The following is a 57671-nucleotide window of genomic DNA, read 5'->3' as shown; positions in this document are numbered from 1 at the left end:
TGCTGCAGCCATTGATCATAAAGAAAAAAATGAAACAACCGCCCTAATCACGGATTCTATGGCGGAAAAAATGTATCATGATTTTAACCCCAGCAAAATGGATATAGATTTTTGGACAAAAGATACTTGCATTGGCTGTGGGATCTGCGCCAAAACATGTCCGGCAAATAATATCACCATTAAACAAGGCCGCCCCTGCTGGCAGCATCATTGCGAATATTGCTTAGCCTGCATTCATTGGTGCCCGCAAGAGGCGATCGAATACAAACAAGACTCTATTCAAAAAGAACGCTATCATCATCCAGCAATAAAAGTCCAAGAGCTCTTTGTAAAATGACAGCTTTATACTACACCATATAAACGGCTACATAGATCTACAAACTTACTATATTTACCTTTTAGATCCGAAATTAAGTTTATATTTCTTTTAAATCTCTTAAAAGTTTTTCTAATTCATGAAGATCTTTGCCTAATCTATATAACAACAAATATCCTTCATATATCGCAAATGCACGCTCCGCACTGCTGGTCGCTTTTTCTTCAGAAACCCCTGACCTCTTCAGTACATCTGTAAAGATCGCAATTATACTCTGTAAAGATGCATAATTTTTAGCGGCAATATCTGGATCTAAAATAGCAGTCTCCATCCCTAATACAGCCATTGGGCATCCAAAACTCTTCCCTCCTTTTGCTTTTTTAAGGAGATCCCCCACTAGTTTTTCGACAAAAGCTTCCCATGTTTTATCTTTTGCAGTCTTTGCAATGTCAGTAAGCATGATTTGGTTATAATATTCAGCTACGGATATTGCTAGATCTTTTTTACTTGAGAAATAAAAATAGAACGACCCTTTAGACAATCCAGCGCTGTTTATGATTTCGTTAATTCCTGTTGCATTATACCCTTTTTCCAGAAATAAACGAGATGCACATTCTATCAATTGCGCTTTAGACTTTTCACCTTTTAAAATTTTTGTGTTTTGCTTCATATAGTCTTTACATCCACCTTTATCAAAAATTATTAAATCCTCATATTCAGGTAATATCACGCACATATAGAGTGGTAAATCAAACCGACTGGTCTATAAAATTATAGCATTCTACACGAAGGTGTCAAGAATAAACGTTTTAACTTTCAGACTAATTGTTTATTCTTGACATTTGTAATATAAAGAACTATTATTTTAGTAGACCGGTTTGTATATTTTATGTCGAAAGGAAGATATTTATGGCAAGACAATTTACACTTGATAAAGTTAGAAACGTAGGAATTATGGCTCATATTGATGCTGGCAAAACAACAACGACTGAGCGCATCCTATTTTATACAGGAAGAACTCATAGAATAGGCGAAGTTCATGAAGGTGCTGCTACAATGGACTGGATGGAACAAGAGCAAGAAAGAGGAATAACAATTACTTCGGCTGCGACAACAGCACAATGGAAAAATCATAAAATTAACATTATTGACACCCCTGGCCACGTTGACTTCACAGTTGAAGTGGAACGATCACTTCGCGTGCTTGATGGGGCTATAACAGTACTGTCTGCTAAAGATGGCGTTGAGCCGCAAACAGAAACGGTATGGAGACAGGCGGATAAGTATAAAGTTCCAAGGATGGTTTATATAAACAAAATGGATATTATGGGTGCTGATTTTTTAAATGTCATACAAATGATGAAAGATAGATTGCAAGCAAATGCAATTCCCATCCAATTGCCAATCGGTCGTGAAGATACTTTTACAGGTATTATCGACCTGATAAAAATGAAAGCGGAAATGTATAGGGATGATTTAGGTGAAAAAATAGAAGAAACTGATATTCCTGAAGAAATGTTAGCCTTAGCTGAGACGTATAGAACAAAGCTTCTTGAAGCAGTTGTTGAGCAAGATGAAGATTTAACGATCAAATATCTTGAAGGTGAAGAAATCACAACAGCTGAATTAATATCCAGTTTGCGAAAAGCGACAATCGAAACGAAAATTATTCCAGTGACATGTGGATCTTCCTATAAAAATAAAGGTGTCCAACTTCTACTTGATGCAGTTATCGCTTATATGCCTTCCCCTGAAGATATACCACCGATCAAAGGAATTTCTCTTGAAGGTGATATACCAATGGAAAGAAAGCCTGAGGATACCGAACCATTTTCAGCTTTGGCATTTAAAATTATGGTTGACCCATTCGTTGGAAAACTTTGTTTCTTTAGAGTATATTCGGGAAAACTGGACGCTGGATCTTACGTTTACAATTCAGTGAAAGACAAAAGAGAACGAATTGGTAGAATCGTGCAAATGCATGCAAATCATAGAGAAGATATTAAAGAAGTTTTTACAGGAGATATCGCTGCAGCAGTTGGTCTTAAAGATACAACTACAGGAGATACACTTTGTGATGAAGCGCATCCAATTATTCTAGAATCCATGCAATTCCCTGAAACAGTGATCAGTGTAGCAATTGAACCAAAGACGAAAGCTGGGCAGGAAAAGATGGGCATCGCATTATCGAAGCTTGCCGAAGAAGATCCAACCTTCAAGACTTATACCGACCCAGATACTGGTCAAACTATAATATCTGGTATGGGAGAACTTCACCTAGACATCATCGTGGATAGAATGATGCGAGAATACAAAGTTGAAGCAAATGTAGGAAAACCGCAAGTTGCATACAAAGAAACAATTAAGAAAAAAGTTAAAGTTGAAGGTAAGTTCATCAGACAGTCTGGCGGTAAAGGTCAGTTCGGTCATGTATGGCTTGAGATTGAACCAAAAGAAGCCGGTACTGGCTTTGAATTTGTCAATAAGATTGTCGGTGGAGCGATCCCAAGAGAATACATCCCTGCAGTTGAAGCTGGTATAACAGAAGCACTAAACAACGGTGTACTCGGCGGATATCCAGTAATAGATCTTAAAGTTACTTTGTTTGATGGCTCCTACCACGAGGTTGACTCATCAGAAATGGCCTTTAAAATTGCTGGTTCTATGGCCTTCAAAGATGGATGCAAAAAAGCTGCCCCTGTGCTGCTCGAGCCTATCATGAAAGTGGAGGTTACAGTTCCAGAAAACTATATGGGCGATATAATCGGTAATATAAACTCGAGAAGAGGTAAAATCGAGGGTATGGAAGCAAGAGGCGTCATGCAGATTGTAAGAGGGTTTGTTCCCCTCTCTGAAATGTTTGGATATGCAACAGATCTTCGTTCAAGGACGCAAGGCAGAGCCACTTATTCTATGGAAATGCATCACTTCGAAGAAGTACCAAAAAACGTAGCAGAAAAAGTCATCGAAGCAAAAGATAACTAACACGCTCGATCATAATTTAGTGATACACAATGTAAGGACTGGCAACAGTAGAATTTGTTGCCAGTCCTCTTTATGTTATCTCATTGCTATTGCTTTGATCTATACGATGAACTGGACAAATACCCAAATGAAAGATTCGAATTTGGAAAAAGAACTTGAACCAATGGAAATGTGTCTTCAACGAACGTTTGGCTACGTAGAAACCCTCACTGTGAATGATACCTACCAATTTGATGATTACTCAAAATACGTTGCAACACTATTTGATGAAAGTAAAAAAGCGAAAGTTCGAGAAGAACAATTTCCTAAAGACTGTGAAAAAGCTGTTCAATTGGGTATAAAGCTTACAAAGCAAATCACGATATAATCCAGTGTGGTATTTCTCCACAGCCCCTAGAGAACAAACAACTTCCGTATTTCATCTTCACTTAGCTTAGTCAAGAAATTTTCGCCGGGTTTTACTAAGCTGTCGATCATTTCTCGCTTTTTATTTTGGAGTTCATAGATTTTTTCTTCCACTGTATTTTTTGCAATAAATTTGTATACTTGGACTGAATTTTTCTGACCGATGCGATACGCCCGATCTGTCGCCTGATCTTCTACCGCAGGATTCCACCATGGATCATAATGAATTACGGTATCTGCCCCTGTCAGATTTAGTCCTGTACCTCCTGCTTTAAGCGATATGAGAAATACCTCTCTATCTCCAGCATTAAAAGAATGCACAAGTTTTATCCGATCTTCGGCTGGCGTTGATCCGTCCAAATAATAATGAGATATATTCATTTTTACTAACTCTTCTTTAATAATCGCCAGCATACCCGTAAACTGAGAAAAAATAAGTACCCGATGACCAGCGTTTACTGCTTCCTTGACAATCTCTTTAAAAACTTCCAACTTGCCGCTGCCACCATGATAATCCTCGATAAATAGAGATGGATGGCAACAAATTTGTCTTAATCTCGTTAGTAATGCTAGAATTTTTATCTGACTTTTTGAAAAACCATGCGCGGCAATTTCAGTGTCAAGTTCTGCTTTCGCCTGCACTGCCCAAGCAGCATAAAGTTTTACCTGCTGCTCTGTCATCTCACAGCTCAGTTTACTTTCTACTTTTTCCGGCAATTCCTTAAGCACGGCTTTTTTCATCCGCCGCATAATGAAAGGCTTGATATGACGACTAAGTTCATTAAGCGCTTGTTTATCACTATTTTTTACAATAGGCTGTTCAAACTTACTGGTAAAAGTCCTATGACTTTGCAAATAGCCTGGCATGATAAAATCAAAAATTGACCATAACTCTGTTAATGTATTTTCGATTGGTGTGCCTGTCAGCGCAAAATAATTCTTAGCTCTGATTTTTTTTACAGTTTTGGCATTCAAAGTATTCGGGTTCTTCACATGCTGTGCCTCATCCAGAAAGCAATACAAAAACTTCTTTTTTTCATAAAATTCAATATCACGTTTAATCAAGGCATACGAAGTTACGACTAAATCCACTTCGTCAACTTCTTGAAGCTGTGTTGCTCTCGTTTCCGGGTCTCCCGATACGACCAAAGTCCTCAGACTAGGCGCAAATTTCTGTACTTCCTCTTCCCAGTTATAAACAAGTGAAGTAGGTGCAATAACCAAAGAAGGCTGCGGCGTATCTGTTTTTTCAAATAGCAAAAAGGTAAGAACCTGCAAGGTTTTTCCTAAGCCCATATCATCCGCTAAAATCCCGCCAAAGCCATAGTTTGCCAAAGATTTTAGCCATTTAAATCCCGTCTTTTGATATGCTCTTAATTTTCCCTGTATGCCATCCGGAACTTGATATTCCACATCCTCTGGCTCTTTTATATCCTGTACCATTTTCTTAAAAGCACTGCTGCGTTCCATATAAAACTCACCAGTTTCGCGCGCCAAACTATCTAAATATAAGGCACGATATTTAGGAAGTTCAATGACTTTCTTTTTCAGATCATTGGGACGGACTCCAAGCTGGGTAAGCATTCTTGCGCTAACCTCAAAGGCCGGTGAATCAAGGGGAATAAAAGATCCGTCCTGTAAACGATGATAACGCTTTTTTATTTTATAGGAAGTCAATAATTCCATAAGTTCTTTAAGCGAGATATCGTCAAAGTCAAGCGAGAGTTCCAGCATATCCGTTTCTGTATTAAGACGAACCCCGGCAGAAATATTGCTGGCTTCTTTAATACGAATATTTTTAAACGCATCTGTATAAAAAACTTCGGCGATATCCTTTAATTCTAAAAGGCCTTCCTGCAGAAACAAGTAAACTTTTTCTTCATCCAATTGCACTAACTGTCCATTTTCCCAAATAAAGCCGTACTTACGAAACAAATTTAACAGCTGGGTTTCTTCAATCGTGGAACGTAAAAGAACCTTACCATCCATCATGATTTCATTCTGCGACTTATCATCATGAAACTGCACTACTTTTTCACCGTAGCGAAATTCAACCCGGGCGCTCATGCCATTCTTTAACTTATCTAAATATACAGCTTTCGCCAGTTTCTCGCGTGCGTACTTTGCCAAAACGCCAGATTTAAGATGCACTGTACTGATTTTTTCAAGCGCCGGCAACATCCCTGAGAAAAATGTGGAAGCACTGCTTTCTGGTATATCCACACCTACTGCATGCTGCGTCGAAAGACAATCGAGGATTGGTTTTATAGATTGGGAAAATTCGGCATCGACCTGATAAATTTTTTGCTGATAATATAGATACTCATAATCGTCGTCTAATCCATATATGACTTCGTCTGGCTCCAACTCAAGTGCCAGACGAACACCGCCCTTGATATTATGAATTGTCAGATTAAGCTGCGGCCGTCCGTATTCAATCATAATACCTTTCAGTTTTTCATCGTTTATTTCTATATCAAAGGCTTTATCCGCCATGCAAGTAAAGAATTGTTTTAACGTACGATTGGTCAGTGTATAATACCGTGCATCAGAAAAAGCTGACCCATAGCTTGCATAATAGTTCCAGCTACTACGCTGTTTTTCTTCTATATAGCCTTGATACAACAGATCTACAAGCGCCTGTGATGCTGTATCAAACACCATATACTGCGGATCGAAAGCAAAGTTTTTTCCATAGTACAAATTCTTATTCGTTTCTAAGGCTTCCATCAATTGTGTGATATGCTTTACTACATACATCCGTTCACTGCCAATCAAAAATTTCAGTGAACTTTTTTTATGCCCGGAAACAATGGAAAATATATAGGTCCCTGTCAATCGAACTGGAACAGGTGACATTTTATTATGCATACTTTCGGATTTTTGTATAAAAAAATTCAGCATTTCTTGTGCTGGTTTTGTCAATTGCAGCTTTGGCTTTTCCTTTTTATCTAGAAAACGAATAACCGTACTTTCTTTAGAAAAATAATTATCCCAATCATCTTTGATCGTCTTCATTACCGCCACAATATGCTTGCAGGCCCCGTTATACTCATAAAAAGCCGGACACTCACAATGATAGTTTTTTATCTTATACTGCGCATCAAAATTGATTGAAACGCTGTAGATTTCCCGCCCCGAAACCTGCGCCACAAATAAATTTTGATCCGAAATAAATTCGATATCTTCTACACGTCCTGTCTCATAATAATAACAACCCTTTTTATAAGATGACCCCATAGCGGCTTGCTGTTTTATGATATCTTCCGACAACATAAGTATTACTCCCTACCCAATGAAATTTCTTGAAGTTTATAGTTTTATTATTATAACATAGTCGGAGAGTAAATACGATAAACCCCTTTGGTGTAATTAATTTTTACATCACCTTCCTTTTTTGTACTCTGCCAGTTTGGCAAATCACCTCAATAGTAGTCTTCCCATTTCATTCATTTTTTCGCTGGAAGCTACCCGACTGGAAGTCGGGGTTTTTACCCAGCGCATTGAAAATAAAAAATTACAAATATTGAAAAAGTCCCAAGGCCTGCCGCATAGGCAATATGCCGTTCCGACCAATTAATTGGATAATACAGGCCCAGGATGTATAGCCCATACACAGCCCCCGCTGCAGTAGGCTCTAATGTATCAACAAACTCACCATAACAATTATCAACAAAACAGATGCAATCTTGCTTTATAGTTTTTATCATTTCACAAATTTGTTTAATCTCATCAATTGTTAAAGGCTCTACCCCTTCATCAATTGCTGCGCAGCATGTACACTTTGCACCATTGACATATAATAGCTAAAGGCAATGAAATCTGCCGGATATTGTTTTAAAACGGCTTCATCACCTTCCTGCATTTTTACTTCTAAATGATTCTTTTTAAATAACCTGTTTAATAATTGCCCCATATGCTGCTCCTTAATTACCAGTTCCTTGATCAAATTGAAACAAATCTTAAAATTCACCCTGTCCAAGATACTAGAAAATACAACTTCATAAGACAATTATACTCTATATTCATTGAAATTTTCAGTATCATCACTTAAGATTTTATTGCTTTCTCTAAATCAAAAGTATCATTCTTTCTTTTTATCTTAGAAACTACCGATTGAAAACTAAATTACAGCAATAGAATCCAAGTGTTTAGGAAATTGCATAAAACCATATAATCCGTTAGAATATAGATAGGATCTATTGTCTCAAGCAGAAAACCAACGATGACTTTCTGCAAAACCATGAGAGGGTGATTTTTATGATCCAGGATATTGGACCAAAAATATTCAATAATAATTTTAAACATCAAAAAGCCAAAGAATCTGATGTTTTCCTTTCATATGAAGGAGATACCGTTCTAATAAAAGAAGACAAAGACAAGCTGTGGTGTCCGTCTTTTGCTGATTTTCAGGAAAAATATCCTGCACTTATCGAGAAGGCACAGTTTCTTTTTACCATCAACGAAATTCATTACTTTCTGGTAGACGAACAGGGGCTTGATTCCGTGGATGGCTGGATTTATGTGAATGTGCGCCGTTTCCGTTCAGAACCAAAATATTGGCGTTCCTTTGCCGGTGCTGTCGGTTGGCAGCTAAATCGCTGGTATTCGGATCATAAATTTTGCAGCAGATGTAAGACGCCCCTGAAAAAATCCGATAAAGAGCGCATGCTCTATTGTGACAGCTGCAACTTTCAGATCTACCCGAAAATTTCACCGGCGGTCATTGTCGCTGTACATGACAAAAATCGTCTCCTTTTAACAAAATACGCCGGAAGAGAACACGTTCGTCATTCACTGATTGCCGGTTTTGCAGAAATCGGGGAAAGCCTTGAACAAACCGTGCATCGCGAAGTACTGGAAGAAGCCGGACTGAAAGTGAAAAACCTGAAATTTTACAAGAGCCAGCCGTGGCCGTTTACCGATACGCTCCTCGCCGGATTTTATGCCGAACTCGACGGCGATGATGCCATCACGCTGGAAACCGATGAACTTGCACTTGGTGTCTGGGTAGAGAGAGAAAATATTCCCCTCGAAGACGAGCTGCAAATGAGCCTGACCAGCGAAGTGATCGCCGCCTTTAAGAAAAATGAAATTGATGTATAGAGATATGGGGCTTTAGCATATTACATCTGCTTTCTACAGCCTGCATGATCACAATCAAAAAGAGTTTAACTGACCAGTTCCTCAGGACTTGGCAGCTAAACTCTTTTCATTTATCTCTATATCAACTATCCATATATCCACATTATGATAAATTGAATACAGGAGGTGGTTTCCTTGAAGTTTCGTCTTTTCTTTGAACTGGAAAGCAATCATCATTACACATAACATACATATTATATATTTTTATGCATTTACTCTGCTCCATTTTCATAGCCTTTACGAGACATGTAACCTGTCCTCTGCCCCTTCACCTTCTACAGTCTAAACTTTGTAACTGCAGTTTGCAAATCTTGTGCCATTTTTGCCAGCGCCTCACTGGATGAAGTGATTTCCTCCATAGATGCCAGTTGCTGCTGCGTAGCCGCCGATACACTCTGCGCTTCATCGGAAGAAGTTTTGCTCAAACCATCAATTGTCTGCACTGCATCTACAATGTGCTGACTGCCTGTAACCAATTTCTGTACTGTATCCGAAACTTCCTTGGCCTGTGCGGAAGCACTCGCCACCAAATCCGCGATTTCCCGGAAGGCCGTCCCAGCTTCGGCAACCATTTCCGTCCCTGTCTGCACATCACGCGCTCCATTTTGCATCGCATCAACCGCACGCGTAGTATCATTTTGGATCTCACCAACCAGAGCGGCAATTTGCTTTGTTGCTGCCTCCGATTCTTCCGCCAGCTTGCGTACTTCCTCTGCGACTACCGCAAAACCGCGCCCCTGCTCACCTGCTCTGGCTGCTTCAATTGCGGCATTTAAGGCGAGCAAGTTCGTTTGCCCGGCAATCCCTGCAATGGTTCCCACGATCTGCCCGATTTCCTTAGACTTATCATTTAATTTGGCGATTGCCTCACTTACCGCCTGGGCTGAACCGGCAATCTCACCCATTTGGTTAACCGCTTTATCCACAGCCCCGCTTCCGACATCGGATCTGTCCATAGCCTTCTTCGAAGCTACCGTCATTTCATCGGCATTCACCGCCATTTGGCGCAATCCATCAGAGATTTGTCCGACTGACTGCTGCGTTGCATCGACCGCATGCAACTGCTCATTTGCACCCTCGGCTACATTGGCAATCGCCGATGCAACCTGATTTGATGCCTGCGTCGACTGCGCAGAGCTTGCGGTCAGTTCCTCGGCGGACGCCGCGACCTGCTGGCTCATCAACATCGTATCTTTGACCAGTGATCGTAAATTTTCTACCATTTTACTGAAGCTTTGTCCCAAGCGACCAATTTCATCATTTGACTGCAACTGCATTCGAAATTGAGAAAGATCCCCGCCGGCAATTTGCTGCGCCGCCCTCTCAAGATCCGCAAGCGGTTTTGCCATACGCCGGGCATACCATGCAACAAAAATCCCTGCGAGCAATAATACCACCACACTGATCGAGATCGAAAGCATTGTCAGATGATCTACCTCTTTCGTCACCTCGTCTGTGGGAACACTAATCGCCAAAGACCAGCCCATGCCGGGAACCGGCGCGAAGGCAACATACCGCTGCACGCCCGTGATATTGATCTGCATACTGTCGGTTTCTCCTGCAACCATTTTCCCGATTAATTTCTTCCGTCCCGGATCGCTGTTTTCATCCGTCAACGAATTGACTTTCATCGCAACCGCCTGATCGGGATGAATAATAAATAAGCCGTCTTTTCTTACGATGCTTGCAAAACCTGTTTCGCCGACTTTAATATCCAGAATTTTTTGCTTCAGCACATCAATCGGCACCGTCCCAAAGACGATACCGGTCATTTTACCGCCATTTTTTACCGGTATTGAGACCATAACAACCGTTTTCCCCGTTGCTGCCGAAGTCATTGGATCAGAAATCAGCGTCTTCCCTTGCATTGTTTCCTTAAAAAACGCTCTGCTTGCTACACTGATTCGCGCCCCGCTTTCATTGATCGACGCCCCTGTTGCATCCGCAAACACCACAGAATCATATTCCGGATTGGCTTGCTTGGCATTGATCAAAATCGGTAAAATATGCTCGATATCCCCCGTTTGAATGACCGGGTTCGACGCCAGCATCGTCAATTCTATCTGATGCGTTTTCAACCACTCACCGGACGAAGCCGCAGCAGTGACTGCACTTTTTTTCATATCTTCATTGACATTCTTAATAAGAATATCTCGTGCCTTCCAATAATTGCTCCCCCCCAAAATCGCAAGGGATACAAAAAAAATTAAAATAATACTCATTGTCATTTTTGCTTGTATGCTTTTCATCTACTTCACACGCTCCCAACTCTGCTTTATCTATTGCTGCTTTTACATAAAACGACCAATGACACCCTCTTTCCAGCTTATTTTTATAGAAAGATAACAAAATAGGATAAGGTTACCTTCATTGTTAATTATAGCATAGAAAATTAAATAAAATGCAATAAGATCACATAAATATGCATAAACCTTTAGAAAATTGCATAAAACACTACAATTCGCTACAATATAATTTAGATTCTATTGTAACTCCATAATAATTTCAAACAGCAAAAAGAGTTTAACTGTAAGGTTTCAGGACTTAGCAGTTAAACTCTTTTTGCTTGATCTATCTATTTTACTATCCATATTATTCCAAAATATAAATATCGGACTAGCGCTAACTAGTCCGACAAACTGAATACAGGAGGTGATTTCCTTGAAGTTTCGTTTCATTCTTGAAGTAGAGGTAACGGTACTTATCAAGGTAATAGCACTGATAGCTTTTATCTTAAAAGTGCTGTTCACCTAATGCATTCAACCGAAACGGCCTGCTTGCCACAGGGCGTTTTGGGTTTATTTAGTATATGTTATACCTATTGTAAATAGATGTAACCAGCATCCACTACAAGGATATTGCTTTTTCCTGATAAACATCAATGACGGTCTGATGTTTCCCCATGATTTCTTTCGCAGTTTTTAAATTTTGCTCTACCTGCTTGTAAGAAGTTCCACCAAAAGAATTGCGATTCTCGACGCAGGTTTCTACTTTGATTGCGTCCAAAATATCGGCTTCAAATAGTGGCGAGAATTGTTTCAATTCTTCTAAAGATAAATCCATCAGCCATTTATGATGCTCAATGCAATAGTGCACGCTTTTCCCGGATACTTCATGCGCCTGTCTGAATGGTAGGCCTTTTTTTACGAGGTAATCCGCTAAATTGATATCTTATATAGACTAATTCATACTTTTATTCTTTTGTAATTTAATTCTTCAATTCGAAAAGTTTCTGCCTCAATACAATTGAATATCTTAGGATAAAACATTGCTAAATTATAGCCCCCTGCACACAGTGTGCTACCATACTCTATTCCTGCATATTCTGGAATTCCATCATATTCTATACTCTTAATGAATTCACTGATATATTGTGTTGGAACGTACTCTAGCAAACTATCATTTCTCCGTAATGGCTTCGCCATCTCTTGATTAATTTTTCCCAGAACATCTTTATTAATAGCGTATTGAGTACAATCCAACTCTGGTAAAAATGGACTTATCTTATCTATTGCCCTTAAATCAACAATAATAACATCTTCCGTTAATTCAAATTTTCCAATTGTAACGTAATCAAATGCCCCAGCCCGAACCTCATGCACAGTTGTTTCCATATCACTTGCTAGATATAAACACCTTACCCCTAACGAATTTGCTCGTCCGGCAGCAGTCTTTTCAGATGGAGGAGCCGACATCTCACTACACTTAAATCCATCCTCTGATGAAATACGTCCTCTAAAAAAAATGTCTCCCTTTTTATAGGATTTCCTTCTATAGGAACAAAAAACCTCTAAATTCTTAGTATTAATATGTTTAGTATAAAATCTATTCTTATTTTTTAAATCATTTACAAAATCTCTCCAAATATTTGTAGGTAGGATAGCATTTTCCTTTAGATAATCTTGATCTTTATATGCCGAAATTCCAATAAGCCCATCAAACAATTGAGGAGAATCAGCATATTTTTCTTTACATATGTTTGTTATCATCTCATATATTTGAGACTTATTCAATCCATTATATATATCCCAAGTATTTTTCAATTCTTCAGTTAATAATTTCAAATCTGCCTTAGGATAATTTTCTGGCAATGAATTACTTGGTGTATAAATACTGATTAATTCATCAAATAAATCTGCTAACTCCTTATCAACATCCGTATCATACAAAAAAACATTATCATGTCCGCACGTTGTACATTTGCCCACTTTATTTAAACGTGTAATTGTACCCGCAATTTCTGAATCTTTAAAGCACTTATTACAAAAAATCATCTTCCAGTCGCTCCATCTAAATATTGACTCATTAATTCAATATGATGCATAATTGAAAGTTTTTTTACTGTACCTAATCCAGGATATATTTCATTCTCAAACATCTGCTCAAAGATTTTTATCCCAGTTGTATTGATTCTTTTCTCCTTATTCCAACTTACTAATTTTCCTACAGCCTCAGAAAATTTTTGGGCAGGGTCATTTATATCATCATTCGTATCTGAAACAAAATGCTTGATCCTTAAACTTTTTTCATTATCAAAATAAACTATATGTATTGCAACAGCATAAGGTGCAAAACCTGATTCAATATACCCATCACCAACCACACTATAGTCAGAAAATCCTACATATCCATCATCTTTATAATAAAGATGATCATAAGAAAATGACTCATCTTCATCCTTACCAGCATAAGCACTGTTTCTTTCTCTTTTATTAAATTTATCTGCTAACAATACACGATTGTCTCTAATTCTTCTTCTAAAAATACTTTCATCTAATATAAGATTAAATTGCGGCTTGCCTTCATTAAACATTTTTTCATAAACTTCGATATAATCCTCATTATTACATATTATTACTAGATTTTCTGGTTTAACGCCTATTTTTAATAAATCAGATATTTGATTTTTAGAATTACTGTTTAAAATATGAGTTGTAATCACCATAGATAGTCTAGCCGCTTGAATAAATTTTTCTTTTAGTAAAACGTTTTCTTCCTTACCTAGCTTTTTGATAAAGTCACCTACTTGAGGGTTCATTATTAACGCAATTTTCCTCTTATTTTTCTCAAAACTCTTAATATAAAACATGGACAAAGGGACGGTGGTTGCGTCTTATAGCTCTTACACGCTTTTAGATTAATTTCTATATTTTTATCTATCAAAAATACCTTTTATCATATTCAGCATAAACCCAATCGTATACATTATTACCATGACTTAAAAGGAGTGGCGCATTTAACGCGCCACTCCTTTATTTAATCTAAATCCGCCCCATTCCCATTACTATCGATAACTTTCTTATACCAACAGACACAGTGTCTAAAAATGAACTGTCCCAATTGGTAATATTAAGTTATAATATAAAAGGACGTAGCCATGAACTACGTCCTTACAACTGAATAGGAGGTGATACCATGCAGTTAGAATTCGGGCATCTAAAACTAACGATTTCTAGCAAATTCATCTTAGCGACTGCAACGCTAATTGAACTTTGCAGGTAGTCAACACCTACTCAACCGAAACGTCCTGTATCGAGCAGGGCGTTTTTGGTTTATTTAGTATATGTTTATTATATGCTATTTCATACGTATTGTAAACTGCCATAACACACCCCCATTTTTACATTATTTATTATTTTACCCTCCCCACAGAAATGGTTTATACATTGTAAACAATTCACAGGCTATTTTGTAGAAGACAAAGCGAAGAAAACCTTTTTTCCCTTAATCTAAATCCGCCCCATTACTATCGATAACTTTCTTATACCAATAAAAACTTTTCTTTTTCGATCTTTTATAGGTTCCATTGCCTAAATCATCTGCGTCTACATAAATGAAACCATAGCGCTTACTCATTTGAGATGTTGAGGCACTTACGATATCAATACAGGCCCAGGATGTATAGCCCATACACTCTACCCCTTCATCTATTGCTGCGCCAATTTGTTCAAAATGCTTTCTAAAATAATCAATACGATAGTCATCATGAATTGCGCCATCTTCTTCCACTGTATCATAAGCGCCAATTCCATTTTCAACGATCCATAACGGTTTATGGTAACGATCATATAAATCAATTAGGGATATGCGTAACCCCTTTGGATCGACTTGCCAGCCCCATTCACTGATCGGCAGGTATGGATTTTTAACGCCTGTTACTAAATTGCCGCCTACCTTTTCACGCTGCGCAGCATGTACACTTTGCACCATTGACATGTAATAGCTAAAGGCAATGAAATCTGCCGGATATTGTTTTAAGACTGCTTCATCACCTTCCTGCATTTTTACTTCTAAATGATTCTTCTTAAAATACTGTAACAAATGTCTTGGATATTCTCCTAAAACTTGTACATCTGTATAAACAAAATTATTTCTATTATCTCGCTGCGCTAATAGAATATCATCCGGATTACAGGTTTCTGGATAGGTTAAGGTCTTTGTAACCATACAGCCAACCTGCGCATTGGGTATAATTTCATGACAGTACTTCGTTGCCAAAGCTGCTGCCACAAATTGATGATGCAGGGCCTGGTATATGGCTTGCTCAGCTTCTTTCTTGCTGGCGTACTTCTCTTCTAGAACTCCGACTGTTGTAAACGCATGACGGAAGACGCTGTCTATTTCATTAAAGGTTAGCCAATATTTCACTAAATCTTTATAACGCTTAAAACATACTTTCGCATATTTCACAAATAGATCGACTACATCACGCGATACCCATCCATCATAATGGTTCACTAAATATAACGGCATTTCATAATGGGACAAAGTAACCAATGGTTCTATATCGCTCGCTCGTAATTCCTTAAACAGATCTTCATAAAATTGCAAGCCTTTTTCATTGGGCTGTTCTTCATTCCCATTAGGAAATATACGTGTCCATGCGATGGACACACGCAGGGTTTTAAATCCCATTTCTTTAAAAAGTGCAATATCTTCTTTGTAGTTATGGTAAAAATCAATGCCTCTGCGTTTAGGATAATAGGTATCGTCCGTAGCTTTCATTGCACGTTCTATATCTGCTAATCCAACATGCCACTGTTTCACATAATCTTTGATATCAATATCGGGTTTGTACATGGCAACATCGGCAACGGACATACCTTTTCCATCCACATTCCATGCACCTTCGGCCTGATTTGCAGCAATTGCACCGCCCCATAAAAATCCATCGGGAAATGATGTTTTGTTCATTCTAAACGCCTCCTGTTTCTTATCGATCTAAATTTTCACCATTGCTGGCTATAATTTGTTTATAATACTTGTAACTTTCTTTTCGCATACGCTTTAATGTTCCACTACCATCGTTATTTCGATCTACATACACAAAACCGTATCTTTTTTTCATTTCGCCAGTCCCGGCTGATACAATATCCATCGGGCCCCACCAGGTATAACCGATAATATTGGCTCCATCCTTGATTGCTTCTTTCATCATCACTACATGCTCTTTCAGATATTCCATTCTTTCGTCATCGTGAATTTTTCCATCTTCCGCAATTTCATCACTTGTCCCTAATCCGTTTTCCACAATGAAAAGCGGCTTGCGATAGCGATCTGTCAATTCATTGCATACATAGCGCAGTCCTAGTGGATCAATTGGCCATCCCCACTTACTTTCTTTTAAATATGGATTTTTTTTGCCTAACAAACCGCCCGTATTGCCAAGGATTTTCATCCCTGCTTCATGTAAAGATGAGCGATAATAACTAAAGCCCAAGTAATCACAAACACCTTTTTTTAATGTTTCTTCATCCTCCGGTTCTCTATCGATAGAAATATGATTTTCCTCTGCTATCCGCTTAAAATACGCCGGATATTCACCGCGAAGCTGAATATCGCTATAAAACAAAGATCGACGTCTTAACTCGTAGGATGCAAAAACATCTTCCGGCTTACAAGTTGCCGGATAAATAGGGGATAATGACAGCATACAGCCAATGTTAAACTGCCTATTAATTGCATGCCCAATTATATTTGCTTTTGCACTTGCTACCAGCATGTTATGGCTGGCTTGATAAATATCGTTCAATTTGTTTGCATCTTCTTTTACTTCAATTCCAGCTGCAATTAACGGCAAAGTATGCGCATGATTGATCTCATTAAACGTCATCCAGTACTTTACCTTATCTTTATAGCGATTAAATATTACATTACAATACCTTGTATAAAACTCGATCAATTTTCTATTCTTCCAGCCACCGTATGTTTTAATTAAATGCAGCGGCGTTTCAAAATGAGAAATCGTAACAACAGGTTCCATATGATACTTTAACAGTTCATCGAATAGTTGATCATAAAATTGCAGTCCCTTTTCATTTGGTTCTGCTTCATCCCCATTCGGGAAAATGCGGCTCCAAGCGATAGAGGTTCTAAAGCACTTCATGCTCAAGTCTGATAATTCTCGTAAATCTTCTTTATACGTATGATAGAAATCAATTGCTTTGTGACTTGGATAAAATGTATCTTTTTTCAGTTCTAGAGATACATTCTTAAACCGATCCTTTCCCACTGGAAGTACGTCTGCAACACTTAATCCTTTACCGTCTTCATGATAGGCCCCTTCTGCCTGATTTGCGGCAATTGCGCCGCCCCATAAGAAATCTTTAGGAAATCCCATAATTACACCTTCTTCATTTCAAGTTTGATTACCCGGTCACCCGTGCTGACCTGTCCGTATTTTTCTATATTGATCTCCTGAAAATCACCATGATTTGTGATAATCATCATGGTTGTTGGATCGTAACCTTTTTCTTTTATTTTTTCTAAGTCAAATTGAATTAATGGTTGTCCTTTTGTTACAGTTTCGCCTTGCTTAACAAGCATTTCAAAATGCTCACCATTTAATTCAACCGTACCGATACCAACGTGGATTAAGATTTCAACACCACTGATTGCTTTAAGCCCGATTGCATGTCCGGTTGGAAAAGCAACTTCAATCGTTCCATCTATCGGCGATACTACAATGCCATTTTCGGGAATGAAAGCAACACCTTCGCCCATTACTTTCTGTGAAAAAGCCGGATCTTTCACCTGTTCTATCGCAATCATTTCACCATCAACACAGGCAGCTAATTCCAGATCTTCTTCATTGGCAGCTGAATTTTTTGAAGATGTTTCACCTTCATCAAAGCCTAAGAAATAGGTTAATACTGCCGAAACTGTAAATGACATCGCTATCCCAATGACGTAAATCATAAACGTATCACCAAAGAATGCGGGTAACGTTGTTAACGCCGGGAATACATATACAATTGCTTTGGTATGAAACATTCCCATAAATCCACCTGCAATTCCCCCTGCGATCGTTTGGGCAATTAGAGGTCTCTTATATTTTATCGACAAGCCATATACAATCGGCTCTGTAATTCCACCCAATAATGCCGGCACAATAGAGGATGCTGCAAGTCCTTTTGTTTCCTTATTCTTAGAACGTAGAACCACGCCTAAGGCAACCCCTGCACTGGCAAATGTAGCCGCCGCAATCATCGGTCTGATTACATCATAGCCATAAGTCGCAAAATTATTTATCATAATTGGGACAACACCCCAGTGAATGCCGATCATAACTAAATACGTCCAACCTGCTCCTATGATAATTCCTGCTAACAATCCGCTCGTAGAGCTTATCATATTCACAAAATTTCCGAGTCCATTCCCAAGGGTTACACCAATCGGCCCAATGACCAGAACAGCCAACGGCACCATAATCAATAAGGCAGCCATTGATAGCGCAAATATTTCAATACTTTTAGGAATAAATTTTTTCAAGAATTTTTCTAAATAGGAATACGCCCATATTGTCAGGATTGCAGGAATAACCGTCCCTGCATATCCCATGAGCACAACCGGAATGCCAGCAAAATATGTCATATCACCATTTGCTTTCATTAATCCTGTAAAATTTGGTTCCATCAATGCGCCAATGATTGCAACTGAAATAAATGGATTTACGTTAAAAGTTTTTGCTGAGCTAAACGCTAAAAATATTGGTAAAAAATAAAATACACTATTCCCCGCAGCGCTTAATATCTTATACGTACTCCCTGCATTATCCATAAATCCATAGGTCGTCAGACTAACAATCAGGGCCTTGATCATACCCGACCCGGCAAGTGCTATGATAATGGGAGTAAAAATAGATGCCATTGTGGTGAAGACCCGGGTTAATATATTGCCTGATGGCTTTTCTTCTACATCCTTGCTATTAGATTCATTTTTAATTTGAGGATACATCGTTATGATTGTGTCAAATACATCTGTAACTTCATTCCCAATCACAACCTGAAATTGTCCATTACCTTCAATTACAGTTAGTACGCCTTGTAGCTTCTGAATAGACTCTTTATCGGCTTTTGCTACATCCTTTAACCTAAATCTCAATCTGGTTACACAATGAAACAAGCCATTGATATTTTCTACGCCGCCGACTTTATCAATGACTTCTTTCGCGAGTTGCTTATAATCTTTCTTTGCCATAGTTTTTCCTCCTATCTAAATCACAAAAACTATCAATATACTGTAATTATAGCAATCGCTATGCCGATCTCTTTTGTTTTTTATTTTTAGAAAATTTGCAATATAAAGAAATAAATATGATATAATTATTAATTTACCAATGCAGGCTCACTACATCACTCTATTTAAACAAGCATACAAATAGCCTTCGTTGAATGACCTAGAATAACTTCATTCTAAACGAAGGCTGTCTTCATTTTATTTTAGTTGTCATAGGGTTCTGCTGAAAATGAGCATTCCTTACCCTTTAGAGTGCACATTCTTTCTCTGCCTATACCTGGATGTAATAAAATCAGTAATTAATTGAAATAAGATGGAGTGTGTTTGCACACCAGAGGCATGCTCATATGTAATACATAAATCTACATAGGGATACTTCTCAATTTGCTTATTGGCCGTAATTGCAACAATTTTGGCTTTTGTTTGCCTGAAGATATTTTTATCAATATTGCCTGTCGTTATTAATTGATATTTTTTTATATAATTGCCTGAGTTCGTAAATATAATAATCAACGTATCTTTATCTGCATTTTTAATAAATTCATTCTGCTCCACATCATTGATATAGGTAAGGATATATTTCTCATTATAGGCAAGTTTCATCTGCAAATCCATTGCTGCCGATTCTGAGTATAGGAGACCAAACGCTGCTACTTTATCATAACGCAGTAAATCATCAACCAATTGATCTATTTTAGACATATCAATACTGGATTTTGCTAATTTTAAATCATCGATCATCACATCGATATATTCTTCTGCTGTATGTGTTTCCATATAACTCAAAATATTGTCATTATAGTTTAAATGATTTGAACTTTTATTACTCTTATAAGAAGATGCTGCCTTCATTTCTAAGAAATCATCAAATCCTATATATCTTGCAAACTTGGAGATCGTTGACTTTGAAACAAAACATAGATCCGCAACCTCTGCTATCGTCATGTTTCTGATGGCATCGAAATTAGATAATAAGACACTGGCGATATGATAGTAGGTTGAGTTTTTCTTTCCATTATTTAAAATAATTAATAGCCTGTTTAATAATTGCCCCATATGATGCTCCTTAATTACCAGTACCTTGATCAAATTGAAACAAATCTTAAAATTCACCCTGCCCAAGATACTAGAAAATACAACTTCATAAGATAATTATACTCTATATTCATTGAAATTTTATAGTTTTCTCCAAATCAAAAGTATAGTTCTTTTTTCTTACATTAGAAACTACCAAATGAAAATTAAACTACAACAATAGAATCTATCCAAGTGTTTAAGAAATTGCATAAAACCGTATAATCCGTTAGAATATAAATTAGAATCTATTGTCTAACGCAGAAAACGACGATGACTTTCTGCAAATCCATGAGAGGGTGATTTTTATGATCCAGGATATTGGACCAAAAATATTCAATAATAATTTTAAACATCAAAAAGCCAAAGAATCTGATGTTTTCCTTTCATATGAAGGAGATACCGTTCTAATAAAGGAAGATAAAGACAAACTATGGTATCCGTCTTTTATCGATTTTCAAGAAAAATATCCTTCACTTATAGAAAAAGCACAGTTTCTTTTCACCATCAATGAAATTAATTACTTTCTGGTAGACGAACAGGGGCTTGATTCCGTGGATGGCTGGATTTATGTGAATGTGCGCCGCTTTCGTTCAGAACCAAAATATTGGCGTTCCTTTGCCGGTGCTGTCGGTTGGCAACTAAATCGCTGGTATTCGGATCATAAATTTTGCAGCAGATGTAAGACGCCCCTGAAAAAATCCGATAAAGAGCGCATGCTCTATTGTGACAGCTGCAACTTTCAGATCTACCCTAAAATTTCACCGGCAGTTATTGTTGCTGTACATGACAAAAATCGTCTCCTTTTAACAAAATACGCCGGAAGAGAACACGTTCGTCATTCACTGATTGCCGGTTTTGCAGAAATAGGGGAAAGCCTTGAACAAACAGTGCATCGCGAAGTACTGGAAGAAGCCGGACTGAAAGTGAAAAACCTAAAATTTTACAAGAGCCAACCGTGGCCGTTTACCGATACGCTCCTCGCCGGATTTTATGCCGAGCTCGACGGCGATAATGCAATTACGCTAGAAACTGATGAACTTGCACTGGGCGTCTGGGTGGAGAGAGAAAATATTCCGCTAGAAGATAAGCTGCAAATGAGCCTGACCAGCGAAATGATCGCTGTCTTCAAAAAAAATGAATTTGATTTATAGAGATATGAGAACAGAAAACTATTTTACAAACGTGATTAAATTCGTTATAATGAACATATACTAAATAAACCAAAAACGCCCTGGTGCAAACAGGACGTTTCGGTCGAATACTTTAGGTGAACAGCACTTTCAAGATAAAAGCTATAAGTGCCACTACCTTGACAAGTACCGTTCCTTCTACGTCAAAGCTGAAACGAAACTTCAAGGGTATCACCTCCTGTATTCACTTTGCAAGCACGGTGGACACCGTGCTTGCTTTATTATTATAGACTTCATATTTTCCAGACGTCAAATATAATTTGACGTCTTTTTTATTTCATTTGAGTTTTTTATGAAACCAAAAAGTTTCAAATCTTCATGATAAAAGCGACGACTCCTTCCGGAATCGCCGCTTTCATTATTTCACTTCAACTGCTTTTTCCTGATAAACATCAATGACTGTCTGATGTTTATTCATGATTTCTTCAGCGATTTTTAAATTTTGCTCTACTTGCTTGTAAGAAGTCCCACCAAAGGAGTTGCGGTTTTCTACGCAGGTTTCTGCCTTGATCGCTTCTAAGATATCGGCTTCAAATAATGGTGAGAATTGTTTAAATTCTTCTAAGGATAAATCCATAAGCCATTTATTATGCTCAATACAATAGTGCACGCTTTTACCGGATACTTCATGCGCTTGTCTGAATGGCAAGCCTTTTTTCACGAGGTAATCCGCCAGATCGGTTGCATTGGAAAAATCTTCTCTGACTGCTGCTAGCATGACATCTTTGTTTACGCGCATTGCTTTGATCATTTGCGCATAAACACTCAGGCTAAATTTTACCGTGTCAATGGTATCAAATAAACCTTCTTTGTCTTCTTGCAAATCTTTATTATACGCAAGCGGCAAGCCTTTTGCCGTGGTCAGCATTGCCATGAGATGACCGATCACCCGGCCTGTTTTTCCTCTTACCAGCTCAGACACATCCGGATTTTTCTTCTGTGGCATCATACTTGAACCAGTGCAATGCGCATCATCAAGTTCTACAAAAGAAAACTCTTTTGAACACCATAGAATAATTTCTTCACTGATACGGCTAAGATGCATCATTAAAATCGATGCAAAGGATAAAAATTCTAAGATGTAGTCCCGATCACTTACAGCGTCTAAGCTATTGTTATATACTGCACCAAAGTTCAATTGTTCCGCAACAAAATGTCGATCGATCGGAAATGTCGTGCCAGCAAGTGCACCAGCGCCTAACGGCATGATATCCGCGCGTTCATAAACACCTTGCAAACGAGAGAAGTCTCGATTTAGCATGGAAAAATAGGCCAGTAAATGATGTGAGAACAGGATTGGCTGTGCCCGTTGCAAATGCGTATACCCAGGCATGATCACATCAGAATATTTTTCAGCGGTTTCTACTAAAGCTTTTTCCATATCTAAAAGAAGTTTTGCAATATGGGTAGCTTCTTTACGTACGTACATGTGCGTGTCAAGCGCAACTTGGTCGTTACGACTGCGCGCCGTATGCAGTCTTCCTCCTGCTTCACCAATGCGATCTGTTAAACGTTTTTCGATATTCATATGAATATCTTCGAGCGCAACTTCAAAAGAGAAGTTGCCTGCCTCGATATCGGCTAATATGCCTTTTAAACCGTTAACGATCGCCACTTTATCCGCGTCGGAGATAATACCGCACTTCGCAAGCATTGTTGCATGTGCGATAGAGCCTGCAATATCTTCATGATACATACGTTTATCAAATGAGATCGATGCTTGAAATTCGTTGATCATCTCATCGGTTGTTTTTGAAAATCTTCCGCCCCAAAGTTTGCCCATTATTTACCTGCTTTTTGCTGCATTAAAGCTCTAACTTTTAATGGTAGGCCAAATAAGTTAATGAACCCTTCTGCATCTGCTTGATTATAAACTTCATCACGTTCGAACGTAACGAATTCTTCATTGTATAAAGAATATGGAGATTTCGCGCCAGCGGACATAATGTTACCTTTGTAAAGTTTCACACGAACTGTACCAGTTACAGTTTCTTGTGTTTGTTTTACAAAAGCATCTAAAGCTTCACGAAGTTGTGAGAACCACATGCCATCATATACGAGCTCCCCATAACGGATTGCTACGCCTTCTTTATAATGCAGCATCGCACGATCTAAACATAAATATTCTAATTCACGGTGTGCATAATACAGAATTGCTCCGCCTGGATTTTCGTATACGCCACGAGATTTCATACCAACAAGACGATTTTCAACGATATCTGTGATACCAACGCCATTTGCTGCACCAAGTACATTTAATTTTGTCAGCAATTCCACAGCACCCATTTTTACACCATCCACAGCAACAGGGATACCTTTTTCAAAGTCCACTGTTACATACGTTGCTTGATCTGGTGCTTGTTCAGGTGCTTTTGATACTAAGTACATTTCATCTTTTGGTGCATTCCAAGGATTTTCAAGATCGGAACCCTCATGGCTTAAATGCCAGATATTACGGTCCATGCTATAGGTTTTGTTGCTCGTTGCCACTGGAATGTTATGTTTTTGTGCATAGGCGATTGCATCTTCACGAGAACGAATATCCCATAAACGCCAAGGTGCAACAATTTTCAAATGCGGTGCTAATGCTTTTACTGTTAACTCGAAACGAACTTGGTCATTTCCTTTACCAGTTGCACCATGTGCAATTGCATCTGCACCTTCTTTTGCAGCAATTTCAACCAATTTTTTCGCAATCAAAGGACGTGCAAAGGAAGTACCTAATAGGTATTTACCTTCATATACTGCACCAGCTTGCAAAGTTGGCCATACGTATTCTTCTAAAAAAGGTTTGGTTAAATCTTCGATATATACTTTGCTGGCACCAGAAGCAAGCGCTTTGTCATGAACCACATTCAATTCATCCCCTTGCCCAATGTCAGCACACATTGCAATAACTTCACAATCGTCATAGTTTTCTTTTAGCCAAGGAATGATAACTGATGTATCAAGACCTCCGGAATATGCTAATACTACTTTTTTAATATCACCCATATTTTCCACTCCTCTTTATCACTATTAAAATATATGTTAACTCAGCAATGATCCCCCATTGTAAGTGCCAAAACTGCTTTTTGGACATGCAAACGGTTCTCTGCTTCGTCAAAAATAACATCTTGATATTTTTCAAGAACTTCTTCGGAAATTTCTTCACCACGGTGTGCCGGCAAACAATGTAAAACAATTGCAGACTTTGCTGCCACTTCCATCAGTTTGCTGTTGATTTGATAATTTTTGAAGATATCGCAACGTTGTGCATGCTCTTCCTCTTGCCCCATACTTGCCCATACATCTGTATAAAGTACATCTGCATCTTTTGCGGCTTCATAGATATCATTCACCACTGTAATCGAAGCGCCTGTTTTCTTTCCGGCTTCCACTGCATTTGCAAACACGGTTGCATCCGGTTGATACCCCTTTGGTGTTGCTGCGACAAAATGCATTCCTACTTTCGCCGCGCCATGCATTAAGGAATGCACCATATTGTTTCCATCCCCTATATACGCAAGTTTCAAGCCTTTTAGATTTTTACCTTTATGTTCTTGAATCGTAAGCAAATCCGCTAACACCTGGCAAGGATGTAATAAGTCCGTTAAACCATTAATGACCGGAATATCAGCGTATTTTGCAAATTCTTCTACATCCGCATGTGCAAAGGTACGAATCATCACACCATCAAGATATCTGGATAAAACTCTCGCTGTATCTTTAATAGGTTCGCCGCGACCAATTTGCAAATCGCTTCCAGATAGAAACAGCGCTGTTCCGCCCAATTGATACATTCCAACTTCAAAAGAAATTCTTGTACGTGTAGATGATTTTTGAAAAATCATGCCTAACGTTTTTCCTTCTAATAAATGATGCTGAATTCCAGCTTTTTGTTTTACTTTTAGTTCTTTTGCTAACGTTAAAATTTTATACACTTCTTCTGTTGTCAGATCATGTATAGATAGCAAATCTCTACCTTTCATCTTAAAACCCCCATACGAAACCATTATACCATGATACATTTGTTCAAAGTTACAAATCCTGATTTTTTTCTAATACTTTATCTAAAATTGCAATCAATTCGTCGACATTGCTTTTATTTATAATGAGCGGCGGTACAAAACGAAGTACAGTTTCAGCGGTACAGTTAATAATTGCACCAGCTTCCAAACATTCGTTCACAATCTGACGTCCCGGTTTGGTGAGCTGCATACCAATGATGAGCCCCATACCGCGTACTTCAGTGATCAGTGCCGGATACTTTTCTTGTAAACCTTTAAGTTTTGCTGTTAAATATGCACCAATTTCTTTTGCATTCTCTAGCAGCTTATCACTTGCAATCGTATCCAGTGTGACATTTGCAGCTGCAGAAGCAAGCGGATTACCGCCGAATGTAGAACCGTGATCGCCTGGATGGAACACTGCTGCCACTTTATCCGATGCGATAAACGCACCGATCGGCACACCGCCTGCTAACCCTTTGGCAAGCGTTACGATATCAGGTGTAACTCCAAACTGTTCATAGGCAAACATGGTCCCCGTTCTGCCAATCCCCGTCTGAATTTCATCTAAAATCAGCAATGCACCATATTGATCACAAAGCGCACGCACCTGTTTCAAGTAGGCTTGATCAGGAATATGCACACCGCCTTCACCTTGAATCGGTTCAAGCATAACTGCACAAGTTTTTTCGCTCATCATTGCAGCAAGTGCATCGATGTCATTATATTCTACGTATTTAAAATCTGCCGGCAATGGCGCAAACCCCTTTTGATATTTCGGTTGTGCCGTTGCTGTTAAAGTAGCAAGGGTACGACCATGAAATCCATGCCAAGCCGTGATAATTTCTGATTTATCAGGATGGATATTATGCGCATATTTACGCGCTAGTTTAATCGCTCCTTCATTTGCTTCTGCACCAGAATTGCCTAAAAATACTTTGCCTAAGCCACTTAGTTTCACGAGTTTTTCAGCTAAGTTTGCCTGTGTTTCTGTATAATATAAATTTGAACAGTGAATCACTTTTGACGCCTGGTCGGCAATTGCCTTGACCAATGCAGGATGTGCATGACCTAATACATTAACAGCAATGCCCCCTAAGTAATCTAAGTATTTTTTACCATCCGTATCATACACATAAGGCCCTTCTCCGCGCTCAATTACCATTTGATATCTAGCAAAAACCGGCATATAGTAGTCTTTGTCTTTTTGATAAATTTCTTCATTTGTCATTTTTATAACACCTCTCTATTTTACAACTTGCGTTCCAATTCCCTGTGGCGTAAATACTTCTAAAATTAAAGAATGTGGCTGACGTCCATCAATAATATGCGTCTTTCCTGTACCGGCTTCTAAAGAACTTAAACAAGCCTCTACCTTTGGAATCATACCGCCGGCGATTGTACCAGCCTCAATCATTTTACGCGCATCCAATTGTTTTAACGTAGAAATAAACGTGCTTTTATCGTTATAATCGCCATAAATTCCTTCGATGTCTGTAAGCAGCAATAATTTTTCTGCCTTTAATGCACCGGCAACTTCCGCGGCAACATAATCAGCATTGATGTTAAAACTTTCATGATGTTCACCAACACCAATTGGTGCAATGACCGGAATATAATTACGTTCTAATAAGTCATTTAAAATATCTGTATTTACTTCTTCAACTGCGCCAACAAAACCGATATCGACTTCTCTGGTTGTTCCATTTTCATGGACAACCGCATACTTCTTTTTCGCTTTCAACAGTTCTGCATCTTTGCCGCTTAATCCTACCGCTTTAACGCCAGCTTCGTTGAGTAAACTCACAATTTCCGTATTGATTTTTCCGACAAGCACCATTTCAGCGATTTGTACGGTTTCCTCATCCGTTACACGCAAGCCACTGACAAATTCACTTTGTTTGCCAACTTTTTTTAAGAAATTCGTGATATCAGGGCCACCGCCATGCACAATAACAGGCCGCATCCCAACATACTTCATTAATACAATATCTTGAATCACTTGTTCTTTGAGTTCGTTGCTCACCATTGCATTACCGCCGTACTTAATCACAATCGTTTTTCCGTAAAACTCTTGTATATAAGGCAGTGCCTCTACTAAAATTCTAGCTTTATCCGCTGGTGTAAAATCCATCCGCATAACCTCCGCTATATCAATGAAGACTGTCACAACATGCATTTGTAACAGTCTCATTTTTTCTATGTCATTTATTCAAAAATCAGGTATGGTATTCACCATTAATTTTCACATATTCATAAGATAAGTCGCAAGTCCAGACCGTTGCTTTTTCTTCACCTAACCCAAGCTGAATATTTACCGTAATATCATGTTCTTCCATAACCGATTTTAATGCTTTTTCGTCATAACCTGCACCCATACCTTTATCAAATACAATGATATCGCCTAAAGATACAACTGTTTTCTCTGGGACCATGTTTGCACCGGCATAACCTACTGCACAAATAATTCTGCCCCAGTTTGCATCTTCACCGAAGAAAGCAGTTTTCACAAGCGGAGATTTTGCAACACTCATTGCAACCTTTTTTGCATCGACAAAACTCTCTGCACCTGTTACATTAACTTCCAAGAATTTGGTAGCGCCTTCTCCATCACGTGCTACCAATTTTGCAAGACCAACGCATACTTTTTCGAGCGCATCCGCAAAAATTTGATACTCTGCATTTTCTTCAGTAATCAGTGGATTTTCAGCCATGCCATTTGCCATAACAAGCACCATATCATTTGTACTTGTATCTCCATCTACGGAAACCATATTAAAAGAAACATTGACTACTTTTGAAAGTGCTTTCTGCAATACTTCATGACTGATTGCAGCATCGGTTGTAATAAAGCAAAGCATCGTTGCCATGTTCGGGTGAATCATACCGGAGCCTTTGGCTATCCCACCAATGTTTACCGTTTTGCCGCCGAGTTCAAAACTAAAGGAACATGCCTTTTGAAATGTATCGGTTGTAATAATCGCCTTACTTGCAGCATCACTGCCATTCTCATTTAGCGATTTTACCGCTGTTTTTATCCCTGCTGCAATTTTATCCATCGGTAAAGTTTGACCAATAATCCCTGTAGAAGCAACAAACACATCGTTTGCCTCTACGCCAAGTTCTTGTGCTGTCAATTCCGCCATTTTTTTTGCATCCTGCATACCTTGCTCACCCGTACAAGCATTTGCACAGCCTGCATTCACTACAATTGCATGCGCAGTTCCTTTTTTTGCAACTTCTTTAGAAACAAAAACCGGCGCTGCCGCAACTAAGTTTGTCGTAAACGTTCCCGCAACAGTTGCAGGTTTTTCCGTATAGATAACTGCCATATCATCTTTACCGCTTTTTTTCACGCCGGCTTTAATCCCGCTGGCTTTAAAGCCCTTCGCCAGTGTAACACCGGCATTGTTTTCTTTAAACATAAAAATTCCTCCGATTTATTTAATTTCATTCTTATTTTTTATTTTTAAGGATATACCGGTACATAATCCAGTCCCATTTTTTCATCAAATCCACATAGGATATTAAAATTCTGAATCGCCTGACCTGCCGCCCCTTTAACCAAATTATCAATGGCAGAAAGTACGATGACGCGCCCGACGCGTTCATCTATATGCCAGCCAATATCACAGAAATTAGAACCGCGTGTATTTTTTGTCTGCGGATATGCACCAGCCCCTAGTAGGCGTACAAAATATTCATCTTTATAAAGCGCTTGATACTCATCAGTCACTGCTTGTTTGGTTACGCCCTTTTTCAACGTTGCATAACAAGTACTCAAGATACCACGTGACATTGGAATCAGATGCGGCGTAAAACTAATGACAACATCTTCACCGGAAAAATCCGATAAAGCTTGCTCAATTTCCGGTGTATGACGATGTCCGCCAACATTATAGGCTTTCAAATTATCATACATCTCTGCAAAATGCGTATTCAAGCTCGCACTGCGTCCGGCACCAGAAATTCCTGACTTCGCATCAACAACAATTGTATTTAACTCAATAAGCCCCTTCTTCACCAAAGGTGCTAAAGCCAAAATAGTCGCTGTTGTATAACATCCGGCATTGCCAACAATCGATGCCGTTTTAATCTGTTCACGATATAGTTCTGCCAGCCCATACACTCTTTTTGCATCTTTGTGCGTATGTTCTACCTTATACCATGTTTCATAAGTACTTGTATCTGTAAAACGGTAGTCAGCTCCTAAATCGATAATCTTTACATTTTTACCTTCCAATGCTTTCCCCACAGCCATCGCATGACCATGCGGCAAGCCAATAAAGATTACCTCGCTATCCGCTGCAATTTTATCTATTTCCTTCATACTGATTAAGTTTTGTTCATAAAGACCATTTAAATGCGTATATATTTCATTCATCGGTTTACCAGTCTGACTCTCCGATGTAATATGCACAATTTCTGCTTCCGGATGATTTTTAAGTAATCGCAGCAATTCCACACCTGCATAACCAGTTGCACCGATAACACTCACTTTCACCGTAATACCCCCTCATCAAAGCACATCGTTTTATTATGTTTATAATTATACATCAAATACGTATAAACTTGCAATAGTTTTTATGTAAGTTTGTTATTTTTTCATTTTTGCAAAAAAAAAGACGACTCCTATTAGAACTTTATTTAGCGTGCGAAATAACTAAATAAATTATTCTATAGCATCATCTTATTTTCCTTTATATAGGATCTACTTCATACTACAATTATCCGTTTTAAAGATCTTATGAAGAGCATGCCATCTCCTCATAAGATTGCTTTCCTAAATTCAAATTGTTTATAAATTTTTGTCTGGGTATAACCCTTGCGCGATTTTTTTCATTGCGTCGATCACGCGCCCATTACAATTATTCACATCATTAAACGGAACATTAATGATTCTTCCTTCTCCCACCGCCTTCATGGATTGAAAATCAGGGTTAGATTGCAGCTTTTCCTTAACCTCTGCATCACTTAGATTCTTCCTTGGTTCCAAGCTAGATGAAACATAGATTACATAATCTGGATCAAACCCTAAAACACGTTCCGGTCCAACAAACGATGTTTGCTCTTTAACTAGATTTGCACCACCGGCTTTTTGCACAATATCATCAATGATATAACGATTTCCATATAAGGAATATGTACTCTTTCCGTGCTCTTGCAATATGATAACTTTCTTGCGTTCTTCCACAGTGCCGATCTCTTGCTGTATGCTAGCCACTTGACTGCGGCAGGCAGCGATGTAATCTTGCGCTCGTTTTTCAATACCAAATATTTTTCCGATATCTTCAATGAATGGATAAACTGAATTCTCGATCGTCGGTTGTGTCTGTTTTAATGTTCCCGGAACAATATACGTACCAATGCGACGTTCCTGCCAATTATGTACTTCGCCCATTTCACCGGCGCTAAAATTATGTGCCCAACCGATAATAAAATCTGGCTGCATCGCAAAAATTTCCTCCTGTGAAGGAATAAAAGCGGCTTTTAAAATAGATAATGTATCATAACGTTCAGCCAATTCCGCCGGTGGCGCACCATAAGGTGCAACTGTTGCCATGATATTTTCATCTAATCCCAGGGTTAGCAATAATTCTGTCGCCCCAGGATATGTACTCAGAACTTTTTGTGGCGGTCTATGATAAGTATAATGCACTTCTCTGCCTTCACTATCATAATTACTTATCGTAATTGGATATCCGGGAGCACTCTGCTCTGAAGCTCCGACAGTTTCTTTGGTACATCCTGTATGCAAAAGTAAAACGGCAATACAAAGTACCATAAAATAAACCCTTCTCTTAACCTGCATCATTACACCTCTTACAAGTTGATGGCACGAAAGGGTGGTACACAATGGAAAGAAAACCTGTATGTGTATCTAGATTGACATCACAGTCAATTTCATAAATATCACGAATTCTTTCTTTGGTCAGCACTTCTTGTGGCGTTCCATCCGCAATGAGGCAGCCATTTTTCAACACATAGAGTTTCGTGCAATACATCGCTGCCAAATTCAAATCATGTAAAGCTGCCAGCGTACCAATCCCTAAGGATTTTACAATAGATAAGAGCTGTAATTGATATTTAATATCTAAGTGATTAGTCGGTTCATCCAGTACCAAAAATTGGGGTTGCTGCACTAAAGCGCGTGCTAAAACGATTCTTTGCTTTTCGCCACCAGACAGAGTGACAAATTGGCGATCCGCCGCCTCTTGCATACCAACTTGCTCCAAAGCTTGCAATGCGATCTTATAATCTTCTTGTGTATCGGCATGAAAAAACTTTTTATGCGGTGTCCGTCCCATAAGCACCATTTCCATCACGGAAAAATCAAAATTTACCGTATTAAACTGCCCAACAACACCCAACTGCTTTGCTGAAGTATGTAACGGAATATGTTTCATATCCTCTCCGCCAAATAAAATTGTTCCGTTGCTTGGCTTTAATACACGATATACAGCTTTTAATAAAGTTGATTTACCACTGCCATTTGGACCAATAATCCCTACAAACGCGCCTTTATCAACCGCTAGTGAAATACTCTTAATAATTTTTTTCTTTGCAATTGTCACCTCTACATCCTGTAACGTCAAATCCATAGGATCACCTCTAATTCCCACCAAAATTAAACGAACGTCTAAATAAAAGCCACATAAAAAATGGCGCACCAATTAACGCAGTAATAATACCAATCGGTAGATCTCCACTCTTTAGTAAAACTCTCGATAAAACATCCGCCCATATCAAAAAAATTGCTCCAACCAATAAAACCCCCGGCATAAGACGACGATGATCTGCACCGACGATGGAACGGACTGCATGGGGTATGACCAACCCAACAAAGCCGAAAATTCCGCAATTTGCAACAATAAGTCCAGTTAAAATTGCTGTGATTACCATATAAATTCGACGCTCTCTTATAATATTGATTCCTAAAGTAATCGCTGCTTCTTCTCCCAACAAAAGAACATTTAGCTTTCGATATCGCAAAAGGAAAAAAATAGCCGCTATGCTGACGCCAATCGCTGGAAGTCCCAAGGTATCCCATTTCGCACCTGCCAAAGACCCCATTGTCCAAAACGCAACATTCCGCATACCTTCTGCATTATTCGCTATATAAATCAAAAAATTGGCTGCCGCACCAAACAAAGCACTGATAACTGCTCCAGCCAATACCATTTTCATCGTTGACATTCGCCCGCCTATTCCTGCTAAAAACATCACTGCAATTGTTGCCAAAATTGCACCAACAAAAGCCCATATCGTTATTCCTAACCCCAGTAATAGCTTAGATCCACCTAACATGATAGAAAAAACAGCTCCAAGTGATGCACCTGAAGCAATCCCTAAAATATACGGTTCAGCTAAAGGATTTTGTACTGAAGCCTGCATAACCGTTCCACACATTGCAAGACCAGCACCGACAAATGCCGCCATTAAAATTCTCGGCAGACGCAGCTGCCAAATAATATCCGTCTGTGCCATTGAAAGCCCCTCAATCGGCATCCCGAATGTCTTATGTAAAATAATTTGAAAAACGTCTACTACCTCAATCTTCACTGATCCAAAGCAAACCGCCAGCAATATTGATGCAATGAGAGCAAGCATCAAGCCGATCCAAAACCAGTATTTTGTTCTTGATACTTCTTTTGGACTATCAATTACATTTGACTGCATCATTTATTATGTTTCCCTACTTTCCACCGTCTACATTATTTTATTTTTTCAACCTACAACACTTATATTTAATGAAAACAAGTATCATTATCAATTAATGATTATAATATACACTTTATTATTATGTCAATTCCTATTTCTGATTGATGCATCCTATTGTCTTGATAAAAAATAAAGCAATGTAAATAAATTTACTGGCTACATAAAAAAGAAGATGTTGCACTAATTTTTAGCGCAACATCTTCTTTTTTTTAATCACAACGGTTAACAAAAAACCATTTATTCTATAATTTTGCTTCTACCCCAAACATGAAGTAACGACCCGGCATTGCGTAAGCACCTTTTCCTGATGATGAACTTATGATTTCATACCCTTGATCGGTAAGGTTATACCCTTTGATATATGCTTTTAAATCATCATTGAAGTGATAATTCAGATTCAAGTCCAATGTTACATAAGATTTGTCTGTATAAGCAACTGCACTACGTCCAGTTACTTGTTGTGCAGTTACTCGACCATCCCATTTATCTTGCTTGTAAGATACCCCAAGTTGATAACCATTTGGACGGCTATTATAGATATAATCTTCATAAATCCCAGTCACTTTATCTGTTTTTTCAATTTTTGCGTAAGAATATCCGGCATTGACGCTCCATTGATCAGATAATTTACGTGTTGCATTTAGCTCAAGACCACGTCGTTTTTCACTGGTGATATTGTCATAAATAGTTTTCTGAATATCATCATGCCACGCCCATTCCAAAGCATTCTTAATTTTACTTTGATAAATACTCGCCTGAACATTGGTTTTTTCATCCAACTGCGAATTTACCCCAAGTGTAATTGTGTTGGACTTTTCTTGTTTCAACTTCGGATTGCCAATCATATATAGGGAATTTGCATAACGTTGTTTTAATGTCGGATTATTTACCGCTTGTCCCCAAGACAGATATGCATTTGTCTTATCCGAAATTGCTTTATTGAACGATATATGGGATGTCACATCGCCACCAAAATCACTATGTTTTTCATAACGCGAACCTAAATTCATCGACCAGCCGTCTTCAAATTTCCAATGATCTTCTAAATAAAGAGATTTCGTATTAGCATCCCGCTTAAAACCTACACCATCATTCTCTTCATCGATTTTTTCATCAAGATATTCAATGCCTCCTACCAAGGAATTATTCTCGTTTAATTGCCAAGTCTTTTGCGTTTGTACCCCCCAATTGGTCAAATCATGTTCATACGCTGCTCCAGCAAACGGAGAATCGTCTTTCTGGTTGTTACGATATACTCTGACGAAATCGCCGGCAGTCGCTGTATCATTATCATCCCAAGTATAGGTCAACGCCATATTTAAATTCGTCGTTTTGATTTTCATACCGGGACCATACACAGTTCCGGCCTCTGGATCTTTTAAATTAATACCAAATCCATCATTTTGATGCGAACGTTCTAACTCAAAAGATAACGTATCAGCCCCTATTGACTTATCTAAGCGTAAGCTTGCAAAATCTCTATTATAATTGCTGTCAGGAAACTCGTTTTTCTTTCCACTTGGTGTTTTATAATCAAAATTATCGCGTTTTTGTTTATCATAGGTCACGCTATAACGTAAATCTTGATCGCCGCCTTCTGTTGTCATCGCTGTCCGCCATGCGCCCCATGAGCCAGCTTCTGTCGTTACGGTGGTCGTTTGACCTTCTTTAGGTTTCTTGGTAATGATATTGATAACACCGGCAACGGCATCACTGCCATACAGTGCCGTATTTGGACCGCGTACAATCTCAATACGTTCAATATTTTTTATCGGTAAGCCATCAATATTTGTCGCATTGTCATCACCAGAAACCGTTAAATGTGACCAATTCATTTTACGGCCATTGACCAATACCACGACACGACTATCACCATTCAGCACAGGATAAGCGGCAAAACCACTCACACTTACATTGATATTATTATCACGCAAAGCATCTGATACCGTACTATAATTTCCTTTTTCTAAAGTTTCTTGATTGATAACAGTCACATCGGCAGCAACTTCGTTTGCTTTTACTTTCAAACGATTTGCCGTAACAACATATTCATCAAAAGTAAATTCCTCTGTGTCTTCTGCATATGCAACAGAATGAAGCATCCCGATTGATAATGCACTACAAATTATGCCTGCTAGTATTGTTTGTTTTCTGTTTTTCATTTTTTACCCCTCTTTACATTCTTTATAAATTATGATCAGGATACAAACCTCTGGCGATTTTTTTCATTGCATCGATGACACGCCCGTTACAGTTATTCACATCACTAAATGGAACATTAATGATCTTACCATCCCTTACGGCTTTCATCGATTGAAAATCAGGATTGGCTTGCAGTCGCGCCTTAACCTCTGCATCGCTGAGATTTTTTCCCGGTTCTACACTATAAGAAACATAGATTACATACTCTGGCTCATACCCTAATACGCGCTCAGGTCCAACAAAGGAGGTTTGGTGCTCAACTAAATTTTCTCCACCGGCCTTTTGCACAATATCATCAATCATATACTGCCTTCCATACAGAGAATAGGTACTTTCCCCATGTTCTTGCAAGACGATGACTTTTTTTCGTTCTTCTGCCATTCCAATTTTTTCTTGTAATAGGTTAACCTCGCTCTGACATTCTACAATATAAGCTTGCGCTCGCTCTTCAATATCAAATATCTTTCCGATATCTACAATAAACGGATACACCGAATTCTCAATTGTTGGTTGCGTATGTTGTAAGGTACCTGGGACAATATACGTACCAATCTGTCGTTCCTGCCAATTATGTACTTCACCCATTTCCGCTGCACTAAAGTTGTGCGCCCAGCCAATAATAAAATCTGGCTGCATCGCAAAAATTTCTTCTTGCGAAGGAATAAAAGCTGCCTGTAAAATGGATAATGCCTGATAACGATCCGCTATAGAATCCGGCGGTGCGCCATACGCTGCTACAGTCGTCATAATATGGTCGTCTAACCCCAGCGTAAGCAGTAATTCTGTCGCGCCAGGATACGTACTTAAAACTCTTTGCGGAGGTCTTTGATAGTTGTAACGAACAACTCTGCCTTCACTATCATAATTGTCTATCACAACGGGATAACCGGGAGCCGATTTTGCTATATCTACAGCATCTTCCTTCATACAACCCGTAAATAAAAATAAACCAACAACACAACATACAATATAAAAATTACGCATCTTACCCAGCATCTCCCCACTGCGTATCTGCTACTGAAAAAATAGGCTGATAAACAATTGAAGGAACCCCTGTCTTGCGATCTATATTTACATCACAGTCAATTTCATAAATATCACGTATTCTTTCTTTGGTAAGTACTTCTTGCGGTGTTCCCTCTGCAATAAGACAGCCATTTTTCAGTACAAAAAGTTTTGTACAATACATCGCTGCCAAATTTAAATCATGCAATGCTGCAAGTGTACCAATTCCTAGTGATTTTACAATCGATAAAAGCTGTAATTGATATTTTATATCCAAATGATTCGTCGGCTCGTCCAATACTAAAAATTTCGGTTGCTGCACCAAGGCACGTGCTAAAATAATTCTTTGTTTCTCACCGCCAGAAAGCGTAACAAATTGACGATTCACCGCATCTTGCATACCAACATGCGTCAGCGCCTGCAATGCCAGTTTATAATCTGCCTGTGTGTCAACACTAAATGTTTTCTTATGCGGAGTACGCCCCATCAGTACCATTTCCAATACAGTAAAATCAAAATTAACCGTATTAAACTGTCCTACAACACCCAATTGTTTTGCAGAGGTGTGTAACGGAATATCTTGCATATTTTCTCCACCAAATAAAATTGTCCCATGGCTCGGCTTCAATACACGATACACTGCTTTTAATAAAGTAGATTTTCCACTGCCATTCGGACCAATCATCCCAACAAACTCACCTTTATGAACCGCTAAGGAAACATTTTTAACAATTTTTATTTTTTCAATTGTTACATCGACATCCTGTAACGTTAAATTCATATGCTCACCTCTAATTCCCCCCAAAATTAAATGACCTTCTAAATAAAAGCCACATAAAAAACGGCGCACCAATCAATGCTGTAATAATACCTATCGGCAAATCTCCGCTTCTCAATAAAACGCGTGATAAAACATCTGCCCAAATTAAAAAAATTGCACCAACCAGCAAGACACCCGGCATCAATCTACGATGATCTGCCCCAACGATACAGCGAACTGCATGCGGTATAACTAAACCAACAAATCCAAAAATCCCACAGTTGGCAACGATAATTCCTGTCAATATTGCTGTGATTACCATATTGATGCGACGTTCTTTTATAACTTGAATGCCTAAAGTGACAGCCGCTTCTTCGCCCAATAAAAGGGCGTTCAGTTTTCGATACCGCAAAAGAAAAAAAACAGCGGCTCCGCTCACGCCTAGCAATGGAAGTAACAAGGTATCCCATTTTGCACCTGCCAAAGACCCCATTGTCCAAAACGCGACATTCCGCATACCTTCTGCATTATTTGCTATATAAACCAAAAAATTAGCTGCTGCACCAAATAATGCGCTGATAACAGCTCCAGCCAGCACCATTCTCATCGTTGACATCTGTCCGCCTAATCCAGCTAAAAACAGCACTGCAACCGTAGCTAAAATCGCTCCAACAAATGCCCATATTGTGATTCCTAACCCCAGTAATAGCTTAGATCCCCCTAACATAATAGAAAAAACAGCCCCAAGTGATGCGCCTGAAGCAATTCCCAAAATGTACGGCTCAGCTAAAGGATTCTGTACGGAAGCCTGCATGACGGTTCCACACATTGCAAGACCAGCACCAACAACTGCTGCCATCAAAATACGCGGTAAACGCAGTTGCCAAATAATATCTGCATGCGCCATTGAAATGCTTCCTAACGGCATGCCAAATATTTTATGTAACATAATTTGAAAAATAGCTGTTAATTCAATTTTTACCGATCCAAAGCATACTGCCAACATGATAGAGACAACGAGCATTACGCTCAGTCCTATGCAGATTATCCCAAACCAGCATTTTTTTCTTGATACTTCCTCCGGAATATTTATCACATCTGATTGCACCATGTATCACATTTCCCTACTTCCTTGTACTACGTTGTATTATTTATATTGACTGACGACAGTCATATTTATATTTGAAAATTACTATCATTATCAATTACCGATTATAATATAACAGCTGGCATAATGTCAATCACTATTTTTATACATAAACAGTTACATCGTTATCACAAAATACTAAAAAAGACCAATTTACATTAAAAAACTCGCTTCGCTCAGACAAGCGAATTTTTTAATGTAAATTGGTCTTTTTCAGAGATCATTTTTTTATTCTTACGGTTTAAATTCTTTGAAATAATAGGCCAATCCCTTTGCAATCTGCCCCACCATCTTTTGCTGATATTCTGCGTCTACCAATAATTTTGCTTCGTTTTTATTACTTAAGTACCCAATTTCAAGAAGTACTCCAGGTTTCTGTGTTGCATTTAAAATTAAAATTTTCAGATCCTGCTTTGCCTGTCGTTTATTATTTGGCGGAAACTTCTTTAACAGCTCTTGCATAATCTCTGCAAGAAATTTATTTTCTGGGTGTTTCGGATTATAAAACACTTGGGAACCATACCATTGCGATTCTTTTACGGCATTACAATGTACACTGACAAAAATTTCTGCTGGTGATTCATCAATCATATCAATACGTTTCAACAAATCATTCCGCTTTCCCCCCGGGCCTTTGGTATAATAATCATAGTCTCCATCCCTAGTATATAAAACATTTGCACCATATTCAGTCAAGATATCCCCTAATTTTTTACTAACTGCAAGATTGACTTCTTTTTCAGCTAAATGATTGTACCTTGCACCTGCATCAATACCACCGTGTCCGGGATCAATCATGATGGTGTGCCCTTTTAGCAGCGTTAGGTCAACACTTTCTATATCTGCATGAACCAAATACCTGAAAGTCAGCATATTAATAACAACGATAGATAAACTAAAAACGATGACTCGCTTTATCAGTAATTTAGAAAAAAAATATGTACGCATACGTCATCCCCTTACTTACGCAAAGATTCAATCTATCCTATGCATGAATCAGATGAACTATGTAGTTTTACTTTGCTTTTTCTTGGGCAAACTATATAATAAAACAAACAACTATTTTTGAGATTTAGTGCCTTGATCAGCTTAATGTCAAAGTCGTTTTCATCTGATCATATTACTAAATTTACGGAGGATGCCAATGAAATTATCACGTTTTTTCTTGTTGACACTACTTTTATTTTTTATCTCTTTCTGGTGGGCCGGTGGTGATACACTTTCTGATAATACAACTGCTAAAATAAAAGAAACTTTCACCGATCATATTTCTCTTGAAGAAAAAAATACTACCTCTACAGATGAGCCTTCTGCATTTGACAGAGTATATCGCATTTTTGCCTTGAAATCTGCTGTAACTCAGAAACTGCATACTAAAAATTATGCTAAATTATCCAGTATCAGTCCACAGCTGCAACAAGCAATCATTGCCGTTGAAGATACTCGTTTTTATGAACATAGTGGATTCGATATTTCTGGCATTTTAAGAGCAAGTCTCGTCAACTTACAATATGGTCATATTGAAGAAGGTGCCAGCACCATAACACAACAACTCGTCAAAAATTTATTCTTATCACAAGAACGATCTATGACAAGAAAAATGGAAGAAGTCCTCTTGTCTATAGATATGGAAGCAAACTATTCCAAAGAAGAAATCTTAGAACTTTATTTAAATACCATTTATTTTGGCTCCGGCTATTATGGCATTCATGATGCAGCCGCAGGATATTTTGGCAAAATGCCAAGTGAACTTACACTTGCCGAAGCTTCTATGCTGGCCGGTCTGCCAAATGCACCGTCGGTATATTCACCTTATGTAGATTTTAAAGCAGCAAAATCTAGACAAGCAATTGTTTTGGGAACCATGGTTAAAAATGGTTATATCAATCCATCTACTGCCGAAGAAACGAAAAGAACTTCCATTTGGCTCGTAAAATAAATAGGAATGTTACACTAAACTTTCATGTATAAAAAGCTTAGTGTAAACCTGCACGCAAAAATGCCCTTTTGTGATCGACACAAACGGACCAAAAAGTCTAGGCCTACCCCCTCCAAAAAACTTGAAAAATGACCGACTTACTAAAATTCGCAAACTCACTTCGTTCAGCCAAGCGAATTTCTTAACGTAAGTCGGTCATTTTTCATCCTTCGGAACGTATTTTTCCGAAAAAGGCCAGAGACGTAAATGATAAGGACGCCGCATTTTAATGAAATGAGACAGCAGTGGTTAAATCATCAATAAATGCAACACCTGTATAACGCTTTAAAGTCAAGTCACTCACAACTACACGCATGATTGGTATTTTCTTTAAAGAACCATTTTTAAAGTGCAATGTATGGCTTCCTAAAGAATGAATTACATAAGGAATGGATTCCACCGTTCCTAGATATATCATCACATGCCCTTTCATATGGAGGGTATCACCTGGCGCTAATTTTTTTATAAGATCATATCTCTCTTTTCTCCCCGCCCCTTGCATATTGTAATGAATACCTGCCGTTTGTTCTTGCGCACCAGAATTTCGCGGTAATCGTATCCCCACGGTCCGATATATATTCTGCACCATGCTCGAGCAGTCTACACTATCCTTTAATCCGCCCCAGCCATAAAGCTCTCCTAGAAACTTAAAACTTTGTACTAGTAAATTATCCCGTGTATACATTAAGTAACCTTTATGAATTGCAGACGAAGGCTCGATACAAATTACGACTTCCTTTAGATAGCCATCTTCCTTGCGTGTAGGAATATTGCCATAAACTTTATCGTTCATCGTACTTTGGATTTTTATTCTACTCCCCATTTGATAAAGTAATGTTTCTCCATTCACACGTAAGTTAAATCTTTTATCGGTGACAACGAGAAAATATTTGAGATTTACATAGCGAAGCCAAGTGTTTCGTTCATAGATTTTTGCAATATCTTTTCCGGCAATCCACCCTTGAGAATGATAGGTTTGCACATAATAAAAGCTCTTATCTTTACTTTGATGTAATATAACAACAGGCTCTGACGGATCAATTGCAGTTTCTTGCAAAGCGTCAAAATCAACATCTTCAGCCGAAGAAAATAAAGCATCGTCCGTTGGTAATGCGCGTAAATTGCACCGTCTTACACTAATACCATATTTTATGTTCCCTATCTCATCTAATTTTAAAAAATTGCATTGGTCATATAGATCATCTTTATATGCATCCTCAATTTTTTTCCCATCTTTATAAAGTACTTCTTCTAGAATTTTAGCATTCATCATCAATGCACTGCGAATCTCACGCATTGAATAAGACATCGGATATTGATCTAGGGCACATACAGCCGGCATTTTTTTCATAATAGATTGATTGAAAGCATGAATTTCTTCACGATCTAATATAGGTTCACTCCCATAAAGAATTTGTTTTCTCCAAAAAAGTGCATTTAATACTACAGGATCATTTACTATCCCAACCTAAATTCACCTCTTTGCTAAATATTTTTATAAATGGTAGTTTTATTTATTATATGAACAAAAATCCGAAGTAGAAGTTTTTCCCTAAATACATGCTTTTATATTACAAAATTATACTTCTAAAAAGAATTAGAAATAAATATGATTAACAACATAAAAAATTAATGCAGCTTATGTTTAAGCCATGTATAAATTGCATAAATATAATAAAAATAATCATTTTTAGGGTAGACATATTGAAATTATGCTATATAATATATAGCATATATTTAAACTAATATATATGCATAACCGATCAACATAAAATGAAAGTAGGTGTTATGATGAACTCCAGTTCTCTTATGAAAAAATATGGTTTATTTATCGGCCTTGTTGTATTATTTGCTATTATGCTCATCCCAACACCAGCAGGGCTGACAACCGCAGGTCATCGTATGTTAGCTATTTTGGTCTTTTCTGTTATTATTTGGATGACGGAATGTATTTCATATCCGGTCAGTGCTTCCGTAATCATGGCACTCATGGCACTCTTACTTGGCACAGCTCCAAGTGTTGCTGATCCGCTTACGAAATTAGGAACCGGAAAAGGATTGGGTATGGCTTTAGCAGGGTTTAGCAATACTTCATTAGCCTTAGTCGGTGCTGCCTTATTCTTAGCAGCAGCGATGATGAAGACAGGGCTAGACAAACGAATTGCCCTCGTTGTCCTATCGAAAATAGGTGCAAAGACCAATCGCGTATTAGCGGGTGTTATCTTCGTTGGTTTTATACTTAGTTTCTTTGTTCCAAGCACCACCGCTCGTGTTTCCTGTATGGTCCCAATTGTGCTTGGCATTATTACAACTTTTGGCGTAAGTAAAAAAAGTAAATTTGCAGGTGTCATGATGATTGCCGTAGCGCAGGCAGACAGCATTTGGAATGTCGGAATTAAAACGGCCGCAGCACAGAATATGATCGCCTTGAATTTTATTGAAAAACAACTTGGGCATTATGTCAGTTGGATGGATTGGTTTATCATTGCTGCTCCTTTTTCTGTACTAATGTCCGTCGCTTTATATTTTGTTTTATTGAAATTAATGCCTCCAGAAATGGATGAAGTGGCTGGCGGACAAGAAACGATTGCAAAAGATCTAAGAGATTTAGGTAAAATGAAACCTGATGAAAAAAAGCTTATGATCATGTCCTTAATCCTATTAGGATTTTGGTCTACTGAAAAAATTCTCCATGACTTTGACACGTCAACTACAACCATTGTTGCAATCACAATCATGTTACTGCCTAAAATCGGTATCATGAACTGGAAAGAAGCACAAGAACGTATTGGCTGGGGCACACTATTATTATTTGGTGTCGGCATCAGTTTAGGTTCAGCTATTTTATCTACAAAAGCCGCTTCCTGGATCGCCTCTTGCATGGTGACATATTTCGGCTTTGCAGATATGACTACCTTTAGCATATTAGCCGTGCTGGCAGCTTTCCTCATTATTATCCATTTGGGATTTGCCAGTGCTACAGCATTGTCGGCTGCAATGATTCCAATTATAATTTCAATTTTACAAAATTTAAATAATCCACTCATTAATGTTGTAGGGATGACTATGATATTACAATATGTCATCTGTTTTGGTTTTATTTTACCGGTCAATGCACCACAAAATATGGTTGCCTTCGGAACAGAGACTTTCGAGGCAAAAGATTTTATCAAAACAGGGATTCCACTCACAATTATTGCTTATCTGCTGATTTTACTCTTAGCCGCGACCTACTGGAAATGGATCGGTATTGTATAATAAAAGATAGATCATCGTTTGTCTATAAACTAAAAGGTGTCGCATAAAATGGTATGCTACCTCTAGATAGGACAGTGAAAAAAACATTGTCTTATCTGGAGGTATTTTTTATGTCAAAGAAAAGTAAAGTTTCTCTAAAATTGAAACTGCAAGCCTGTAAAGATGTCATTGAAGGAAAATGCAGTTATAGAGAAGTGGCCAGGACTTTAAAAATAAGCCCGATGACAATTCAACGATGGGTATGTAATTATCGTAGTGAAGGAATAAAAGGTCTCATTGCACGAACTCACTTTAAAGCCTATTCACCAGAGGTAAAACTATCTGCTGTACAGGACTATCTAAGCGGCTCTATTCCCGTAATAGAAATTTGCGAAAAATATCAAATTCGCAAGAATGATCAATTACTCAATTGGGTAAAGAAGTATAATAGTCATGAGAAGTTTCAGCTTCGAACAGGAGGAAGCAGTATCATGACAAAATCAAGAAAGACTACACAAGAACAACGACTAGAAATTGTTCAGTATTGTACAGCTCACGATAACAATTATGGACAAACAGCACTTGCTTACAAAGTATCCTATCAACAGGTTTTCATATGGATGAAAAAATATCGCCAGATGGGCAAATCCGGACTAGAAGATCGCCGTGGGCATCGAACAGGTACACTGCCCAGCCGTACCCCGGAAGAAGAACTCAGAGACTGTGTTGCCCAACTGGAACGTAAAAACCATTGGTTGCAGATGGAGATTGATGCATTAAAAAAACTGGACGAACTGGAAAGAAGGGATGCCTTGGTTTTACACGCAAGGAAAGAGAATACGAAGCAATAAAACAACTTTCACAGACAGATCCGGTGCATTATTCGGTTTTAGAGCTTTGTCCAGTTTTCCATGTAACCCGTTCAGCGTATTACCATTGGCTCAAAGGAGCTAAAAGCCCAAGTGAGCGGGAAAATGAGCGACTGGCTAAGATGGTCATCGAAATTCACGAAAAACATCCAGACGAGGGATACCGCAGAATTCGTGATGATTTGAACCGTTGGCACCATGAGCATGTGAATGATAAACGTATTCTGCGCATTGATCGTAAACTACATATCCAGTCAAATATTAAACACCGGCAAAACTGTTGTACACGCCGGGCATCTGATCCAGCTTACACAGCAGAAAACATTCTAAACCGGCAATTCTATGCTGATGCACCAAACGAAAAGTGGCTGACTGATGTGACGGAATTTAAATATTGTATAGGTCCGATTATCCATAAGCTCTACCTGAGTGCTATATTGGATTTATATGATCGCCGGATTGTGTCATATGTACTAAGTGACCACAACAATAACAAGTTGGTCTTTAACACTTTTGATGAAGCTGTAAAAAACAATCCACAGGCACATCCATTATTTCACAGTGACCGTGGATTTCAGTATACCAGCCGCAGTTTTCATAGCAGACTGATAGAACATGAGATGACACAAAGTATGTCTCGAGTTGGTCATTGCATAGATAATGGACCGATGGAAGGATTTTGGGGCGTATTGAAGCGTGAAATGTATTATGGTCATAAATTTGCAAGGAAACAAGACCTGATGCATGCAATTAGCAGCTATATTCACTATTACAATTTTGAACGTTTGCAGCGTCGATTAAATGTGATGACTCCCTACGAATATTATGAACATTATAGCGCTGCATAAAAAATAGCCCATCCTTACGATGAGCTACAAAAAATTCTTATATTTTTTGACTGTCCTCTTGACGGGGTGCACACCAAAATGCGACACCTTTATTTTATCTATTTCTTGTCTTTAATTGATTTATTAATTGCTTTATTAAATTCTCTATAAAAACTTTTCGTCAATTGTTTATAGGTCATCAAATTATCAGGATCTGTAGAAGATGCTACAATTTGATAAGTAAATACAGGTTGTTTCGTTTGTGTAGAATATACATCATAGAAAATCATGACACGTGAATTATGTACAATCGTTGCTACTAAATAAAGATCCGTGTACTTTATAAACTCATTTTCAAAAACAGTTTGCGCTTGTTTTTCATCTTCAGTCTTTAATTTTGCAAGATCAATCGAAGTATCACGCAAAATATTTCTTTCAACATCTTCTGTATTCAATGCAAACATATGTAATGATTTTGCTGCTTGTTCATATAACATATTCATGATTTCTTCCGAAGTAGCATTGCCTTCAGCAAAATTGTAATTTGGCTCAACAATTAAAAGTTTATGTGCTTTAGAAAAATCATATTCTGTATCAGACCAGGATTTTGCCGCTGCTGATACAAACTGTACATTTAATAAAATTAAACATACAATCAAAAATAATTGTGAAATTTTTTTCATCATTGGACGCTCCTCTTTTAGCTAAATTATTTAATTATATTAAATTCTCTATTTTACTTATAAATCCTTTTTTATACAAGATATTTTACTTCCGCTCATTTTCTTAAAATATATTGATATGTTATAACGACAAAAATCATCATAATATTGCGCGGGAAATGATCCAAAACACCCCCCTTTAAAGAATTTTAATTTAAAGGGGGGTGTTTATTTTAAATTATGATCTGCTGTTTTTATCAACTTCTACTTTTTTGCTTCCATCAAAGCAGTTTTAGCCGCTTCGATAAATTGTTGATAAGACACTGTAGCACCAGAAATTGCATCGATTTTTGCTAATTCTTGTACCTGTAATAACTGCTCTGCATAAGCGGTGTTTGCCGTTACTGCAAGCTGTGCTTTTTTATAATAAGCCGGATTTTCAACCTGCCCATTGGTTTTCCCATAATCGCTAGCCTTCATTTTACCTTCTGGATCAAGACCAATATAATTTACAGAAACAATCTTATGATTTTGAATGGAAATTGCAATCCTTCCCTTGCCCATAAAATTGTCCGATGTACTTTCGGCATTGTACGTTCCGTCCTTAACATCTGACAAATCGCAACAAGGTGCAGATGACCCCATCGGTTTTTCTGCACTGTCTTTTACAGAAGAGCTATTACTTTGCTGGGCAGCACAGCCAGCTAAAAGCTGGGCTGACAAAGTACCTGCCAATACAAATGCACTATACTTCTTCTTCATCTGCAGCATCAGGCAATCCCCTCTTTTCTCTTGGCAATGCGACCATGTTCCATGATAATAGACCGCTGTGCTTCGGCACCAACTTCCGGCGCATGTGTAACTGTCAAGATCGTATGGCCTTCATGATGCAATTCATGAAAAATCTGCATAACCAATTTCTCATTCGCTTCATCCAAATTTCCCGTAGGTTCATCAGCCAAAATTAAAACAGGATAATTAATAAGTGCACGTGCAATACAGACACGCTGCTGCTCTCCTCCTGAAAGCTGGCTTGGCAGATGTTCCGCCCGATCTTCTAACCCAACTCGTGCCAATGCTGTCAAAGCCTCTTTTTTATCCGGCATACTATGATAATACTGCGCAACCATAATATTTTCGACAGCTGTAAGATACGGAATGAGATGAAATTGTTGAAAAACCATACCAATTTTATCTCGACGAAGCATCGTAAGCTGCTCCGCTGTAACATCCGTTAAATCAATCCCATCTAAGATGACAGATCCAGAAGTCGCTTTATCCATACAACCAATAATATTCATTAAGGTTGTTTTCCCTGAACCAGAAGGGCCCATAACGGCTAACCATTCTCCCTTTTCTACGGTTAAATCAACATCCCTCAACGCGAAAACTTTTCCTCCATAGGCCATAGAAACATTTTTTAATTCTAATAAACTCATGTCAATCCTCCTCATTCACCACGCAAAACAGCTGCTGGCTCAACATTTGTAGCAATACGCACTGGTAAAAGACTTGCCAAACCAGTCACAACAATAGATAAAATAACAGATAAAAGAGCGATAGACGGTGCAAAAGCAAGATTTCTGCCAAAAACGTGTATGCTTACACTCTGTGCAAACCAAAATCCAAGAGCGCTGCCTAGCACTCCGCCTAACAATCCAATGATACACCCTTCACCCAAAAATTCTAAAATAATATGCTGGTTTTCTGCACCCAATGCTTTTTTTAAACCAATTTCCTTACGTCGTTCCGTAACAACTGCCATCATTGTCGTAGCCACACAAATCAACGTAAGTAATAAAATTACCAAAGTAACCAAAAGGATTAACACTTGCAGTTTACCTAAAACCATATCTTCTGAACGTGCAATTTGTTGCACTAACTGTGCTTCAATCTCTGCATCATTTTGCTGAATTTCCGCACGAACTGCTTCAAGCGCAGCTTTATCGGCAACAACACTGACCTGTGCAAGACTAACTTCTTGTGGTTTATTCAATAAGGTTTGCAGCAGTGCCAAATCCATAAATGCAAACTGTTCCTCTTTACCACCTGTCCGCACAATACCTGAAACAACAAATTTCATTTCAGGTGAATCTGAACCAATATTCACCAGCACACTTTGACCTGGCTGGACTCCCATACGTTTCGCAGTTTCACTCCCCAGCAAAATCTCTTTTTTACCAACCGATGGCCACTCGCCATTTATTTGCCAATACGGACTTACCTTTTGCAACATAGAAAACTCTGTCCCACCAGCAAAAACAGGCTGTTCATTGATCTTTATCCGCTCATATAAAAAAGGCGCAATTCCCACAATTTCGTGACCATTCAGCTGCGTACGCATCTTTTGTATATTTTCTTCCTTCAACGTTGTATGATTCTTCCCTGGTAAAAGAAGTAGATTGGCTCCATAGGCTCGAAACTCACGACCCATTTGTTGCGGAACCTCGTTATAAACTGTAATCATTCCAGAAATAATGGTCGCCCCCACTGCTACTGCAAGCAACGCAATCAACATACGTGTCCTTCGTCTGAGCAATGCATTGATGACCATAATAAAATACATTTTATATTTTTTTATCATTTTTTTATCACCTGCCATGAAGGACAATTGCTGGACGCAATGATAACAGCATCCGAATCGCCGGTAAACTTCCGATTAATAGCACAAGTATCATCAATGCTGCAATGATAGGAATCACGGCTAGATGAATTGCAATACTTGCACCAAAGACTGTATGCCCGATAATCTGCGCAAATCCAAGCCCTAAAAAGTATCCCAGTATTCCACCAACAGATCCGGCAAGAAAAATTTCTGTCAATACTAATATGACGACCGCTAAATTTGTCGCGCCTAAAGCTTTTAATAAACCAAGCTCACGGCTTCTTTCCATGATATTTGCACTTACAAGATTTGACACCCCAAGCGCTGCACTTAAAAGGCTCAGCCCAGTAATCAATAACATCAGCATTTGTGTCTTATCTAAAATTTTCCCCTCCGATTCAGCAATCTGCCGAACTGGATAAGCAGCCGAATTGTGAATAACTTCTTCAATCTGGAATGCAATGGAACTTACATAGGCAGTACAATACCAAATTTCATACTCTTTCATCGATAGATTTTTAGGGTTCTCAGCCGCCCTGCGTGCAAGTTCATTTTCTGGCGTAGTAATTGCACTAACCTCAATTTGCTCAACTTTGCCGGACTGCCCAGTAAGTGTTTGAACCAAAGCCAACGGTGCGAAAATTTCACTTTCTTCACTACCGCCTCCACTCACGATTCCAGAGACACGAAAACTTTCCATTTGGTCATTTTCCGCTTTATAAAAAACTTCATCCCCTACATGTATACCAAGATCATTCGCTAATTTTTTCCCAACCATAACTAGATCACGCTGCTGATCATCCGGCCATTCGCCTTCGATCTGCCACCATGATTTTAGATATTTTTCACCCGTTGAAAAATACTCCCCAGTCGGCAATAACATTTCATGATCAAACCAAGTTCCGTTGATCTTCACTTTCCGTCCATCTTGCAGCTCTAAAGAAGTACTAAGCTGTGGTGCAAATGCAACAATATTATTCGTCCAAAAAATAGTCTTAATTTTTCCAAGATCGCTTTCCTCTAGATATTCTTTATGCAGCGTGTCCACACCATAAACATCCTTCAATACGGAAGAATTCTTTGGTGTTACTGTGATATTTGCACCATACGCTTTTAGCTCCTGATTTACTTTATCACCAACATCGAACATAACATTCAGCATCGCTGTAGCCAGTGATACCCCAAGTGCAACAGTAAGCGCAACTAACAAAAGCCGCCGCCCCTGTCTTACTACAGCTCCCTTCACCATCTGCCAAAACAAATCTTTTCACTCCTCTCTTCCCGTTTTCTATTTAAAACGTTTTCTCTCTTGTTCAAGATTCGTCTGTGCGATACTCACTTGCCCATTCTCTACTTTATATTCAAGCGGAACCGGATTACATCCACCACGCATACCAATCGTGGCCTTATTCATCATAACTTCACATAATTTACAAATGACCTGCCCATCTTTTTCGTAATACCCGGTAGGTCCGCAGATTTCACATGCATCCAAGCCTACGCCATAAGAAGAGCCGCCTTTTTGAATAATAATAAAGCGCACCATTTCTCCACCTGCCGCTTTATAAACATAACGATGTAAATGTCCATCCCGTACCTGTTCTAATGGGATATTTACTTTTCCATCAACAGAATTTACAGGAATTGCAGGAACCAGTTCCTCCCCTTTGTTCGCGTAATAACTTACTACGCTCGAAAGAGACACCATACAAACTAAACAAATCACAACTGCTGTGCCCCAACGTAACTTGTGCCGTGCATGAATAAGAATCTTTCGATATTGTGCAGGATTTGCCCCTTCTGGACGCTCTGGTTTTTTTTGCAGAAATAAAGTAATCGGTACCAGCAAGGTAACAAAAAACACAATAAAAATAAACCAGGATTGATGATCGATCAACGGTGCCATAATTCTCATCAATGCACCGCCAGGCAAAAAGTGTCTTGCCATTAAAATTTGTATAATAAAAATGCTCTGCTGCAAAAATATCGCCAAAATTTGTACAGTAAATACAAAGAGTAACCGACGATAATAAAGCGCTGCAGCTGCCTTATGCACCAAATATCCACTAAGAATTGCAAAACCTAAACCTGTAATTACCCCCAATGATTTCACCAGTACTGTCAGCGTAAAATAATCACCTACTGCAGTAATTACAATGTTAACCGGTAGCAGCCAGATCTCCATACCATGATATAAACAAAGTGCTAGAACCGTGGCAAAAATAGCACTCGTAAGCTTTTTCTCCACGATTTCATTCTTCTCTTGATTCTTACGAAAAAAAAGTGCTAATAAACTCAATTCGCCAAGTATCGCAATCACACTCGCAATACCTTCAAATACTTCACGACTTACTGCGTTACGCGTACCAACCTTTGCTGCAATGATAAAAACCGAGCCCCAAAAACCCCAAAAGATAGCGCGCCAAAAAACTTTTTTATAAGAGTCTAACTTCACCCGTAAAAGAATTGCCAGTAAAATTCCCAATGGAACAACCAATGCAACCCCTTGTTCCATTACCGGAATAAATTGTTGTAAAAAAGTCTGTATCATAGGCTATTCCTCTCAATATAAAAATTCCTGCCCGGTAAAGATAACCTCAATCGGACAGGAACCTTTAAATTTAATTTTTACTTACCATTGTCTAGGAACATAATTAAATGTCCAATTCATAACAACTGGTTTTTTCCAGAAACGTCCTTCTACACCGGTTTCTTTGTCCACATGCAATCCATAATGCATACGTTCTGGACTTTCAAATGTAAATTCACAATTATAAGTGCCTGCACCTAACATTTTAAGATTTGCGCCATAATGCGGACCATCATCTGCACTCATTGGCATAAATGTACCTTCAACGGATTCTCCCGTTTCTTGTTTTGTAAGTTTATAATGTACAGTAAGGTAAGGAATCCATTCACCTACACCAAAGCCTGTGTCATTTCCTTCCGTCGCATGAATATCTGTTTCTAAATGAATATCTGCTTTATCTGGATCAAGCATCATACCTGCTGGCTCCATTGCAATTGGTTGGAAATACACAAGAGCAACTTTAAAATGTTCGTTTACCGCTTCTTGTTCATCTCCGATTGGATACTCTTGGAAACCAGCTGCTGAAGCACCTCCATTAAAAGAAAAGAAAGTAACAACTGCGGCACAAACACCAAATAACATTTTCAACTTATTCATCAAATAACAACTCCTTTTTATTTTCTAATTACACAGAGCCTTGTATTTTCTCACTCTGTTTTCTTCTATAGCAAACAATACTTACAGCAGCAGCACCCAATAAAATCACCTGTGCAATTAAAGTCTCATAAGTTGGATAAATTCCTAAAATATCAATGCTCGGCACTGGTATTCCTTCCACAAGTGTCATACTGATAATTCCTCCTTCCTGTAATTCTGCAATGCCACTGCCAGTAAAGCTTACAGCCAATATATACATGAAAATACTCGTACCCATAAAAAACGGACGCAATGGAATTCGCAGCGTGCCATAACGAACAAGTGCAAAAATGATCGCCAACGCAACACATGCCACTGCAAATCCAAACCAAATCATTTCAACGTCGCCGGCCGCACTATTAAATAATGCTTGATAAAACAAAACAACTTCTGCACCTTCACGGTAAACCGCTAAAAAAGCTGCAAAGCCAAGTGCCTTTGCTCTGCCACTGCTGATTGTTTCCTTAACCATACCTTGAATATAAGCATCCCAAGCTTTTGCATTCGCTTTTCCGCCCATCCAAAAACTGACTGATAAAAGTACAGCCGCAGCAATCAATACTGTAACACCCTCTAAAATTTCCTGATTCGCACCAGCACCAAATTTGTTGGTTATCATATTGAAAACATATGCCGTAATAAAACTTGCAACAATTGCTGCAATTGAAGCATTATAGACAGAATCAAGATATTTTTTATTACCGGATTTATATAAATAAGCAATAATTGCTGCTAGCACCAAAATTGCTTCGATGCCTTCCCGCAGTAGAATCAAAAATGCTGTCCAAAAAGAGGCCCAGCCTCCTTGGTTTGCATGCTTGCCTTGCATTGCTTGTACATCACGATCAATCATTCCAAGTAGAGTATCCGCCGAAGCACGTACTTCGCTCGAAGGGGCTCCGGTACGCATAAGTTTTTTCACCGTGTAAAATTCATATTCTGTAAGGTTTGCATTTTTAGTTGCTACCGTCCTACGAATGGCGGTCTCTAAACCATCTTTTTCATAAATTCCATAATAAATATCATTGATTGCTTTTTTTGCCCCTTCTTGATCTCCTGTTTCATAAAGGTCTAAAGCAATCTCCATCTCTTGGTGAATATGCGTTGCAACCTGATCCCATTTAGGTGCAGCCTCCCCTAATGAAAGATTAGAAAAAAATAAAATTATAGCAAAAAACATTAAAAACTTTTTCATTTCATCACACCCTTTTGATATTGAGCATCATTATCATTCATATGTCAAAAAAAATTTACTTTCTATGCGGAACATTAAAAGGAATCGAAATCATCCTAAAACATTCCATCGGCTTTCCTTCTGCATCCAGTGCAGGTTTAAACGTCCAGCGGCGTACCGCCGACATCGCAATCTGATCCACACTATATTTGCCCGAAGTAACCATTACTTTCGTATCAATAATTTTACCTTCTTTACTAATTGTAGCCCGTATATTTACCCTGCCACGAAATTTCACGAGATCATCCGCTGGATAAAATTTTTCGAGTACAATAGGCGGTTTCCCCATTTGTTGTCCACCATTTCCCGTTGCTTTTCGAATCACGATAGCCGGCTGATTTACCTTCATTTCTTCAATCATTTCTTCTAATTTAGCAGTCGGTATATCATCTTCCTCTGCAATAATCGGACTTATTTCCTCTTCTAAAATTTCCTCTGGCTTTTGCTCTTGCACAGGTTCCTCTTCCTGCTTTTCTTCAAGATTCGCGGCAATAGGGCTATGTAACAAAGAATTATCTTCCTCTGCAACATCTTCCCATTCCAAAACTTGTACAGACGCATCGGCAACCGGCGGTTCATGAAAGTAGCGGAAGAAAAAACTCCCCGTCAGCCAAACAACCAAATGAAAGAAAAAGGCTGCAAAAAAAGCCATACGCCAGTGTGTAGGATACTGCAAACGAACTACCTCCCCTTTCGTTCAGTCGCAATAGATACGTGACGTGCACCGGACTGTTTCAGTACATCCAACACCTCTGCAATGTCTTCATAGGATGTTTTCCGATCACCGCGCAAAACAAAAACCGTCTCCGTATCCGCAGTCAGAGACTCCTGAATACGACCAGCCAAATTATTGGTTGGTACTTGCTCTTTATCATAAAGAACAATTCCCTCTTCAGTAACAGTAATTGAAATCAAATTCGGTTTGGTTTCACGCTCCGCTGCAGCCGCTGTCGGTAAATTTACAGGTAAAACATTTAGGTTCACCATATATACCGTACTGACCATAAAAAACACAAGTAAAAAAAGCATGATATCAATCATTGGAATAATCATGACTTTCGGCTGCGTTGCTATTCTAAAGTCACGCCGCATTGCCTTTTTCCCCTTTTCTTATCTTCAACCCAGCTAATACATTCGTTACAGTACGATCTAAATCACTCAATAGTTCATCTAACCTCTGTGAAAAATAGGTATGCACGCAAAGAGCAAAAATCGCTACGCATAACCCTGTTGCAGTTGCAATAAGTGCTTCTCCAATGCCGCCAGTGATCGCTAACGGTTGACCTGCCTGTAAATTAAAAATACTAAAAGAATCAATCATTCCAAAAATTGTTCCCAAAAGCCCAAGAAGCGGTGCTAAAGTTACAATCATGGATAAATAATTCAGTCTAGCACGTAACTGCATAGCTGCTACTGTATAAGCATCATCAAGTGCAAGAGCGACATCACGATTCTCACAAGCAGCTTTTATGCCTGCATTTGCTAAAAAACCTGCTGCATTTTTTTCCTGTTCACAAAGCTCCTTTGCTTTTTCTTTTGAATTTTGACCCAAAAGACTAGGAAGTGATTCTAAAAAAGATCGAATGCCTTTACCCGCCTGCCGATAGAAAAGGAAACGATCTATTGCAATTGCCGCAATGCTCAATGAGCACAGCAACAAAAGATACATGACTGGCCCACCCTTTTGAAAAAACTCGATACTACTCAAAACTAAAACCCCTTCCTCTTTAAAACAAAAGTTTGCCGCTGCATATCCTGCGGCAATATCGTAATATAATTTCTCAATCCTTCAGTGATAAACACATCCATAGAACGTGTTACAAAAACACCTTCAAGTTCAGGAAGTCTTGCAAGAAGCTGCTGACTTTTTTTAAGTCCACTGACTAAAAATGCTGTTCCATTTACAGGAAGTAATTCTTTTGATCTTCGATAGATCAATGTTACACTCATCAGATCATCCATTTCTTTGTCAAAATGCGATGAAAAAATATGACTGCAAAAAAAATCTTCTCGCTGTAAAAATCGGCAATAATCACCTGATGTCTCTATCGTATCCCACATTTGCATTGCAACACTTGCTAGTAATGTGTTCTTCTGTCTTGGATGCTGAATTCCCATCCGCCAAGGCTGTTGGTCTGGCTTATTCCCAACGATGCAGATATCACCACCTGCATCTATAATGCCAGCCCTTAAGCCTCTCATTTCAGCTTCTTGTGCAGCAAGATGAACTGCAAATTCTTTGGCAATTCCGCCTAAATCAAGTTTCATTCCTTTATGCGGTAGAAACACGGAATCCTCCTGTATATCTATAAGCCGATAATTCACGAGACTTTTGGCTTGCTTGTTCTCTTCTTCCAAAGGAATTCTCTCATGGTTTGCACCAATTGACCAAAGATCTGTTACAGCACCGATCGTTGCATCGAAAGCTCCATCTGTAAAACTTGAAATACTTTGCGCAGTTTTTAAAATTTGAGAAAGTTCTTTCGAAACTTTCACTCTTTCCTGCCCTGCCAGCAAATTTATTTTTGAAACTTCACTTGTACTTTCAAATCGGCTGCATAACCTTTCTATTCTATGTAAAACTTCCCATGCTGTTTTAAAAGAAGTTTTTCCACTTTCATCATAACTTGTCATTCGAAGAAATGTATTCATACCAATCTTTGATTCTGTATAACATGTTTCTTTTTTTTGCTCCATTTACACTTCCACCCAGCGTTTAGATAATGAATATCAATATCATTAGTACAGGTATAATATACCACTAATTTCAGCTTTGTCAATAGAAATATGAAATATTTCTATTAAAAAAAATAAGACGTTCAATAAAAATTGACCGTCTTATTTTGCAAAACAAAAACCCTTGGAAACAAAAAGTTTCCAAGGGTCCAAATTCCATTTGATTTGTAAAAATTAACGTTTTGTTAATTGTATATGTTGATTTTATAAGGCTTCACTAGTTGTTTTGTCTATTACGTGTCAACTACTTATTTGATTTTTTTAAGTTTATCTGATCGCAACATAATAAATCATCTTATATATTAAGGAAGTAATTTAATTTTAGACTAAATAAAAAGAGGAACTAAATACATTATTTTGTACCTAGTCCCCTCTTTTATTATATTTTCTCATATCTTCTAACAAGGCTTTTACTTTCTCATATTCGCTATCGGTCATTAATATATTTCTACGTTTTGCATTGTCGGGTGCTTTCTTTTTTATTACTATATTTGTCTTATAATGTCAATAAAATAAAAAATCCGGCATCGATACATTTTACTGTACCAATGCCGGATTTTTTTAATAAGTATATCTTAATTTTACAGTCGTTTTTTTATCATCAAACTCATGATCTACAGCAACACCTAAATATTTCCCATCGTTGCTGATTTTTTTCGATACCGAATAGCCAATTTCTTTTGCACTCCAATCATCAATATTTTTAGGTGCATAATCAATTTGACGTAGTAATTTTTTATAAGCATGCACATTGTATTGATTTAACGTTACTTCTTGATCGTCACTATACTTTGACAAATCAACCTTTTCATCCGTTTTTGCCGGATTGGTAATAATCGCGAAATCTGCATTCGATTTTTGACGTTCTTTCTCAACAGTCACAGGCACTTCTTTCACTACAGTTTTTACAATCGTATCCGGCTGCTTATTCTTTAATGAAGCAATTTGTTTTTTAGCATCTTCTAATTGATATTGCAACATATCAACTTTTGCATTATTTGCAGCTTCTTTTATGCCATCAACGCTTTCTAATTGCTGCTGACTTTCATATATGACTTTTTTAGTATCTACGTTTTTATTTTTGTAGATCGTAAAAACGCCTATGATCATAAGTGTTGTAATTACAAAAGCAATAATATATTTATTGTTTATTTTTTTGAATATATTCATTTTAAACTTCCATCTCTTCCGGGTATGCATATTTATTGCCGTCATGATAATCAATATGCAGAATCCGCCCATCCAATTTTACAAAACCTTTTAAGGAATTTTTTAAACTTTCGTTCGGGCAATTGCTTTCCTTGAAAATAGCTCGAATTTTATTTCTTTCATCATTTGTGAGCGGTGATCCGCCTTTGACAACTTCAATAATCATGTTGTTTCCTCCTAGTGTACATTTTTAGCAAAAAGCGGGGTTCATGAACGTGATCCATTCCGCTTTTTGCTGTTTTTGTCTTTATTCAATGGACTATCAATAAATAATATTTCCGTCAAACGCTTTCCCTGCGATAACCAAACTATCTGTGTACTGCCACATGTAGCCTTTTATGTCGTCTGAATTACTCCATTGGGCATTCCATACCGCACAACCAAGACTCCGCCAGTCGATATAATCTGAAAGCCACGAATAGCTTGCATATACTCCGCAATCAAGTCCGATATTCTCAATAAACGCACGACATATTTCAGTAACATTTGTCATACTTTTATCAAAATTACGACGATCTTTATATCCGTCTGCATCTTCCATATCGAAAAACACTGGAAGTTCTAGTAATGCGCCGGATCGGTCTATAATTTCGCGGCAATTCTTTGCTTCTTGTATGGCATCCTCTA

The 57671-nt window shown here is 38.3% G+C and carries 51 protein-coding genes and 1 pseudogene (2 of these 52 cut by a window edge); 9 read left to right on the top strand and 43 right to left on the bottom strand.

Translation table 11 applies throughout. The features are described 5' to 3' along the window. Positions 1–337: the 3' end of an EFR1 family ferrodoxin gene (locus tag BN6559_RS16830; protein ID WP_110955815.1), read on the top strand. Its footprint begins 431 nt before the window's first position; only the last 337 of its 768 coding nucleotides appear in the window; the start codon falls outside the window, past its left edge; it ends in the stop codon at positions 335–337. A 79-nt stretch (positions 338–416) separates the two neighbouring features. On the opposite strand, the gene BN6559_RS16825 is transcribed toward BN6559_RS16830, so the two are convergent. Then, positions 417–1046 carry a TetR/AcrR family transcriptional regulator gene (locus tag BN6559_RS16825; protein WP_199884094.1) on the bottom strand — a complete coding sequence of 210 codons (630 nt, stop codon included), beginning with the start codon at positions 1044–1046 and terminating at the stop codon, positions 417–419. A gap of 179 nt (positions 1047–1225) precedes the next feature. On the opposite strand from BN6559_RS16825, the gene fusA reads away from it, so the two are divergent. Further along, positions 1226–3301, top strand: coding sequence for an elongation factor G (gene fusA, locus BN6559_RS16820; RefSeq protein ID WP_110955813.1), 2076 nt, complete (start codon positions 1226–1228; stop codon positions 3299–3301). 127 nt (positions 3302–3428) lie between these two features. Next, positions 3429–3668 (top strand): hypothetical protein, encoded by a 240-nt coding sequence (locus tag BN6559_RS16815; protein ID WP_110955812.1) that lies wholly within the window; start codon positions 3429–3431, stop codon positions 3666–3668. A 26-nt stretch (positions 3669–3694) separates the two neighbouring features. Here the strand turns inward: BN6559_RS16815 and BN6559_RS16810 are convergent, their stop codons facing one another. From BN6559_RS16810 to BN6559_RS19375, 3 genes and pseudogenes are all read right to left on the bottom strand, one after another. Then, the gene (locus BN6559_RS16810) at positions 3695–6982 is read right to left on the bottom strand and encodes a DEAD/DEAH box helicase (RefSeq protein WP_110955811.1); all 3288 of its coding nucleotides are present in this window, start codon (positions 6980–6982) and stop codon (positions 3695–3697) included. 341 nt (positions 6983–7323) lie between these two features. After that, positions 7324–7452, bottom strand: a pseudogene (locus BN6559_RS19875) (methionine gamma-lyase family protein); the annotation flags it as partial. A 2-nt stretch (positions 7453–7454) separates the two neighbouring features. Continuing rightward, the gene (locus BN6559_RS19375; RefSeq protein ID WP_199884093.1) at positions 7455–7622 is read right to left on the bottom strand and encodes a hypothetical protein; all 168 of its coding nucleotides are present in this window, start codon (positions 7620–7622) and stop codon (positions 7455–7457) included. A 344-nt stretch (positions 7623–7966) separates the two neighbouring features. On the opposite strand from BN6559_RS19375, the gene nudC (BN6559_RS16800) reads away from it, so the two are divergent. Further along, positions 7967–8812 (top strand): NAD(+) diphosphatase, encoded by an 846-nt coding sequence (nudC, locus tag BN6559_RS16800; RefSeq protein ID WP_110955809.1) that lies wholly within the window; start codon positions 7967–7969, stop codon positions 8810–8812. Positions 8813–9126: 314 nt separating this feature from the next. Here nudC (BN6559_RS16800) and BN6559_RS16795 read toward each other — a convergent pair whose 3' ends face one another. The 8 genes from BN6559_RS16795 to BN6559_RS16760 form a co-directional block, all read right to left on the bottom strand. Further along, on the bottom strand, positions 9127–11100 hold the full coding sequence (locus BN6559_RS16795; protein ID WP_110955808.1) for a methyl-accepting chemotaxis protein: 1974 nt from the start codon (positions 11098–11100) through the stop codon (positions 9127–9129). A 598-nt stretch (positions 11101–11698) separates the two neighbouring features. Then, positions 11699–12019 carry a hypothetical protein gene (locus BN6559_RS16790; RefSeq protein WP_110955807.1) on the bottom strand — a complete coding sequence of 107 codons (321 nt, stop codon included), beginning with the start codon at positions 12017–12019 and terminating at the stop codon, positions 11699–11701. A gap of 17 nt (positions 12020–12036) precedes the next feature. Then, positions 12037–13125, bottom strand: a complete 1089-nt coding sequence (locus BN6559_RS16785; protein ID WP_110955806.1) for an RES family NAD+ phosphorylase — start codon at positions 13123–13125, stop codon at positions 12037–12039. Then, the gene (locus BN6559_RS16780) at positions 13122–13940 is read right to left on the bottom strand and encodes a sce7725 family protein (RefSeq protein ID WP_267886737.1); all 819 of its coding nucleotides are present in this window, start codon (positions 13938–13940) and stop codon (positions 13122–13124) included. Before BN6559_RS16780 ends, BN6559_RS16785 begins: the two co-directional genes overlap by 4 nt. 635 nt (positions 13941–14575) lie before the next feature. Then, the gene (locus BN6559_RS16775) at positions 14576–16045 is read right to left on the bottom strand and encodes a glycoside hydrolase family 1 protein (protein WP_110955804.1); all 1470 of its coding nucleotides are present in this window, start codon (positions 16043–16045) and stop codon (positions 14576–14578) included. A 19-nt stretch (positions 16046–16064) separates the two neighbouring features. Next, positions 16065–17471: a glycoside hydrolase family 1 protein gene (locus tag BN6559_RS16770; RefSeq protein ID WP_110955803.1), complete on the bottom strand. Its 1407-nt coding sequence runs from the start codon at positions 17469–17471 to the stop codon at positions 16065–16067. Between the two features lie 2 nt (positions 17472–17473). Beyond that, the gene (locus BN6559_RS16765) at positions 17474–19330 is read right to left on the bottom strand and encodes a beta-glucoside-specific PTS transporter subunit IIABC (protein ID WP_110955802.1); all 1857 of its coding nucleotides are present in this window, start codon (positions 19328–19330) and stop codon (positions 17474–17476) included. A 279-nt stretch (positions 19331–19609) separates the two neighbouring features. Next, entirely contained in the window at positions 19610–20425 is an 816-nt protein-coding gene (locus tag BN6559_RS16760; protein WP_110955801.1) for a MurR/RpiR family transcriptional regulator, read from the bottom strand. 326 nt (positions 20426–20751) lie between these two features. On the opposite strand from BN6559_RS16760, the gene nudC (BN6559_RS16755) reads away from it, so the two are divergent. Then, positions 20752–21597, top strand: coding sequence for an NAD(+) diphosphatase (gene nudC / locus BN6559_RS16755; RefSeq protein WP_110955800.1), 846 nt, complete (start codon positions 20752–20754; stop codon positions 21595–21597). Positions 21598–21994: 397 nt separating this feature from the next. Here the strand turns inward: nudC (BN6559_RS16755) and argH are convergent, their stop codons facing one another. The 15 genes from argH to BN6559_RS16680 form a co-directional block, all read right to left on the bottom strand. Beyond that, complete coding sequence (gene argH, locus BN6559_RS16750; protein ID WP_110955799.1) at positions 21995–23419, bottom strand: argininosuccinate lyase; 1425 nt, start codon at positions 23417–23419, stop codon at positions 21995–21997. Continuing rightward, a complete protein-coding gene (locus BN6559_RS16745) occupies positions 23419–24630 on the bottom strand; it encodes an argininosuccinate synthase (RefSeq protein ID WP_110955798.1) in 1212 nt (403 codons plus the stop codon). Before BN6559_RS16745 ends, argH begins: the two co-directional genes overlap by 1 nt. 41 nt (positions 24631–24671) lie before the next feature. After that, on the bottom strand, positions 24672–25607 hold the full coding sequence (argF, locus tag BN6559_RS16740; RefSeq protein ID WP_110955797.1) for an ornithine carbamoyltransferase: 936 nt from the start codon (positions 25605–25607) through the stop codon (positions 24672–24674). Between the two features lie 49 nt (positions 25608–25656). Beyond that, positions 25657–26856, bottom strand: coding sequence for an acetylornithine transaminase (locus tag BN6559_RS16735; RefSeq protein WP_110955796.1), 1200 nt, complete (start codon positions 26854–26856; stop codon positions 25657–25659). Between the two features lie 15 nt (positions 26857–26871). Beyond that, positions 26872–27759, bottom strand: coding sequence for an acetylglutamate kinase (argB, locus tag BN6559_RS16730; protein WP_110955795.1), 888 nt, complete (start codon positions 27757–27759; stop codon positions 26872–26874). Between the two features lie 85 nt (positions 27760–27844). Continuing rightward, the gene (gene argJ / locus BN6559_RS16725; protein WP_110955794.1) at positions 27845–29050 is read right to left on the bottom strand and encodes a bifunctional glutamate N-acetyltransferase/amino-acid acetyltransferase ArgJ; all 1206 of its coding nucleotides are present in this window, start codon (positions 29048–29050) and stop codon (positions 27845–27847) included. 44 nt (positions 29051–29094) lie between these two features. Next, positions 29095–30129, bottom strand: coding sequence for an N-acetyl-gamma-glutamyl-phosphate reductase (gene argC / locus BN6559_RS16720; protein ID WP_110955793.1), 1035 nt, complete (start codon positions 30127–30129; stop codon positions 29095–29097). 294 nt (positions 30130–30423) lie between these two features. Then, the gene (locus BN6559_RS16715; RefSeq protein ID WP_110955792.1) at positions 30424–31440 is read right to left on the bottom strand and encodes an ABC transporter substrate-binding protein; all 1017 of its coding nucleotides are present in this window, start codon (positions 31438–31440) and stop codon (positions 30424–30426) included. After that, positions 31427–32227 carry an ABC transporter ATP-binding protein gene (locus BN6559_RS16710; protein WP_110955791.1) on the bottom strand — a complete coding sequence of 267 codons (801 nt, stop codon included), beginning with the start codon at positions 32225–32227 and terminating at the stop codon, positions 31427–31429. Before BN6559_RS16710 ends, BN6559_RS16715 begins: the two co-directional genes overlap by 14 nt. A gap of 10 nt (positions 32228–32237) precedes the next feature. After that, positions 32238–33236 (bottom strand): FecCD family ABC transporter permease, encoded by a 999-nt coding sequence (locus BN6559_RS16705; RefSeq protein ID WP_456060973.1) that lies wholly within the window; start codon positions 33234–33236, stop codon positions 32238–32240. Between the two features lie 353 nt (positions 33237–33589). Beyond that, the gene (locus tag BN6559_RS16700) at positions 33590–35509 is read right to left on the bottom strand and encodes a TonB-dependent receptor plug domain-containing protein (protein WP_110955790.1); all 1920 of its coding nucleotides are present in this window, start codon (positions 35507–35509) and stop codon (positions 33590–33592) included. Positions 35510–35531: 22 nt separating this feature from the next. Next, positions 35532–36533, bottom strand: a complete 1002-nt coding sequence (locus tag BN6559_RS16695; protein ID WP_199884090.1) for an ABC transporter substrate-binding protein — start codon at positions 36531–36533, stop codon at positions 35532–35534. A 1-nt stretch (position 36534) separates the two neighbouring features. Then, on the bottom strand, positions 36535–37335 hold the full coding sequence (locus BN6559_RS16690) for an ABC transporter ATP-binding protein (RefSeq protein ID WP_110955788.1): 801 nt from the start codon (positions 37333–37335) through the stop codon (positions 36535–36537). A gap of 10 nt (positions 37336–37345) precedes the next feature. Next, positions 37346–38425, bottom strand: coding sequence for a FecCD family ABC transporter permease (locus tag BN6559_RS16685; RefSeq protein WP_110955787.1), 1080 nt, complete (start codon positions 38423–38425; stop codon positions 37346–37348). Positions 38426–38695: 270 nt separating this feature from the next. Beyond that, the gene (locus BN6559_RS16680) at positions 38696–39409 is read right to left on the bottom strand and encodes an N-acetylmuramoyl-L-alanine amidase (protein ID WP_110955786.1); all 714 of its coding nucleotides are present in this window, start codon (positions 39407–39409) and stop codon (positions 38696–38698) included. Positions 39410–39605: 196 nt separating this feature from the next. On the opposite strand from BN6559_RS16680, the gene BN6559_RS16675 reads away from it, so the two are divergent. Next, positions 39606–40400 carry a transglycosylase domain-containing protein gene (locus BN6559_RS16675; protein ID WP_110955785.1) on the top strand — a complete coding sequence of 265 codons (795 nt, stop codon included), beginning with the start codon at positions 39606–39608 and terminating at the stop codon, positions 40398–40400. Between the two features lie 265 nt (positions 40401–40665). Here BN6559_RS16675 and BN6559_RS16670 read toward each other — a convergent pair whose 3' ends face one another. Further along, positions 40666–41748: a C40 family peptidase gene (locus BN6559_RS16670; protein WP_199884089.1), complete on the bottom strand. Its 1083-nt coding sequence runs from the start codon at positions 41746–41748 to the stop codon at positions 40666–40668. Between the two features lie 479 nt (positions 41749–42227). On the opposite strand from BN6559_RS16670, the gene BN6559_RS16665 reads away from it, so the two are divergent. The 3 genes from BN6559_RS16665 (at position 42228) to BN6559_RS16655 (ending at position 45393) form a co-directional block, all read left to right on the top strand. Continuing rightward, on the top strand, positions 42228–43697 hold the full coding sequence (locus BN6559_RS16665; RefSeq protein WP_234407854.1) for a DASS family sodium-coupled anion symporter: 1470 nt from the start codon (positions 42228–42230) through the stop codon (positions 43695–43697). 110 nt (positions 43698–43807) lie between these two features. Continuing rightward, a complete protein-coding gene (locus BN6559_RS16660) occupies positions 43808–44527 on the top strand; it encodes a helix-turn-helix domain-containing protein (RefSeq protein WP_110955782.1) in 720 nt (239 codons plus the stop codon). A 23-nt stretch (positions 44528–44550) separates the two neighbouring features. Continuing rightward, the gene (locus BN6559_RS16655; protein ID WP_234407853.1) at positions 44551–45393 is read left to right on the top strand and encodes an IS3 family transposase; all 843 of its coding nucleotides are present in this window, start codon (positions 44551–44553) and stop codon (positions 45391–45393) included. Positions 45394–45491: 98 nt separating this feature from the next. Here BN6559_RS16655 and BN6559_RS16650 read toward each other — a convergent pair whose 3' ends face one another. The 15 genes from BN6559_RS16650 to BN6559_RS16580 form a co-directional block, all read right to left on the bottom strand. After that, positions 45492–46058, bottom strand: coding sequence for a hypothetical protein (locus BN6559_RS16650; RefSeq protein ID WP_199884088.1), 567 nt, complete (start codon positions 46056–46058; stop codon positions 45492–45494). A 240-nt stretch (positions 46059–46298) separates the two neighbouring features. Then, the gene (locus BN6559_RS16645; RefSeq protein WP_110955779.1) at positions 46299–46805 is read right to left on the bottom strand and encodes an FMN-binding protein; all 507 of its coding nucleotides are present in this window, start codon (positions 46803–46805) and stop codon (positions 46299–46301) included. Beyond that, the gene (locus tag BN6559_RS16640; RefSeq protein WP_110955778.1) at positions 46805–47473 is read right to left on the bottom strand and encodes an ABC transporter ATP-binding protein; all 669 of its coding nucleotides are present in this window, start codon (positions 47471–47473) and stop codon (positions 46805–46807) included. Before BN6559_RS16640 ends, BN6559_RS16645 begins: the two co-directional genes overlap by 1 nt. Positions 47474–47484: 11 nt before the next feature. After that, the gene (locus BN6559_RS16635; protein ID WP_110955777.1) at positions 47485–48618 is read right to left on the bottom strand and encodes an ABC transporter permease; all 1134 of its coding nucleotides are present in this window, start codon (positions 48616–48618) and stop codon (positions 47485–47487) included. A 7-nt stretch (positions 48619–48625) separates the two neighbouring features. Further along, a complete protein-coding gene (locus BN6559_RS16630; protein WP_110955776.1) occupies positions 48626–49900 on the bottom strand; it encodes an ABC transporter permease in 1275 nt (424 codons plus the stop codon). 27 nt (positions 49901–49927) lie between these two features. After that, on the bottom strand, positions 49928–51190 hold the full coding sequence (locus tag BN6559_RS16625) for a Fe-S-containing protein (protein ID WP_110955775.1): 1263 nt from the start codon (positions 51188–51190) through the stop codon (positions 49928–49930). A gap of 81 nt (positions 51191–51271) precedes the next feature. Next, entirely contained in the window at positions 51272–51811 is a 540-nt protein-coding gene (locus tag BN6559_RS16620; protein ID WP_110956440.1) for an iron transporter, read from the bottom strand. 43 nt (positions 51812–51854) lie between these two features. Beyond that, complete coding sequence (locus tag BN6559_RS16615; protein WP_110955774.1) at positions 51855–53060, bottom strand: FTR1 family iron permease; 1206 nt, start codon at positions 53058–53060, stop codon at positions 51855–51857. A 55-nt stretch (positions 53061–53115) separates the two neighbouring features. Next, a complete protein-coding gene (locus BN6559_RS16610) occupies positions 53116–53775 on the bottom strand; it encodes an energy transducer TonB (RefSeq protein ID WP_110955773.1) in 660 nt (219 codons plus the stop codon). Between the two features lie 5 nt (positions 53776–53780). Further along, positions 53781–54191 carry an ExbD/TolR family protein gene (locus tag BN6559_RS16605; RefSeq protein ID WP_110955772.1) on the bottom strand — a complete coding sequence of 137 codons (411 nt, stop codon included), beginning with the start codon at positions 54189–54191 and terminating at the stop codon, positions 53781–53783. Then, positions 54181–54768 (bottom strand): MotA/TolQ/ExbB proton channel family protein, encoded by a 588-nt coding sequence (locus BN6559_RS16600; RefSeq protein WP_110956439.1) that lies wholly within the window; start codon positions 54766–54768, stop codon positions 54181–54183. Before BN6559_RS16600 ends, BN6559_RS16605 begins: the two co-directional genes overlap by 11 nt. Positions 54769–54809: 41 nt before the next feature. Then, complete coding sequence (locus tag BN6559_RS16595; protein WP_110955771.1) at positions 54810–55796, bottom strand: FAD:protein FMN transferase; 987 nt, start codon at positions 55794–55796, stop codon at positions 54810–54812. A 600-nt stretch (positions 55797–56396) separates the two neighbouring features. Next, a complete protein-coding gene (locus BN6559_RS16590) occupies positions 56397–57005 on the bottom strand; it encodes a hypothetical protein (protein ID WP_110955770.1) in 609 nt (202 codons plus the stop codon). Between the two features lies 1 nt (position 57006). Continuing rightward, positions 57007–57210: a hypothetical protein gene (locus BN6559_RS16585; RefSeq protein WP_110955769.1), complete on the bottom strand. Its 204-nt coding sequence runs from the start codon at positions 57208–57210 to the stop codon at positions 57007–57009. Positions 57211–57306: 96 nt separating this feature from the next. Further along, positions 57307–57671, bottom strand: partial view of a GH25 family lysozyme gene (locus tag BN6559_RS16580; RefSeq protein ID WP_234407852.1) — the 3' portion only. It continues 208 nt past the right edge of the window; 365 of the gene's 573 nt are visible here — the last part of the coding sequence; its start codon lies beyond the right edge, outside the window; the stop codon is at positions 57307–57309.

Source organism: Massilibacillus massiliensis, assembly GCF_900086705.1.
In the GTDB taxonomy this organism is placed as follows: Bacteria; Bacillota; Negativicutes; order FLKF01; family FLKF01; genus Massilibacillus; species Massilibacillus massiliensis.
The sequence above is the reverse complement of the archived record's forward strand: the minus strand, read 5'-3'. Positions and strand labels throughout refer to the sequence as shown.

Coding starts and splice junctions, on each gene's coding strand:
- fusA (WP_110955813.1), top strand. CDS start 1,226: ATGGCAAGACAATTTACACTTGATAAAGTTAGAAACGTAGGAATTATG.
- BN6559_RS16815 (WP_110955812.1), top strand. CDS start 3,429: ATGAAAGATTCGAATTTGGAAAAAGAACTTGAACCAATGGAAATGTGT.
- BN6559_RS16810 (WP_110955811.1), bottom strand. CDS start 6,982: ATGTTGTCGGAAGATATCATAAAACAGCAAGCCGCTATGGGGTCATCT.
- BN6559_RS19375 (WP_199884093.1), bottom strand. CDS start 7,622: ATGGGGCAATTATTAAACAGGTTATTTAAAAAGAATCATTTAGAAGTA.
- nudC (WP_110955809.1), top strand. CDS start 7,967: ATGATCCAGGATATTGGACCAAAAATATTCAATAATAATTTTAAACAT.
- BN6559_RS16795 (WP_110955808.1), bottom strand. CDS start 11,100: ATGAAAAGCATACAAGCAAAAATGACAATGAGTATTATTTTAATTTTT.
- BN6559_RS16785 (WP_110955806.1), bottom strand. CDS start 13,125: ATGATTTTTTGTAATAAGTGCTTTAAAGATTCAGAAATTGCGGGTACA.
- BN6559_RS16780 (WP_267886737.1), bottom strand. CDS start 13,940: ATGTTTTATATTAAGAGTTTTGAGAAAAATAAGAGGAAAATTGCGTTA.
- BN6559_RS16775 (WP_110955804.1), bottom strand. CDS start 16,045: ATGAACAAAACATCATTTCCCGATGGATTTTTATGGGGCGGTGCAATT.
- BN6559_RS16770 (WP_110955803.1), bottom strand. CDS start 17,471: ATGGGATTTCCTAAAGATTTCTTATGGGGCGGCGCAATTGCCGCAAAT.
- BN6559_RS16765 (WP_110955802.1), bottom strand. CDS start 19,330: ATGGCAAAGAAAGATTATAAGCAACTCGCGAAAGAAGTCATTGATAAA.
- BN6559_RS16760 (WP_110955801.1), bottom strand. CDS start 20,425: ATGGGGCAATTATTAAACAGGCTATTAATTATTTTAAATAATGGAAAG.
- nudC (WP_110955800.1), top strand. CDS start 20,752: ATGATCCAGGATATTGGACCAAAAATATTCAATAATAATTTTAAACAT.
- argH (WP_110955799.1), bottom strand. CDS start 23,419: ATGGGCAAACTTTGGGGCGGAAGATTTTCAAAAACAACCGATGAGATG.
- BN6559_RS16745 (WP_110955798.1), bottom strand. CDS start 24,630: ATGGGTGATATTAAAAAAGTAGTATTAGCATATTCCGGAGGTCTTGAT.
- argF (WP_110955797.1), bottom strand. CDS start 25,607: ATGAAAGGTAGAGATTTGCTATCTATACATGATCTGACAACAGAAGAA.
- BN6559_RS16735 (WP_110955796.1), bottom strand. CDS start 26,856: ATGACAAATGAAGAAATTTATCAAAAAGACAAAGACTACTATATGCCG.
- argB (WP_110955795.1), bottom strand. CDS start 27,759: ATGGATTTTACACCAGCGGATAAAGCTAGAATTTTAGTAGAGGCACTG.
- argJ (WP_110955794.1), bottom strand. CDS start 29,050: ATGTTTAAAGAAAACAATGCCGGTGTTACACTGGCGAAGGGCTTTAAA.
- BN6559_RS16715 (WP_110955792.1), bottom strand. CDS start 31,440: ATGATGCAGGTTAAGAGAAGGGTTTATTTTATGGTACTTTGTATTGCC.
- BN6559_RS16710 (WP_110955791.1), bottom strand. CDS start 32,227: ATGGATTTGACGTTACAGGATGTAGAGGTGACAATTGCAAAGAAAAAA.
- BN6559_RS16705 (WP_456060973.1), bottom strand. CDS start 33,236: ATGCTTGCTCTCATTGCATCAATATTGCTGGCGGTTTGCTTTGGATCA.
- BN6559_RS16700 (WP_110955790.1), bottom strand. CDS start 35,509: ATGAAAAACAGAAAACAAACAATACTAGCAGGCATAATTTGTAGTGCA.
- BN6559_RS16695 (WP_199884090.1), bottom strand. CDS start 36,533: ATGCGTAATTTTTATATTGTATGTTGTGTTGTTGGTTTATTTTTATTT.
- BN6559_RS16690 (WP_110955788.1), bottom strand. CDS start 37,335: ATGAATTTAACGTTACAGGATGTCGATGTAACAATTGAAAAAATAAAA.
- BN6559_RS16685 (WP_110955787.1), bottom strand. CDS start 38,425: ATGGTGCAATCAGATGTGATAAATATTCCGGAGGAAGTATCAAGAAAA.
- BN6559_RS16680 (WP_110955786.1), bottom strand. CDS start 39,409: ATGCGTACATATTTTTTTTCTAAATTACTGATAAAGCGAGTCATCGTT.
- BN6559_RS16675 (WP_110955785.1), top strand. CDS start 39,606: ATGAAATTATCACGTTTTTTCTTGTTGACACTACTTTTATTTTTTATC.
- BN6559_RS16670 (WP_199884089.1), bottom strand. CDS start 41,748: ATGTCTTATTCAATGCGTGAGATTCGCAGTGCATTGATGATGAATGCT.
- BN6559_RS16665 (WP_234407854.1), top strand. CDS start 42,228: ATGATGAACTCCAGTTCTCTTATGAAAAAATATGGTTTATTTATCGGC.
- BN6559_RS16660 (WP_110955782.1), top strand. CDS start 43,808: ATGTCAAAGAAAAGTAAAGTTTCTCTAAAATTGAAACTGCAAGCCTGT.
- BN6559_RS16650 (WP_199884088.1), bottom strand. CDS start 46,058: ATGATGAAAAAAATTTCACAATTATTTTTGATTGTATGTTTAATTTTA.
- BN6559_RS16645 (WP_110955779.1), bottom strand. CDS start 46,805: ATGCTGCAGATGAAGAAGAAGTATAGTGCATTTGTATTGGCAGGTACT.
- BN6559_RS16640 (WP_110955778.1), bottom strand. CDS start 47,473: ATGAGTTTATTAGAATTAAAAAATGTTTCTATGGCCTATGGAGGAAAA.
- BN6559_RS16635 (WP_110955777.1), bottom strand. CDS start 48,618: ATGATAAAAAAATATAAAATGTATTTTATTATGGTCATCAATGCATTG.
- BN6559_RS16625 (WP_110955775.1), bottom strand. CDS start 51,190: ATGATACAGACTTTTTTACAACAATTTATTCCGGTAATGGAACAAGGG.
- BN6559_RS16620 (WP_110956440.1), bottom strand. CDS start 51,811: ATGTTATTTGGTGTTTGTGCCGCAGTTGTTACTTTCTTTTCTTTTAAT.
- BN6559_RS16615 (WP_110955774.1), bottom strand. CDS start 53,060: ATGAAAAAGTTTTTAATGTTTTTTGCTATAATTTTATTTTTTTCTAAT.
- BN6559_RS16605 (WP_110955772.1), bottom strand. CDS start 54,191: ATGCGGCGTGACTTTAGAATAGCAACGCAGCCGAAAGTCATGATTATT.
- BN6559_RS16600 (WP_110956439.1), bottom strand. CDS start 54,768: ATGTATCTTTTGTTGCTGTGCTCATTGAGCATTGCGGCAATTGCAATA.
- BN6559_RS16595 (WP_110955771.1), bottom strand. CDS start 55,796: ATGGAGCAAAAAAAAGAAACATGTTATACAGAATCAAAGATTGGTATG.
- BN6559_RS16590 (WP_110955770.1), bottom strand. CDS start 57,005: ATGAATATATTCAAAAAAATAAACAATAAATATATTATTGCTTTTGTA.
- BN6559_RS16585 (WP_110955769.1), bottom strand. CDS start 57,210: ATGATTATTGAAGTTGTCAAAGGCGGATCACCGCTCACAAATGATGAA.